The 57,671-nt window shown below is 63.8% G+C and carries 50 protein-coding genes (1 of these 50 running past the window's edge); 35 read left to right on the forward strand and 15 right to left on the reverse strand.

From position 1 onward, the window contains the following. Positions 1–947, forward strand: partial view of a DUF368 domain-containing protein gene (locus CH296_RS05105; RefSeq protein ID WP_094684182.1) — the 3' portion only. Its footprint begins 34 nt before the window's first position; the window shows 947 of its 981 coding nt (coding positions 35–981); the start codon falls outside the window, past its left edge; the stop codon is at positions 945–947. Between the two features lie 394 nt (positions 948–1,341). Here the strand turns inward: CH296_RS05105 and CH296_RS05110 are convergent, their stop codons facing one another. After that, positions 1,342–2,370 (reverse strand): hypothetical protein, encoded by a 1,029-nt coding sequence (locus CH296_RS05110; RefSeq protein WP_037154200.1) that lies wholly within the window; start codon positions 2,368–2,370, stop codon positions 1,342–1,344. Positions 2,371–2,680: 310 nt separating this feature from the next. Between CH296_RS05110 and CH296_RS29850 the strand changes: the two genes are divergently transcribed. The 5 genes from CH296_RS29850 (at position 2,681) to CH296_RS05130 (ending at position 9,960) form a co-directional block, all read left to right on the forward strand. Beyond that, positions 2,681–3,160, forward strand: coding sequence for a DUF2510 domain-containing protein (locus CH296_RS29850; protein WP_094684183.1), 480 nt, complete (start codon positions 2,681–2,683; stop codon positions 3,158–3,160). A 900-nt stretch (positions 3,161–4,060) separates the two neighbouring features. Further along, the gene (locus tag CH296_RS05120; RefSeq protein ID WP_141217138.1) at positions 4,061–5,836 is read left to right on the forward strand and encodes a hypothetical protein; all 1,776 of its coding nucleotides are present in this window, start codon (positions 4,061–4,063) and stop codon (positions 5,834–5,836) included. A gap of 44 nt (positions 5,837–5,880) precedes the next feature. Then, positions 5,881–7,212 carry a hypothetical protein gene (locus CH296_RS28525; RefSeq protein WP_143546321.1) on the forward strand — a complete coding sequence of 444 codons (1,332 nt, stop codon included), beginning with the start codon at positions 5,881–5,883 and terminating at the stop codon, positions 7,210–7,212. An 873-nt stretch (positions 7,213–8,085) separates the two neighbouring features. After that, a complete protein-coding gene (locus CH296_RS05125; RefSeq protein WP_094628099.1) occupies positions 8,086–8,901 on the forward strand; it encodes an SDR family oxidoreductase in 816 nt (271 codons plus the stop codon). 54 nt (positions 8,902–8,955) lie between these two features. Further along, positions 8,956–9,960: a GAF domain-containing protein gene (locus tag CH296_RS05130; protein WP_037154209.1), complete on the forward strand. Its 1,005-nt coding sequence runs from the start codon at positions 8,956–8,958 to the stop codon at positions 9,958–9,960. A 96-nt stretch (positions 9,961–10,056) separates the two neighbouring features. Here CH296_RS05130 and CH296_RS05135 read toward each other — a convergent pair whose 3' ends face one another. Continuing rightward, on the reverse strand, positions 10,057–10,548 hold the full coding sequence (locus CH296_RS05135; protein ID WP_052058720.1) for a helix-turn-helix transcriptional regulator: 492 nt from the start codon (positions 10,546–10,548) through the stop codon (positions 10,057–10,059). Between the two features lie 1,085 nt (positions 10,549–11,633). Between CH296_RS05135 and CH296_RS05140 the strand changes: the two genes are divergently transcribed. The 16 genes from CH296_RS05140 to CH296_RS05215 all read left to right on the forward strand — a co-directional run bounded on the left by CH296_RS05140 (position 11,634) and on the right by CH296_RS05215 (position 31,665). Next, positions 11,634–12,965 carry a hypothetical protein gene (locus tag CH296_RS05140; protein WP_256980339.1) on the forward strand — a complete coding sequence of 444 codons (1,332 nt, stop codon included), beginning with the start codon at positions 11,634–11,636 and terminating at the stop codon, positions 12,963–12,965. Positions 12,966–13,013: 48 nt separating this feature from the next. After that, the gene (locus CH296_RS05145) at positions 13,014–13,607 is read left to right on the forward strand and encodes a hypothetical protein (RefSeq protein ID WP_256980340.1); all 594 of its coding nucleotides are present in this window, start codon (positions 13,014–13,016) and stop codon (positions 13,605–13,607) included. 74 nt (positions 13,608–13,681) lie between these two features. After that, positions 13,682–14,338 (forward strand): hypothetical protein, encoded by a 657-nt coding sequence (locus CH296_RS05150; RefSeq protein WP_094684221.1) that lies wholly within the window; start codon positions 13,682–13,684, stop codon positions 14,336–14,338. Further along, entirely contained in the window at positions 14,338–15,627 is a 1,290-nt protein-coding gene (locus tag CH296_RS05155; RefSeq protein ID WP_094684186.1) for a ParA family protein, read from the forward strand. Before CH296_RS05150 ends, CH296_RS05155 begins: the two co-directional genes overlap by 1 nt. A 41-nt stretch (positions 15,628–15,668) precedes the next feature. After that, positions 15,669–17,750, forward strand: coding sequence for a cutinase family protein (locus CH296_RS05160; protein WP_094684187.1), 2,082 nt, complete (start codon positions 15,669–15,671; stop codon positions 17,748–17,750). A 142-nt stretch (positions 17,751–17,892) separates the two neighbouring features. Next, complete coding sequence (locus CH296_RS05165; RefSeq protein ID WP_037154222.1) at positions 17,893–19,590, forward strand: peptidoglycan DD-metalloendopeptidase family protein; 1,698 nt, start codon at positions 17,893–17,895, stop codon at positions 19,588–19,590. Next, on the forward strand, positions 19,587–20,177 hold the full coding sequence (locus tag CH296_RS05170; protein WP_037154224.1) for a hypothetical protein: 591 nt from the start codon (positions 19,587–19,589) through the stop codon (positions 20,175–20,177). The genes CH296_RS05165 and CH296_RS05170 overlap by 4 nt, the downstream gene beginning before the upstream one ends. A 58-nt stretch (positions 20,178–20,235) precedes the next feature. Then, positions 20,236–20,640 carry a hypothetical protein gene (locus CH296_RS05175; RefSeq protein ID WP_037154227.1) on the forward strand — a complete coding sequence of 135 codons (405 nt, stop codon included), beginning with the start codon at positions 20,236–20,238 and terminating at the stop codon, positions 20,638–20,640. 101 nt (positions 20,641–20,741) lie between these two features. Continuing rightward, entirely contained in the window at positions 20,742–21,482 is a 741-nt protein-coding gene (locus tag CH296_RS05180) for a hypothetical protein (protein ID WP_037154228.1), read from the forward strand. A gap of 8 nt (positions 21,483–21,490) precedes the next feature. Then, positions 21,491–23,668 (forward strand): hypothetical protein, encoded by a 2,178-nt coding sequence (locus tag CH296_RS05185; RefSeq protein ID WP_094684188.1) that lies wholly within the window; start codon positions 21,491–21,493, stop codon positions 23,666–23,668. Positions 23,669–23,671: 3 nt separating this feature from the next. Then, positions 23,672–25,258: an SCO6880 family protein gene (locus CH296_RS05190; protein ID WP_094684189.1), complete on the forward strand. Its 1,587-nt coding sequence runs from the start codon at positions 23,672–23,674 to the stop codon at positions 25,256–25,258. A gap of 14 nt (positions 25,259–25,272) precedes the next feature. Continuing rightward, complete coding sequence (locus CH296_RS05195) at positions 25,273–26,769, forward strand: ATP/GTP-binding protein (RefSeq protein ID WP_094684190.1); 1,497 nt, start codon at positions 25,273–25,275, stop codon at positions 26,767–26,769. After that, positions 26,766–27,554, forward strand: a complete 789-nt coding sequence (locus tag CH296_RS05200; protein WP_094684191.1) for a hypothetical protein — start codon at positions 26,766–26,768, stop codon at positions 27,552–27,554. Before CH296_RS05195 ends, CH296_RS05200 begins: the two co-directional genes overlap by 4 nt. Further along, positions 27,551–29,398 carry a type IV secretory system conjugative DNA transfer family protein gene (locus CH296_RS05205; protein ID WP_094684192.1) on the forward strand — a complete coding sequence of 616 codons (1,848 nt, stop codon included), beginning with the start codon at positions 27,551–27,553 and terminating at the stop codon, positions 29,396–29,398. Before CH296_RS05200 ends, CH296_RS05205 begins: the two co-directional genes overlap by 4 nt. After that, on the forward strand, positions 29,395–30,024 hold the full coding sequence (locus CH296_RS05210) for a DUF4913 domain-containing protein (RefSeq protein ID WP_094684193.1): 630 nt from the start codon (positions 29,395–29,397) through the stop codon (positions 30,022–30,024). The genes CH296_RS05205 and CH296_RS05210 overlap by 4 nt, the downstream gene beginning before the upstream one ends. Before the next feature lie 288 nt (positions 30,025–30,312). Further along, positions 30,313–31,665 carry a hypothetical protein gene (locus tag CH296_RS05215; RefSeq protein ID WP_094684194.1) on the forward strand — a complete coding sequence of 451 codons (1,353 nt, stop codon included), beginning with the start codon at positions 30,313–30,315 and terminating at the stop codon, positions 31,663–31,665. A 485-nt stretch (positions 31,666–32,150) separates the two neighbouring features. On the opposite strand, the gene CH296_RS05220 is transcribed toward CH296_RS05215, so the two are convergent. Then, positions 32,151–33,161, reverse strand: coding sequence for a hypothetical protein (locus tag CH296_RS05220; RefSeq protein ID WP_094684195.1), 1,011 nt, complete (start codon positions 33,159–33,161; stop codon positions 32,151–32,153). Positions 33,162–33,285: 124 nt separating this feature from the next. Then, positions 33,286–37,329: a MobF family relaxase gene (gene mobF, locus CH296_RS05225; RefSeq protein WP_094684196.1), complete on the reverse strand. Its 4,044-nt coding sequence runs from the start codon at positions 37,327–37,329 to the stop codon at positions 33,286–33,288. A 574-nt stretch (positions 37,330–37,903) separates the two neighbouring features. Here mobF and CH296_RS05235 point away from each other — a divergent pair. The 7 genes from CH296_RS05235 to CH296_RS05265 all read left to right on the forward strand — a co-directional run bounded on the left by CH296_RS05235 (position 37,904) and on the right by CH296_RS05265 (position 41,953). Next, entirely contained in the window at positions 37,904–38,740 is an 837-nt protein-coding gene (locus tag CH296_RS05235; protein ID WP_094684198.1) for a CPBP family intramembrane glutamic endopeptidase, read from the forward strand. A 387-nt stretch (positions 38,741–39,127) separates the two neighbouring features. Continuing rightward, on the forward strand, positions 39,128–39,646 hold the full coding sequence (locus CH296_RS05240; protein ID WP_094684199.1) for a hypothetical protein: 519 nt from the start codon (positions 39,128–39,130) through the stop codon (positions 39,644–39,646). Continuing rightward, positions 39,643–39,978, forward strand: coding sequence for a hypothetical protein (locus CH296_RS05245; protein ID WP_094684200.1), 336 nt, complete (start codon positions 39,643–39,645; stop codon positions 39,976–39,978). The genes CH296_RS05240 and CH296_RS05245 overlap by 4 nt, the downstream gene beginning before the upstream one ends. Further along, on the forward strand, positions 39,975–40,343 hold the full coding sequence (locus CH296_RS05250) for a hypothetical protein (protein WP_094684201.1): 369 nt from the start codon (positions 39,975–39,977) through the stop codon (positions 40,341–40,343). The genes CH296_RS05245 and CH296_RS05250 overlap by 4 nt, the downstream gene beginning before the upstream one ends. A gap of 19 nt (positions 40,344–40,362) precedes the next feature. Beyond that, on the forward strand, positions 40,363–40,875 hold the full coding sequence (locus tag CH296_RS05255; RefSeq protein ID WP_094684202.1) for a hypothetical protein: 513 nt from the start codon (positions 40,363–40,365) through the stop codon (positions 40,873–40,875). A gap of 144 nt (positions 40,876–41,019) precedes the next feature. Continuing rightward, positions 41,020–41,232 carry a hypothetical protein gene (locus CH296_RS05260; protein WP_094684203.1) on the forward strand — a complete coding sequence of 71 codons (213 nt, stop codon included), beginning with the start codon at positions 41,020–41,022 and terminating at the stop codon, positions 41,230–41,232. Positions 41,233–41,431: 199 nt separating this feature from the next. Continuing rightward, the gene (locus CH296_RS05265) at positions 41,432–41,953 is read left to right on the forward strand and encodes a hypothetical protein (RefSeq protein WP_143546322.1); all 522 of its coding nucleotides are present in this window, start codon (positions 41,432–41,434) and stop codon (positions 41,951–41,953) included. 62 nt (positions 41,954–42,015) lie between these two features. Here the strand turns inward: CH296_RS05265 and CH296_RS05270 are convergent, their stop codons facing one another. The 6 genes from CH296_RS05270 to CH296_RS28815 form a co-directional block, all read right to left on the reverse strand. Next, positions 42,016–42,609, reverse strand: coding sequence for a DnaB-like helicase N-terminal domain-containing protein (locus CH296_RS05270; protein ID WP_094684205.1), 594 nt, complete (start codon positions 42,607–42,609; stop codon positions 42,016–42,018). Between the two features lie 76 nt (positions 42,610–42,685). Then, on the reverse strand, positions 42,686–42,919 hold the full coding sequence (nrdH, locus tag CH296_RS05275) for a glutaredoxin-like protein NrdH (RefSeq protein ID WP_094684206.1): 234 nt from the start codon (positions 42,917–42,919) through the stop codon (positions 42,686–42,688). 205 nt (positions 42,920–43,124) lie between these two features. Beyond that, on the reverse strand, positions 43,125–43,265 hold the full coding sequence (locus CH296_RS28810; RefSeq protein ID WP_179277631.1) for a hypothetical protein: 141 nt from the start codon (positions 43,263–43,265) through the stop codon (positions 43,125–43,127). A 505-nt stretch (positions 43,266–43,770) separates the two neighbouring features. After that, a complete protein-coding gene (locus CH296_RS05280; RefSeq protein ID WP_094684207.1) occupies positions 43,771–44,607 on the reverse strand; it encodes a restriction endonuclease in 837 nt (278 codons plus the stop codon). A gap of 357 nt (positions 44,608–44,964) precedes the next feature. Continuing rightward, positions 44,965–45,216, reverse strand: coding sequence for a hypothetical protein (locus CH296_RS05285; RefSeq protein ID WP_094684208.1), 252 nt, complete (start codon positions 45,214–45,216; stop codon positions 44,965–44,967). Then, positions 45,213–45,374 carry a hypothetical protein gene (locus CH296_RS28815; RefSeq protein ID WP_179277632.1) on the reverse strand — a complete coding sequence of 54 codons (162 nt, stop codon included), beginning with the start codon at positions 45,372–45,374 and terminating at the stop codon, positions 45,213–45,215. The genes CH296_RS05285 and CH296_RS28815 overlap by 4 nt, the downstream gene beginning before the upstream one ends. A gap of 233 nt (positions 45,375–45,607) precedes the next feature. On the opposite strand from CH296_RS28815, the gene CH296_RS05290 reads away from it, so the two are divergent. The 6 genes from CH296_RS05290 (at position 45,608) to CH296_RS05315 (ending at position 53,812) form a co-directional block, all read left to right on the forward strand. Next, positions 45,608–46,984: a site-specific integrase gene (locus CH296_RS05290; protein WP_231893742.1), complete on the forward strand. Its 1,377-nt coding sequence runs from the start codon at positions 45,608–45,610 to the stop codon at positions 46,982–46,984. Positions 46,985–47,019: 35 nt separating this feature from the next. Beyond that, entirely contained in the window at positions 47,020–48,801 is a 1,782-nt protein-coding gene (locus CH296_RS05295) for a hypothetical protein (protein WP_141215008.1), read from the forward strand. Next, positions 48,798–50,891 carry a hypothetical protein gene (locus CH296_RS05300; RefSeq protein ID WP_094684209.1) on the forward strand — a complete coding sequence of 698 codons (2,094 nt, stop codon included), beginning with the start codon at positions 48,798–48,800 and terminating at the stop codon, positions 50,889–50,891. The genes CH296_RS05295 and CH296_RS05300 overlap by 4 nt, the downstream gene beginning before the upstream one ends. Then, positions 50,888–51,322, forward strand: coding sequence for a hypothetical protein (locus tag CH296_RS05305; protein WP_042940335.1), 435 nt, complete (start codon positions 50,888–50,890; stop codon positions 51,320–51,322). Before CH296_RS05300 ends, CH296_RS05305 begins: the two co-directional genes overlap by 4 nt. Positions 51,323–51,936: 614 nt before the next feature. Next, positions 51,937–53,154: a matrixin family metalloprotease gene (locus CH296_RS05310; RefSeq protein WP_179277633.1), complete on the forward strand. Its 1,218-nt coding sequence runs from the start codon at positions 51,937–51,939 to the stop codon at positions 53,152–53,154. Between the two features lies 1 nt (position 53,155). Next, on the forward strand, positions 53,156–53,812 hold the full coding sequence (locus tag CH296_RS05315; protein ID WP_143545005.1) for a hypothetical protein: 657 nt from the start codon (positions 53,156–53,158) through the stop codon (positions 53,810–53,812). A 370-nt stretch (positions 53,813–54,182) separates the two neighbouring features. On the opposite strand, the gene CH296_RS05320 is transcribed toward CH296_RS05315, so the two are convergent. The 5 genes from CH296_RS05320 to CH296_RS05335 all read right to left on the reverse strand — a co-directional run bounded on the left by CH296_RS05320 (position 54,183) and on the right by CH296_RS05335 (position 57,576). Next, positions 54,183–55,022 (reverse strand): hypothetical protein, encoded by an 840-nt coding sequence (locus CH296_RS05320; RefSeq protein ID WP_094684211.1) that lies wholly within the window; start codon positions 55,020–55,022, stop codon positions 54,183–54,185. A gap of 87 nt (positions 55,023–55,109) precedes the next feature. Then, complete coding sequence (locus CH296_RS28820; RefSeq protein WP_179277634.1) at positions 55,110–55,274, reverse strand: hypothetical protein; 165 nt, start codon at positions 55,272–55,274, stop codon at positions 55,110–55,112. Positions 55,275–55,818: 544 nt separating this feature from the next. After that, positions 55,819–56,031, reverse strand: a complete 213-nt coding sequence (locus CH296_RS05325; protein WP_143546323.1) for a hypothetical protein — start codon at positions 56,029–56,031, stop codon at positions 55,819–55,821. A gap of 224 nt (positions 56,032–56,255) precedes the next feature. Next, complete coding sequence (locus CH296_RS05330) at positions 56,256–57,185, reverse strand: hypothetical protein (protein ID WP_094684213.1); 930 nt, start codon at positions 57,183–57,185, stop codon at positions 56,256–56,258. A 127-nt stretch (positions 57,186–57,312) separates the two neighbouring features. Further along, a complete protein-coding gene (locus CH296_RS05335) occupies positions 57,313–57,576 on the reverse strand; it encodes a hypothetical protein (RefSeq protein ID WP_094684214.1) in 264 nt (87 codons plus the stop codon). Between the last annotated feature and the right edge of the window lie 95 nt (positions 57,577–57,671).

The raw sequence follows: 57,671 nt of genomic DNA on the forward strand, positions 1-57,671 counted from the left end.
GTGACAAGGAGCAGGATCGACCCGGACTCGATGACGTTGTCAGGGGGCGGCCGCCGGCGACGGAATTGGCGGCCAACGTCGTTCGCGGCGGCCTGATCGGTCTGGCGGAAACGGTTCCCGGGGTCTCCGGCGGCACGGTCGCCCTCGTCACCGGCATCTACACCAGGGCCATCGCGTCGGCGAAGCATCTGACGGACATCCCCAAGGCCGTGCTCACACGATCCGACGTGCGCGCCGAGATCCGTCAGGTCGATTGGTGGCTGCTCGTCACGGTCGGCGTCGGCATGCTGTTGATGGTGTTCTCGGTGGCGGGGATCATGGCGGATTTCGTCACGGATAAGCCCGTCTACTCCAAGGCACTGTTCATGGGCATGATCGCGATGTCGGTGGCGATCCCGTTCATGGAGATCAGTCGTGGAGCTTTCCCCACCATCAGGTCCCGACTGTCCGCCGTGGCTCTGTTCGCCGTTCTCGCTGTCGCGGTCGTCGTTCTCACGTCGCTACCCGGGGTCGAGGCGTCGAATCCGTCGTTGATTCTGGTGTTCTTCGCCGCGACGATCGCAATATGTGCGCTCGTGCTGCCAGGTGTATCGGGGTCGTTCTTTCTGCTGGTCATCGGCCTGTATGCGCCGACGCTCACGGCCGTCGACGAGCGGAACCTGACGTACCTGGCCGTGTTCGCCCTGGGTGCTCTGGTGGGGTTGGTCAGCTTCGTTCGAGTGCTCGAACGGTTGCTGGCGAACTACCACGATCTGGCGATGGTCGCCGCTGCCGGCCTGCTGCTGGGGTCGTTGCGTGCACTGTGGCCGTGGCAGGGCGAGAACAGAGAACTGCTGGCCGTCGGCAACGAATGGCCCGCCGCCGTGGGACTCTTCGCCGTCGGAGTTGCGGTCGTGGCTGTGGTCGCCATCGTTCAGCATCGACTGGCGACCACGCGTACGCCCTGACCGAAACGGTCGGCGTACCCGGCAATCCACTCCCCTCGTCGGAATCCGCACCTCCTGCGGGCGCCGTGAATTCCCACGAGGGGCGTATGTGCGCGCGAGCCGTCCGCACCGGCCCGCACAGACAAAAAACTCCGACCCCAGCAGCGGGATCGGAGCAGTGGAGCCTCCTAACGGGATTGAACCGTTGACCGCTCGCTTACAAGTATGTTGCGAGACAACCAAATACGTCCGCATGGAACCACCACAGAGGCTCTGACCTGTGTCAATCGTCCAAGCGGGACCATCCGAATCCACCGTCGTAGGTACCGACATGTGACACTCTCGTGACACTGAGACCTACTGGAGGTTGTTTGTCCTCGGCAGCCCGTGCAGTCGCTTCGCATTGTCGCTCTGATCAGTGGCCCATCCAAGGCTCCCGACCATGTAACCATCTCGACCGATTCTTTTCCTGATCGTGGAGAACAACCGCCGGCACATGACGCGGGGCCCAGCCGTTCAGAGGGTTCGGATCGTCGAAGAGCGCATTCGCGAACATGCCAGACGACGGAAAGAACGTGCCCTCGCGAGTCAGCCCACCCACGCTCAGCACCAAGACGTCAGATCTGGTGTCATCGTGCTGCTGCACGACTCGCTTCACCTCGGCCCGAAGGTCGGACCGTGTAAAGGAGTCGTGATACGCCAAGCCAATGTCGAATCCCAAGGTCGCCCGCAGGCTCGATCGGTAGTCCACAGGCAAGGCCGCCCAGGTACAGCCAACACTCCCGGCCGCGTTCTGATTTATTACAGTATTCGCCGGTATCGTGTCCGACGCTCGATGAAGTCGGCGGAGCACTTCGCCGGAGGGAGGGGACACTGATTTCAGGTGATCAATCATATGTTCAATCTCGTTACCGCGAGGCGGCAGCCGGTTTTCTCCATCCAAATTGAACCACACCGACACCATGGAACCTCGATGCTGACGAAGGCGTGGCTGCAAGCGTCCACAATCGCGAAAGAGGTGCTCCCGAAGCTGCTCGAAAAGCTTCCAACGCCCGACCGCATTCGGATACTTCGCCTTGGACGGGAGCATCAACTGTGCCGTCTCAACAGCGAATTCGCGCCCGCGAATGGACACCAAGCAGTCCGGTGGTTCGTTCCTGTGCGGCCCCGGACTGATTCGCTCAAAATTTGGTACCGATAGGTGATCGCGCACAAAAGCCGCGACGTCCTCGATTTCCTGTTCGGATTTGCTTCGACCTGCCGACCGCGCTTCAGGTAACTCCATCGCCACCATCACCACCGGCTCCTCAGTCGAATCCACAACACCCACAGCTCCGATTAGGTCGGTCAATCCAGGCGTCGACTGCCGTACGACCATGCCTGTCATCCGCATTCGTTGCTCGATCCGTATTGGAAATGCCGTGAACGAGTCCCCGTTGGTCATACGGAGAACATAGTTCAATCAAGCCGCTCAGTTAGTCTGTCCAGCGCACTTCTTCATTGTCCACTCACGCGGAAACAGGCTCATTCCTGTATAATTCCTCCGTGACGCCCCAACTTGTCCTATGTGTAAGTCCAGTTGAGCAAGCCGAACTCGCACACTGTTGCGATGTCGGGACTGCCCCGGCTCGGTCGCGTCGTGAAAACATCGGATCGTACCGGAGCGACCTGGCTCTGTCGGTATTGTCTGTTGAGCCACGGACAGGGCGACAAGCTGGAAGCCGTCGCCCGCGGACAAAGAGGAGCCCGTTCCGATGATCGCTGCAGCAGGCTTCAACGGCGTGGTCCGCTTCGACGGTCGATACGTCACCATCGAGCGAAGCGGGTTGATGGCCAGACTGTCGGTCGGGGTCGGAGAGAAGCGAATCGCTCTGTCTTCCATCCAAGCAATTCAATTCAAGAAGCCGACACCATTCGTCCTAGGGTACATCGAATTCACTATTCCAGGTGGCATCGAGGTGAATTCACGCTTCACATCGGCATCTCGACGAACGGCTGAAAGCGAGAACGCCGTAACCCTGGAGCGCAGGCACGTCCGCGACATGCTGGCATTACGCCAAGCGATAGACGACGCACTGGTAGCACCCACTCCATCTCCCCCTGCCACATCGAACCCAATTCCACCGCCTCCCCCGCACGTACCCGCGGGGTGGTACCCGGACCCCGATCGCAACGGAAGTCTCCGATACTGGGACGGACAGATGTGGACCACTCACACAGCCCCAGCGGGGTAGAGCAGAACCTATACACGACCGAATCGGTCCGGCCGAGGCCCTTACCTGTGTTTCATAAGTGCTGCATCTCGGGGCTTCGACGAAGAACGGCCCGGTCAGCTCACGCCAACGCCGGCTCGTGCCGCGTCGGCACAGCCACCACAGCCGTCGCCAGCGCCCGCGGAATTTCCACGCGGGTCTCTTCATCTCAGCAAACGACCGGGTGATGCTCCACAACTACCGATGGTCCTGGACGTCCTCCAGCGCCGAGTGGGATGCTGCGAATTGGGGTGCGCTTAGGCCAACACTGCAGGTCAGTCAGGTTGGCGTGGACGTCGATGGGCCAGGCGTCCGCGTGAGCGACCACTCTGGCCTTTACATAGACGGCTGGGGACGCATAAACCTGCGTGCCGATCTGGATGCGGGCGATAACTGGTCATGGAACCACCGGCGAACTCTTTCGATAGGATTTGAGCTCGTTATAACTATAGACGTGCCGATCATCCGGGGAATCAAATCGGCTCGGTCAACAATGACACTCCTGACAACCCTTCGTCGAATGCTGGCAATCTTTAGTGGATTCAGTGACTACAGTGCGGTGCGTACACGCTCATCGCGTCAAGAGCTCCAGTAGATCAACGCGGACCGCCATTGACGTGACAGGACCTCGCCCTTACGGGCGACGCCGATGACGTTGCGGCGGAACTCCGCGGGAAATGCTTTCAGCACGGGAACATCCTTCCATTGTGAGGAACGATCCTCGCAGATCAGATGTTAACCAAAGCCAGGGAAGCCCGGCACACTGCTCAGCGACTGTGCAGAACATTCAAAGCCAAGCAACTCGCGAAAAACGCATGCACCATCCCACCCCAGTTCCCCAACTTACCCAGCTGCTTGACAGCAGTCGACTACGATCAACCGATGAAGATATCCTCTCTCGTCAAACCGGCAAGAAGACCCCACGACATCGCGATAAGAGGTCGGGCTGTGTATTACTCGTATTCGTTCGACCTCGGCCCTGGTCTGAATATAGAAAAATTAGCCGATCAACTTCTTTTAAAGAACCTGGGCAAAAGCGCGGCATCACCAATCTCGGATGAAGTCAGATTCAGCAAGTCCCATATCGAGACGGAAATAATTTTACGTGATATTCAATCGATCAAGACCTTGCAACACGCACTCAAATCTGGAGACTTGTCTACACTTTCGACTTTTCGCCGATATTTTTGGCTATCTCTCAAGGTTGCATCTTCGGGATATTTTCAAAAGCTCAGATCAGGAAACGCAACCGAGGAAACGTCAAAGACAACAGGCGAAATTGAGGATTTGAGCGTTAAACTGGATAAATCGCAAGAGGAACTGCGCCTGAGTCAATCACGATCTGAGGCGTGGGCATCGATACGCAACCTCGCGGAACGTGATCGATACGCTCCACGCTATTTCGACAAGATCCCTTACATCCGGGTCGAGATGAGACAGGTCCCATACACGAGCTTTCTAGTCGGCCAAGACGTCATCGAAGTCTCACTACTGCTCCACACGTCCGGCGTCTGCATTCTCACTCTTGCGTCTGCCGTATCAACCGCCCTGGACCTTAAAGAAATGCGAAACTGCATGGTGAGCGATCTTAACCGAATCGACACCGTCAACATTGCTGCGCCAATTTACAACCACTATTGCAGCGCAAACGGAGTCCAACGGTCCAAATCGAATGATCTCATGCGCGAAGGTGTCGGCTGGATTGCCCTTAGCACCAGCGACACAGCCCAGCTGACTTTTCACTCGGTGTTCGAGATCTATCGCGATGCGATAAGATCGGTTTTTGGCAGTGGTGGGCGCAACGATTGGAGCTCCTACACCATGTTGTCGATAGGGGCACCGGTGTGTGCGTGCGAGGGCAAAGCCGCAAAGGACAGACATCGCCACGATTTAGCGCTGACTGCGCTCAGGGCGACGTCAGCTGTACCTCTAAACGCAGACACAGTGTCAGAATTACTCGCGAATAAACTGAAGGTCTCAGACCGGGAGCTTTGGGTATCTGCAGGTAGCGCAATCTATGCAAACTGGGCCGCGAATGAGCCGGACTATCGGGAAGACTTGATGCAACTCATTCCGATCGAATCAGCCGTTCGACAAATTCGCCAGCTGCAGCAGGTCGATCGCGAGACATCTACGGCCACGGTTCGTGACAAGAAACTGTTCGCCTCACAGGGAATGCTGGCAGTAGGCCTCCAAGAGTATCGAAGAAATCTATTGAACGGGCCGGATGACGAGAACATAATAAATGCAATACTTTCCTCAAATTCTGCTGACACTCTTTATGAAAGATTACTTGACCGCGTCAAAATTCTTGAGAGCATAGTTTCTACGCGCTACTCCAGAATGCAGACTCGACGCTCGATCGCAATCACATCGTCCGGTTTCCTCGTAGTAGTTATGTTTTTAATGCCTCGCATTAGCGAATCGATCCGAACGTTTGAAAGACAGAGTAAATGGTCAAAGGATTTGGTATCGCTTGCGTCGGACACACTAGGGGGACGTGGGCCCCTGGTGCTGTTTATATATTTCGGCGCACTCGCGCTTACAGCCTTTCTTCTCGTGGCATTCTCGATTCGGTGGAGGAGAAGCGGACACCGGCATCGCCAGTACGGGTTAAAGCTACCGCACAATAAGTCCGTCGATACAGTCGGAGACTAGTCTCATCACTGACAGACATTGCACCCGCTATCCAAGGAGCCGCCTTGAGCGACAACGACACTGACCCGCAGCCACTCAGAGGGACCTTCTGGTTGGCCAGCGATTCGTTAAACTCGGTACGCGCCAGCTTGCAATACCGCGACGGCACCGAAGCACTCTTGACCGTCGACGGGCAGATCACACCCGGCCGGTCCCAGCTTCGGCACACAACCGGCTCCAGCGCAACCACCATTCGCGCACCCCATCCTGATGATGCCGTCGCTGACTTTGAGCCGGTGACAGTTCACGGGACTCTAGAGGACGGAACCGCACTCACCCTCCTCGATACACGGATTATGTCGTCCCCGCTGTGGCCACCTCGGTCGCCCCAGCAACGCGCGACAGTACAAACGACTGTCCGCGGTGCGCATCTGACTGGTCCGGAACATCAATTTCACTCGATTCGCTTCTCAGTAGACATCCCTGGGGGTTGGGACCACCTGGCCGCTGACTCGTCAGGTAAATACGCTGTTGCTGAGGGTATTTCGTTCACCGTCATCGAAGACACCGCCGGGCGTCTGCTATTCGAGTACGTCTCAAGCTCGCCCCGATCATTGCTTGAGTTGAGAATGAGCGCTTCAAACGCGATTGCAGGCTTGGTGCAATTATGCACCCGACGTGAACCGCGTGTTTCCTCAATCTCCGTCTCAGCCGATGTAGACGGGCCGTTGCTAGCAGTCAAGCTGACCGAGGAACGCGACACTGAGTCCCGCCCAATGCGGACTTTTATACCTCTAGAGGCACTTACGGTAGAAGTATTGGTTCACTGGCTCAGCGTCTGGCAGAAAATCGGAAACTTGGGTGATGCCGTTATCGCTGGCCGAGATGATGTGGTTGAGGCCAATGTACTCGTTCTGTGTGCTGTAGCCGAAGGCCTGGACAACCGTCTTTTCGGCGACACCAACGAGCAGCTCGTTTTGACGGAGGGACAGCGAAAGACGATCCGCAGGTCGGCCCGGTCCGCAGGGCTTCGCGCGTTTGACGATCTAGGAACGCCTGCCGCTCGCGCGGACATCGAACGAAGCCTGACCGACAGCTTGGCGGGTTTCGGCAGAATGACCTTTTCTGACAGGATGAACCGTTTGGCGACAAAAGCTGCTACAACAGCTCCAGGGATAATCTCGGATTTTTCAGAGTCTGACATTGCGCCACATGAATCATGGCAGGACCTTGTAACTTTTGCGCGAAACACAATGGCCCATCAGATAAGCAGATTCGTGGGAAATCGACATCGTGATCGTCATTACAGGCTACTTATTTCGGTGTCAATGTCGTTGGATTGGGTCTTAAAAATTCTGCTGCTGAACGAATTCCGGGATACACCCCCTCATCGTTGAGAGGTCGGTAATTAGCGATGCTGAGTTCCAGTACTACCGAGCAAATATCCGTAGCACACTCAATTGCTGATTCAGGTGCACGCCTCGGTCGTACATCGTAAAATTTGTTGGTATCGATCGCAATCCACGCCAGGTCCACCGACTCCACCGCTCCTCACGCCGCGACGTTTAGCCATGCCTGACCCGATAGCTTCATCTCCCAATCAGATTCGTTGACAAATCCGAGAATTGTCACTGGAGCGGCCCGGTCTTGACTCTGCTGCAATCCTTTGTAAAGGAAACATTGTATGAGGGCGCGAGTCGGCAATGGGTCACCGCCTTCACTACACCGGAACATCGGCAGCGTTCGTGATCGGTTGCTCCTCCCGAGAAATCGTCGGTTGGCACGGTTCGACGGTCGAAGACACCACTATGATTACCACGCAGTGGTGATAGCACCATGCGACGAGATTACGGTGGAATCGAACTGGCTCAGGGCTCACTCATCACAGCGACGCTGGCAGTCCGTCGCGCAGTGCTGTTGTGCAACGAAGCCGTGCAGGGAACGGTCTTGTTGCGCTCACCGCAGTCAGTCCCGTTGGCGCGAGTGAGTTTGCGATGGAGGCCTGCTGATCGATCCGCAGCGGAAGTCGGGATTCACCTCAGCTACCTCAGGCGTGGCGACCTCCCCTGCGATCACGACCGGACGGTGCATTAGCTGACCGAAGGTGCGCGGCCGGGCGCTTCGATTTCGCTCACCAACAGTCGCAACCCAGAAATCACGACAGATCGGTACAAATGGGATCACAGACCAGCTGGTTGCTAGCGCAGCCGCGATCTGTTCGTTACGGTACCTAGTTACTGAGGGTAGCGAGATGCGGGAGGCGCAGGCAGATGCCAGGGGCATGGAAAGCAGCGGTTACCGGCGCGGGTTCGGGAGTGGGCCGTGAAGTGGCACTGCGGCTAGCGGGCCAGAACTGGTCACTTGCTCTCGCGGACAACAACTACGACGCACTCCTGGACACACAGTCTCGATGTGCCGCTACAACCGAGATCGCAAGCGCGGCCAATGTCGACGTCGCCGACCGGGCCGAGATCAACTCGTGGGCGGCATCTTCGCGCAATGCACTCGGCGGTATCGATGCTGTCTTCAATGTCGCAGGCGTTCTTTACAGCGGCGACGTCATCGATACTCCCCCAGCTGACTTCGATTTCGTGATGGCAACTAACTTCGAGAGTGTGGTGAATAGTTCTCGTGCCTTCCTGCCAGACATTCTGAACTCGCGCAGAGGTCGAATTGTAAACGTCTCATCTGCATTCGGGGTTGTGTCCGCACCAGGTTACTCGGCATACAACTCGTCCAAATTTGCCGTTCGAGGCTTCACCGAGGCGTTGAATCAGGAGTTGCGGCTGGCATCACGAACCGCCCGCGCGACATGTGTCATCCCCGGCGGGCTGAAGACATCGATCGCCAGAACAGCACGGTCGGCACCAAGCGTCGACCAGGGCCGCACTGCCGAGCTCTTCGACAGCCGTATAGCCCGAACCGCACCCGAAGACGCTGCTCGAAAGATCATCGCAGGAGCGTGGAAAGGCAAGCCGCAAGTGACAATCGGGCAGGACGCCCGACTCGTGGACATTACCGCACGCGTACTCGGCCCTCACTACACCAAGATTCTGCCTGCGGTCCAGGCATTGCGAAGGCACTGACAAGCCATCGAACACAGACAACCATCTAACTAGACCTGCGGGGGTCGGTCGACCATGTCGAACAGCTGGATTCTCATCGAGACGTTCGGAGACGCAGAGCCGTCCGTGATCGGAGTTGGGTCTTCACCCAAATCCTTCGTTCCTCCTCGTAACGTTCTCCGCAGCTCCGCCAGCCGGAAAGAGGCAGGGGCCGCGGTAGCGGAGGCACTTTCTGCGGAAGCCATGGTGGATCGGCTATCCAAAGACGGCAACAGGCGAGTACTGGCCGAACCATTGCGAACGTTTGCCGGCCGTACGCACGGTGCGTGGGTGTGGCTCGGTCAGCGCGACGAGACTCCACCACCACGAGACGCCGCCGGGGCGTGGCAGTTCAACCTCACCAAGAGCACGGCAAGTGGTAGCAACGACCTGCTCGATCTCTACCGCGTTCCGCAAGACGAGCGCGAGACCCAGCGTGCACTCGCGGGCGCGTTCACCCGACTTGTCACCAACCGTGACGAGAGCGAAGCAATGGCCAAGATCGTGCAGTCAGCGCCGGGCACCACTCACCAAGCGGTCTGGACAGTGAGGCGGGACGACGGTGAACTTCGGGCCGCGCACTTCTCGTGCCGGATGATTGCCGAAGACGGGGTTTCGGGCACCGAAGTCATCCTGAGGGGCATCACCCACGACATCGGCCCCGCAGGGGAAATCAATATCGCTCCCCCACCTACAATTCTTGAGCATCGCGTTCTGGAGGCTTCCACCAAGGAGGGCGAGTACCGCGCACTGGTCAACCTCAGAACGCTCAACCTGTTGCGCTGGTACAACTCTGACCCCGCACCGGATATCTGCTGGGAAAACCTTCCTGACGAACCGGTACCTGCAATTCATCCGGACGACGTACCAATTGCGAAGCAAATGTCGAACACACTCGCACGCGAACGCGCCAACGGCGTGCTTCGCTTCAGAACTATTGACAGAAATTGGAAGCCGATGACAATCGACGCGGTTTTAGTTTCACTCGATCAGCACACCACGGCCGCACTCGTCACTCTGACCGAATTGTGCGAGGAGTAAATAATCTCGCGGATTCCTATGGATCCACAGAGACCTTTGCGGACTCAGGGAGATGGAATCCCTTAGGACCTGACTGCGTTTTATAGTTGCGTAGTTTTACAAGGACTCTGCGCGTGTCGTGCGGGCTTCGCGAGTTCGACTCCATGCAGCTGCGACCGTTTGAGGCGTTACCCCATACGTACCGGCAAACGACTCGATGCGCTCCTCGCTCTCGGGCTTGCGCCCCCGTTCGATGTCGGCGAGAACAGTGGTCGACAACCCGAGCAGCTGCGCCGCGTCGCCCTGGGACAGCGCGGCGTGCACCCTGAGGTCGGACAATTTCAGCTGAGACTCCGGGATCGGAACCAGCGCCGCGACCGACGTGTGCAGTGCGTTCGCAATTCGGCCAAGCGTCGCAGGCGGAGGCGTTGAGCGCCCCGTCTCCCATGTCGATACCGCCTGCCTGGTCGCGCCGACTTTAGCCGCGAGGTCGTCGGCACTGAACCCCGCGCGCACCCGTAGCTCGCGCAACCGGTCGGCGCGAAATCCACGAACTCCGCTTCGCGGCACTGTCCCCAACTCCCTGTCGATCTTGCAAGACAGTCCCATTTTCCTCGATCGGCGACGACCGCGTTCTATTGTGCGTTTTATCGTTGCGCACTATTGTTGCAATCATGCTTCAGTCATATCTGAGTTCCGCGCCGCTGAACCAATTGCGCGGTGTACCGAACCTGTTCTACAGTCCTGATGCGCGCCCAAAAGGGATTCCTCGGTGCTTGTCTATCTCGGCACTGCTTGTAGCGCGGGACATCAGGTCGGTCTGTTCACAGAATCCGTCCGATCATTCCTGTCGGGAGTTCCACATGTTCGCGTCGCTCGCCCTTGCCGCATCACAGTTGCCGTCGACGGCTGAGACCAGCAATTACCAACGTCGAAGCTCAGCGTTGGGCCACCACAGACGAGGTGCGACGGCAGCTGCACTCACCCGACATCGCTGCTTTCGCCGAGGTTACGGGGGCGAATCAAAGTGAGTGCCGCACGGGATGCGATGGTGCCAAATGTTCTCTCACAGAAACAGTTCTGCGCGTCAATCGTCGTAAATCGGACACACGGCGACTTGTTTGCATGCTCGCTCGACCACGTGCATTCCGGTCGCCACCAATACATCGGTGACGACGGAGCCCTGCTAGCCGAATGGGGTCCATCCACATCGTGCAATGAGCGGTCCATGCCAACCCGCAAGCCGTAGACCTGCCAGTTCGGACTGCAACCCGACTCGAGTGGGATTTCGCTGATAGTCCCACTCGTGAGCTACAGGCCCCCCGACGCCCTGCAGCTCGACCGATGGACCGGCGCGAGGGTCGCGCAGCGAGCGCATCTCATCATGTTCAGCGCTGGGCGGCCCCGCCGGGACATCACCCCTCGAAGTCACACCCATTCGCACAGAAAGGATTCCGATACCCGATGTGGATTTTCCAGCAGCCTTGGTTCTGGCCGGTGGTCTTCGGCTGGCTCTGAGGCCCCAGCACGTGATGGGTGCGTGTGACTGGCCCACAACCTATGGATCGCACGCACCCATCCACTTCTCAACCCTCTCGCCACCTATAACCAATTGTCGCCAGAACGGTTGCTTCGCAATCGCATTCACCAGCAGGGCCCGATCACCGGGTCGCACCAGAAAGGGATCGACACCAATGCCAGCATCACAGGGCACCGGACACCACCGCTCATCCAAGAAGCGAGGGCGGGTGATGAAATCGCTGCCCGCCGTGGCCGCGGTGACGATCGCCGGCCTGACCATGCAGGCCGCTCCCGCGCAGGCTGCACCATCTCAGCCGGGAGTGACCAGTCCTCGAGGATCACAACCGGGGGTCACGAGCACACCCCAGACGGCACCGGCCACCCCGCCGCCGCTAGCTCCGAAACCGCGCCAGTACTTGGACGGCTACCAGCCATCACCACAGGTGCAGCAAACCCCGTCGCGTAGCTACGACGACTACCTGGCCGGTAACCAGCAGTCCTCGAACTACCAGAACACTTACTACCAAGCCCCCGCTCAGCAGGCTGCCCCGAGCGAAGCACCCCCGGCGCTGCAGGCGACTCCGCCGCCACCGCCGCCGGTCCCGACGGTGCAGCGCAAGGTCATCGCCCCGATCGAGGCCCCGCCCGGAACCTTCATCGCCGGCGGCACGTTGGTGCCGGTCGATACCAACATCGTCGACCAGAACCTGCTCACACGTACCAACAACACGTTGCAGGCGATACAAGCCGATGGCGGAAACTGGCTCGTCAACAACGGATTCGCCGACGCGCCCCGCGCCGACCGGATCGCAGCGGGTACCGCGACCGGTGTCATCACCGGCGGCGCTGTCGGCCTCGCGGCATCGGTGGTCCCGGCCGCAGTGATCACCGGCACCGCTGCTGCCATAGGCGGCGGACTCGGCGTCGCCGCCACCACCGGCACCGGCGCAATCGTCTGGGGCGGCCCGGTCGGATGGGTCTTCATCCCAGGAGCAGCCGCCCTCGCAGGAGCGGGCGTGGGCGCGGCCCTGTCGGCACCGATCGTGTTGGGCCTGGCCGGCACGGGCGCTGTGATCGGCGGCGTCCTCGGAGCCACCGTTCTCGGCGGCGAGCAGCAGATCATCGAAGAGCCGGCCCCCGCCCCTGTGGTGGTTCCCCCGGCTGCCGACAGCGCCCCGACGATCCCGCCGGCCGCGACAGTCGATCTCCCCGGCCCCATCGGGCAGGTTCGCGACACTCTCGCGGCCGACCCGAACGGCCGCCAGCTTCTCGCGGCGGCCGACACAGCCGTTCAGAACGCGGCTCCGATCGTCGACAAAGCCGTCAGCGATGCGTCGGTGTGGACCGCACCGGCGGCCTCGGCAGTGCAGGGCTTCACCTCGAAGGCCCTCGAACAGCCGCAGGTGGCTCAGACCTTCGAGACGGTGCAGTCGGCTGCAGCTCCTCTGGTCGAACAGGCCACTGCCGCTTTCGGCGGCCTGCAGGCGGCGTTCGCGCCCGCCTGATTCGCCCTACAGCCAGCTAGTTGGACCAGCCAGGAAGGACTTTCCCAGATGATGCGCCGTTCGACGACATCTCCGATTGCCAGTGCCACCGGCCCCGCCCGATCAGGGGTGCCGTCGAGCTCGCCCCGTGTGCCGCGATCGCGCCGACGCGCGGTCGCGGCCGTCGGGGCTGTTGTGTGCGTGGCTGTCGCCGCCGCTGCGTTGTTCAGCGGTGGCGACTCGGAGCCGGACACGACAGCCACCGACACGATTGCAACGTCTTCCTCGGTCGCGCCGACAACCGTTGCGGCCGGGCCGGATTGCTCGATGCCGGCCGGTGATCAGGACAGCGGACCCGGGGTCATCGCGGCGTTCGAGCACGCCTACTACGTCCAGCGTTCGGGTGCGGCCGCGCACGCTCTGGTCTCACCGAATGCCCCGGCGAGTGCCCCGTTCAACGTCGAAGCCAACCTCGACGCAGGTATCGCCACCGTCCCGGCCGGCACCACCTACTGCCTCGACATCGACCCGCTACGCACCGGTTCCTACACCCTCACCCTGACCGAGAGTGGCCCGAACGGGCCTGGGACGCAGTACCGCCAGCGGATCACCACCGATCAGGTCGACGGTCGCTACGTCATCGCCGCCATCGAGCAAGCGTGATCACCCACCGCCGCCACAGCGCGAGATCGCCGCAGCACCGCGGCGAACAGCCACCACGAAAGGAACGCCAGGACATGAGCGATGCAGCGAGCGAATGGGCCGAGGCCGCCACCGCAGTACGACAGGCACGCGAGACCCTCGAGGCGTCGACCGCGAGCGAGATCCGCGCCTGGGCCGAAAAATCGGGGCTGACCGACTGGTCGATGTGGCAGAAGATCAAACGAGAGCTCTACAAGCAGCTCGACCTCGACTACGACGGATTGCGTGCCAACGAAGCCGAGCAGGTCACCGACGCGGTCGCCTCTGCGGCGTCGGCCGCACCACTGGTCGAGCTCTACGCCGCAGGCGATGAGCGCGGGAGCTTCGCAGTGGTCGGAGATGGTGACGAAACAGCCTGGTACGGAACATTTCACGCCAAGGACGCGGTGTTCCGGCAGGGCGATCAGACCTCGGCCGACGACTCGGCGGCCGGCAAGGCAGCCTTTCTCGCCGGCAAGCTACGCGAAGAGCTCGACGCCCCTGCGATCCGGCTGATACTGCATATCTCCAACCCGCACCTCGACGGCGCGCGGCTCGCAGCTCTCGCAGCGCGTTACGGAGTGCACCTCGAGCGCCTCGAGATCGACGACGACAATCCGGCCACCGTGTGGTGCGAGGTTCCCGGGCACCGTCCGTGGCAGGCCATCCGGCTCTCCGATCTGCTCGTCGACGATCAAGCGGAGGTCGGCTGATGGCCGAACAGCACCCGCGCCCGGACGTCGATAACCCCGTCGCGGGGTACGAAGCCGAGGACACCGTCAACCTCCGCGCTCAGCGTCTTCGCCGACCCGAATCCGAACCGGACGAACAGCCTGCAGAAGAGCCGGCCGACGACACCGCACCGGACCCGTACGGGGTCGGGCAGGACGCACTGGCAGCGGTCGAGACACCCGATGTCGACCCCACAGCGTTCTACCGAGCGCGACTGTTCGACCGCCAGGAGGAAGACCCGACCGCCGAGCCGGCCGAAGCAGGCCTGCGGGGACGGCTCAATGCCGCCTTGGGAACTCACCTGAGGCCCAAGCCTGCATCTGCCGAAGTCAGACTGCGTCAGTCGATTCGCGTTGTGCAGCAGCCTCTTCCCGGGTGCTCGGTGGTCTCTGTCATCAACCCCAAGGGCGGGGCGGGCAAAACTCCGACATCGGTCATGCTCGGTTCGACGTTCGGTAAGCACCGTGGCCACGGGGTGACGGTCTTCGACGCCAGCGAATCGCTCGGCAGTCTCGGCGATCGCGCCGCCCGCACCACCGATCCGGAGCTCACGGTGTGGGACCTGCTCGATCATGCACACGAGCTGGCGTCCTCGTCGGCGGTGTCGGGGTCGCTCACTGCGTTCCTGCGGCGTCAGCCGACGATGGAAGACATTCTCGCTGCGGACAATTCGGCCGACCGTGAGCGCAACTTGGGGTGGGACGAATGCGCCGCGGTGATGGCGGTGTTGCGCCGACACCGGGACCTGATCGTCATCGACACCGCCGCAAATCCCTTGGCCGAGAGCTGGCAGTGGGCCGTGCAGCATTCCGATGCCCTGGTCGTTCCGCTCCCGCTGCGCCTCGACATCGCCCGGCAGGTCTATCAGATGCTCGAGGGCATCATCGCCCGTGGCTACGGGCACCTGTTGGCGTCGACGATCGTCGTGACCTGTGCAACACCGGATTCCAACCCGCAGTTGGCGTCGGCGGTCTTCGAGGATCTGCGCAATCTCGGTGTCCAGGAAAGCAATTTCATTCAGGCCCCGTACGAATCAGCGCTCGCCCGCGGTGACCGGATCGTCTACAAGGACCTCCCGCCCGCCACGATCGAGGCCTACACCAACGTCACCGCCCTGGTCGCCGACAACGTCGCCGCGGCACGAGCCGGCGCGGCCTATCAGTTCACCGATCCGTACTCCCCGCAATCGGTGTACCGCCAGCCCGACAGCGCACCACCCCCACAGCTTTCGCAGTGGGAGCGGCGCAGCCGCGACCGTCGCGGAGCCTGACCCGTCCCCACCCCCGCTGAACGCACACGAGGAGAAACACGATGACCGGCCAGAGAACGCACACCACCCCGCGGCGACGACGACGCCGGACACTGTCGGCGCTGACCGTCGTCGTCTCCGCGGTGGTCCTGGCCGCGGGCACCGTCCCCGCATACGCTGCCCCGGCTGCGACGGCGGCGACCTCGTGCGCGAAGTACGTCGCGATCATGACCCCCGGTACGTGGGAGACCAACGCCGCGGCGAATCCGACCACCCCGGTAGGGATGCTCGCCACTGTCGGCAACGCACTGAAGCAGAAGTACGGCAACGACATCGAGGTCTACTACCCGGCGTACGCGGCCTCGGCGTTCGACAAAGGGCGCACCTACGCCGACAGCAAGGAAACCGGCAAGAGCGCCATCAACAACATCCTGACCTCGGCGTGCGCGACGTCGAAGTTCCTGCTCTCGGGCTACTCCCAGGGCGCGGACGCCGCCGGCGACATCGCCGCCGAGATCGGCAACGGACGCGGCGTCGTTCCCGCGGCCCGGATTCTCGGTGTCGGTCTGGTCGCCGATCCGCACCAGGGCACCGCGGGCGGCACCGTCGTCGGGCCGAAGGTCGACGGCCAGGGCATCGGCGGGGTCCGGCCCGAAGGCTTCGGCTCTCTCGCCCCGGTGGTCAAGCAGCTCTGCAATCCCACGGACCTGTACTGCTCGACGAACGCCGGCAAGGACGGTCTGCTCGCTGGTCTGGGCAAGGTGCTGGCGAACAAGCCCGTCGACCCGGCCACCACCGGCGGACAGACCGGATCCGGATCAAGCGCAGCAGCGTCGAGTACCGCAGTGCCGTCGACGTCCGCGCAGGGCGGCGTCACCGGTGCCGGGACACAGCCCGGGACGACACCGACGCAGTCGGGAGGGGTCAGCGATTTCTCGTCGTCGCTGGTCTCGGACTTCTCCCGCGTCGATCTGGCCGGTGCCGCGAACACCGCATCGACTCTCGGTGAGCGGGTGGCCACCCTGCCCGACTCGGTGGGAACCAACCGCACGCAGTCTCAGGTCGCCAGCGTCGGGGCCTCGGCGACATCGCTGCTCAACACCCTCGAACCGGTCGCCGACGTGCAGTCGGTGATCGCCGCGAACCCCGGCATCCGTTCGACTCTCGACACCGCACCGGAAGGATCGCCGGAGGCGAAGACGTCCACGGTGCTCGACGCACTCGATCAGATCGACATTCCCGCAGTCCTGAGCACCGCGACCTCGATCGCCGACACCGCCTCGTCGGTGCTGGGCGGCACCGGCACCACCGCCGGCCTGACCGATACGGCCGCAACGCTCACCGGGCAGGTCGCACCGTTGCAGTCCGTGTCCCCGGATGCGCTGACCTCGGCAACGCAGGTGCTCTCGTTGCTCAAGCCGAAGACGGTGGTCAACCAGGTCGTCAACGTCGCGACCGGCTTCACGAGCCTGGACTACCAAGGCATCGTCGACAACCTGATCGCGTTGCCGCAGAAGGTCGCCGCTCTCGACGTCGCGGGATCGCACAAGATCGCCGGAGACCTGAACAACCAGTTCGCGCCGATCGTGAAAATGGCTGCGGGAGTGGACCTGCACACGCTCGCGGCGTTGGTGGCGATGATCCCCGACCCCAGCGGATCGGCGCAGATCGCCTCCCTGGTGCTGAGCTTGCTCGGCAACGTCGACGTGATCCGCCTGGCCAACGATGTCGGCGCGATTCAGGAAGTCGCGTGGAAGATCCTCGAAACCGGCAACCTCGCGGCCGCCGCCGAGCTGCTGCCCATCGGGCTCGACCTCGCCTCGGTCGCGGTCGGAGTGCTCACCGGATCCTCCAAGACGAGCGCCGACCAGCTCGGCGCGCAGACTCAGGTCACCGGACAGTCCGCAGCGATCGGTCGACAGGCCTCCAGCGGCGATTTCGCCGGTCTGGCAGGCAGTCTCGTCTCACTGGCCTCGTCACCGGGTGCAGGGGACGCGGCCGAGCTGGTCGGTGCGGGTATCGACGCGGCGACGTTCTTCGCCTCCGGTGCGCACCAGTCCTACGGCGACTTCACGGTCGACTCCACCGGCCGCAGCGCCCTGCAATGGCTCATCGACTTCTTCACCCAGAAGGTCGGGGGCTGACCAGCCGCCGAGCAGGCTCTGCAGCCGGGCGGGCATGACGCAGAGCAGCCGAAAACTAGAGCACCACAACCGAACTACGCGTACCACCACAGGTGTCCGGGCGGGCACTGATCATTCTTTCGATTCGTGAGGACATGCACCGATGGCAGCATCACAGCAGGGCAGCAAGGGCAGTGCCGGCGCACTGAGCCTGTTGCTGATCTTCGCCGTCGCCGCGATCGGCATGTTCGGTGTCCTCTCGGGCGATCGCACACCGCCGGTCGACGAAGGCACGTGCCTGCCGGCCGGCGCGGCCGTGGTGGCCCCGCACTCGGGAACAGTGGTGATGCCGCTGCGTGAAGGCACGTATCAGGCGACGAGCGGTTTCGGTGCCCGCACCAATCCGGTGACCGGCGAGCCCGAGGGACACCAGGGCCAGGACTATTCAGCCCCGATCGGTACCCCGATCTACGCGGCCACCGACGGCACGGTCGTCAAGGCCGAACACGCCAGCGGGTTCGGCAACTGGATCATCATCGACACCACCGTCGACGGACAGTCGCTCTCGACGGTCTACGGCCACATGAACGACGACGGCGTCGGGGTGACCGCGGGCCAGACCGTCAAGGCCGGTGACCCGATCGGGGCCGTCGGCAACGCCGGTCAATCCACCGGGCCGCACCTGCATTTCGAGGTCTGGCCCGGCACGCGCCTCGCATCCGGATCGAGCCCGGTCGATCCCGTTGCCTGGCTCGCCGCCGCCGGTGCCACCGCACCGACCGCCACCGCGGACGTTCTCGCGGCGGGACCGGCCGGCCCCTCCGCCGTGACCCCGACCGCCGGTGCCGCGGCGCAGGGCGTATCGAGTCGATCGGTCAAACTTGCCGCCGCGATCAAACCCGGTTGCGGTGTCCCGGCCGGATCGACCGGACTGCGACCGGGGTCGGTGCCGGCGGACTTCGAGCCGTGGATCGTCAAGGCCGGCACCGTGTGCCCCGAGGTCACCGCCCCGGTCGTCGCCGCGCAGCTCGAACAAGAGGGCGGCTTCGACGTCAACGCCCACAACGCAAGCTCCGGCGCGGACGGGCCGGCGCAGTTCATGCCGGCCACGTGGGCGGCGAAAGGCGTCGACGGCGACGGAGACGGCCGCAAGGACACCCGGAGCATCGCCGATGCGGTGATGAGCCAAGCCGCCTACGACTGCGAGCTGGCGGGCATCGCCAAGGACTCGCTCGCCGCCGGCAAGGTCAGCGGCGACCTGACCGAGCTGTATCTGTCGATGTACAACTGCGGTCCCGGTGCGACCCTCTCGCAGGGCCGGGTGTGCCAGAACGCCGAAACCCTCGACTACGTCGCGAAGATTCCCCGCCGCGCAGCAGAGGCGTTCTCCGTCGCCGTCCCCCAGGCCACACCGGGCATCGTCCCCGGTGGCCCGTTCGGTCAGAACGTCGTCGCGGCCGCGATGCGCTGGCTCGGCACCACCTACGCCTGGGGCGGAGGCGACCGCAACGGCCCCACACGCGGGGTCAGCGACGGCGGCGGCCGTGCGGACATGATCGGCGACTTCGACAAGGTCGGTTTCGACTGCTCCGGACTGGTCCTCTACGCCGTCGCGCAAGCCTCCGGCGGCGCGATCGTGCTCCCCCACCAGGACTCGGCGCAGATCGCCGACAGCCGCGGCCGCGTGATCGCCACCCCCGGTGAGCTCGCTCCCGGCGACATCATCCAACCCCACTCGGGCCACATCTTCATCTGGCTCGGCGGAAACAAGGTCGTCGAGGCACCGCAGTCCGGCGACGTGGTGAAGGTATCGGATTGGACCCCGCCCGCGAGCGGCCTGACAGCACGGAGATTCGGATGAGAACCACCCGCACCGCGTTCGCCGTAATCCTCATCACTGCAACGGTTGTCACCGCGTGCGGTGGCCAGGAGACCGGCGGCGCCGATGCCCCGTCGATCCCGGCGCAGCAGTGGACCCCGGGTACGCCCCCGCCGAGCGGCAGCGATCCCACCCGGACCCCGCCGCCGGCCGCGACTGCGCTGCCCGACCTCGCGGCAGGGGTGGACCGGCAGGATCCGGACTCGGTGGCCACCGCGGCGTTGACGGTCTGGTTCACCTGGAACACCGCCGTCGACACCGGACCCAACGACGCCGCCGCCCGCACCGCACCGCTGCTCACCTCCGAGTACGCACGTGAGATCACCTCCACCACAGCGCAATCGAGCCCCGGTGCGCAGTGGCTGGACTGGGCCGCAGGCGGCGCGGTCCTGACCCCCGACCTCGTCGCCGACGACGAACCCGTTCCCCCGCAGACCGATTCAACGGCCTACCGGTCCTACCGCGTCACCCAAACCATCGACGGTGCACCGGTGAGCGAGAGGGTCGTCGCGATGATCCTGCGGCGCGGGTCCGGCGGCTGGGAGGTGAGCCGCATTCAAGACAAATAGCCCCGCCTCGTACATCCACTGGCACTGCAGAACAACCCGTTTCGGAAAGGAACCCCCGATGGACACAGAATCCGTCACCTCCCGCACTTCGCACCGAGCGCGCCGCGTACTCGGCGTCCTCGCTATCACCGCCGCGCTCACCGTCCTGGCCGGCGGAGTCGCCGCCGCACAGGCGGTCAACCCGTACGACGGGGTCAACCCGGACATCGGCCTGTTCGGGCCCGCTCTGAACCAGACGTGGAAGCGCCTGCTCGCGGCGATCTGGGGAGCCAGCATCGCCCTCGCCGGCCTGTGGGTACTGACCTCGTTCCTCAGCTCCAGGAAGGCCCGCAAGCGCAACATGTCCAGCGATCTGAGCGAAGCGGGCGAGGATCTCAAGCTCTCGCTCATCATCTTGGGCGGAGTGGCCGCTGTCTCGCCGATCGTCGGCGCAGTCCTGCTCCTCGTCCAGCCCGGCGCATAGCCGATCCCGGCTGCGGTCCGGCGCATAGCCGATCGCGGCTCTGACCCCCGCTCTTCCTCCTCCCCGACGCGGGCACCGTCCGCAGAAACGAGCTACCCATCATGGCCATCGACTACCGCAACGTCGGTTCCGAACCCCCCAGCTCCCCCAACACCGGCACCGTCTCCGGCGACCGCCGAACCGACAGCACGTCCGGGTCCAAACGCTGGATCATTCTCGGGGCCGTCGCCCTGGCGATCCTTGCCGTCGTCTCGATGATCGTGGTCGGTCTGTCGGGCCGCTCCGACAACTCCGGCGGCGGTGGCTCCGATGCCATCCGCGCAGTACACGGACCCACGACGGTGAACAACGGTGTCCCCAGCGGCTACACCCGCGACACCCAAGGCGCATCGACGGCCGCGGTGAACGTGCTCCAGGCGTTCGATCAGGCCAGCCAGGGCCGCATCGACATGAACGATGTCCGCTCGACGATGATCGCCGCCGACCCCGGCGCCGAACTGGCCCGCGAGATCGAACTCGGCAGCAACCGCGACGAGAGCAGCGACGTGATGAACACCCTGCCGGCCGCGGTGCACGTGTCCTCGTTCGCCGCCGACGCCGCGCAGATCTCGGTGTGGTCGATGACCACCACCCAGTCCGACATCAACAACACCGGCACCGTCGCCGTGAGCACTCTGTGGGCGACCACCGACATCTCGTTGGTCTGGCAGGACGGGGACTGGAAGGCCAAGGACTGGTCCTACCGCCAGGGCCCGCGCCCGGAAGACGCGTCCTACCCGGCCGCTGATTCCGCGCTCGGCGGTCAACTGACCGCCGGGTACTACACCTTCTACATCGACTAGGAGAGAACATGATTCGCCGTCTCGTTCTCATCGCGGTCACCGCCGCACTGGTGGCACTGTTCGGATCATCCGCTGTTGCGCTCGCCCAGCCTTCCGCCGTTCCCGCCCCCGCACCGGGGGCGGTCACCGCCCAACAACCGGCCTCGAGGCTGCCCGCGCACTTCCCGGACGATCTCAAGAAATTCATCGGCGGCACCGAGGAATTTCGGAGCGGGCCCTGGTTCACCGGTAACTGCGCAGACCACGGCGGCGACCTGGGAACCTATATCTCCCAAGCACTCACGAACGAAAACCGGCTCCTGTACTGGACGGCATCGGACGAGAACAAGGCCGCCATGCTCGGCGGTGCGAGCGCAGTCGGCAGCGACCCTCAGGCCCAGGCCACGGCCACGGCCGAGATCACCCGTCAGGCCGTCGCCGACGGGACCGAACCACCCGCCGACGCACTTCCGACGGTGTTTCCGGCCGGGGACACCAGCTTTCACCCGCCGACCGGAACGTGCGCCGAGGACCTCGCCCGGTGGGGAAACAAGGAATGGGGCACGTGGGGCTTCGCCTGGGCGCAGAGCCCGGACGCGGACTCGCTCACCGCGATCAAGGCACTGCCCGGTGCCGACAAGGTGCCCGACGCCGCCTGGTCGGACCCCTGCTCGCAGGGGTCGGGCGACCAGTACTGCATGCACGCGTTCTTCGTCGACTGCTCGAAAGCCGAACGAGCAGATGCCAGCCGCTGCCAGGACTGGAATCTGTCGATCGGGCGATTGTTCGCCGGCACCGCGAACTGGATCGACAAGAACACCTCGTTCACCGAGCGCCTCGAGGACACCCTGGGCAAGGTCATCGCGGCCACCCCGCAGTACAAACTCGGCAAGGCCTACCTGCAGGCGTTCTCCTGGATCTCGGGGGCTGCGAACGACGTCGTCGACTTCGTCACCGATCCGACCACCGTCATCGACGACTGGGTCAACGCCACCAAGAGCGGGGCCCTCTCGCTCACCGACGCCGTGCTGCGCGGGCTCACCTCGACCGGCGACTTCGATCCCACCCAGCAATGGTTCGTGACCTATTACGCCGGATCGACAGGTCTGGGAATCATGGTCATGTCGCTGGCGGTACTGCTGGCGATCATGCGATCACGGCACAAGGGCTCACCATCGGAGCTGGTAGCCAACGTCTTCGGCTACATGCCCGCCGGGGTGGTGATGATGCTGTTCTCCCTGGCCCTGGCTCAACTGTTGATCGAGTTCGCGACAGTGCTCACCGAGGGCATCGCCAGTTTCAGCGGCTCCACGATCACCGAGATGGTGGAGAACATCTACGCCACGATGGGCACGCTGAACAAGGACACCGTCGTCGGCGGCTCGATCGTCGGCCTGGTCTTCTTCGGGATCCTGCTGCTCGGTGCGATGTCGGTCTACCTGGGTCTGCTCATGCACCAGATCGGGCTTCCGCTGACCGCATGCGTCGCCGGAATCGGCTACGGAATGTGGGTGCACCCGACGTGGCGGACCAAGGCGCTGCGGCCACTGTTCACGTTCGTCGGCATCGTGCTCAGCAAGCCGATGCTGTTCCTGCTCATCGCGATCGTGCTCGCCGGGGCCAACAACGCTCTGCTCTCGGGCAGCGGCGGCTCAGGAGACCTGACCTCGCTCGGCGCTCTCGTGCTCGTCGGGGCCTCGATGGTCGTCGTCGGCCTGGCACCGTGGGCGATGCTCAAGTGGGCACCGATCCTGCCGACCAAGGCCGACTCCGAAGGGTTCGGCGGCGGTGGTGGCTCCGTCGCCGGCGGTGTCATCGGAGGCGTGGGCAGCTCGGCCCTGTTCCGCAGTCGTAGCGGCGGAGGTGGCGGAGGCGGGTCGACCGTCACACCGCGCTCGACCCGCTCCGGCGACGGCGTCGACAAGGCCACCCGATCCGCGCATTCGGCCCCGGCGAACAACTCCACCCCCGGCCACACCACCGCGGCCGCCCACAGCGGCGCCGACAAGGGCGGGGCGTCGACACCGAAGCGCTCGACGATGGGTATGGCCGGCCGACTCGGCGGAAAGCTCGCGACGGGATCTGCCGCGACGGTCGCCTCGGCCGGGGCCGCAGCGGTGCCGATCGCCGCGCAGTCCGCAGCGGCAGCGATGAACAAAGCCAAATCCAGTGCCGAGTCCGCACCGTCCGAAGCCGAAGGCAGGTAAGCGATGTCGACCGAGACCGTCGAGCACGACAGCGAGCAGAGAACCTCCATCCTGGGCGGTGAGATCGCGCGCCGCGGCATGACCGGGATTTCGGCACCGGTGCTCATCACCTGGACCGCGGCTCTGATCATCGGCGTCGTGTACTACTTCGCGGCCGGCGGGGGCGCGATGACCGTCGGGCTCGTGGCCGTGTTCTACGTCGGGGTGTTCGCCTCGACGTACGAATTCGGCGACACCTCCCTGGCTGCGCGGCGGTTGCACCGGTTGCGGAACTGGTCGCGGATGCGGCGCGGGGAGCACGTCTACCGCAACGCCGACGACCCGGCTTACGGGATAGCCGATCTCGATCCCGGCTGGGAGTATCCGGTGCCGCTGGGGCGGACCGCTCCGCTCGACGTCGCCGGCACCGGCCTGGACGAGATGTTCATCGTCCGCACCGCCAACCCCGGCGAGCGGGCCTACTACACGGTCGTACTGTCCGTGCAGGGCCTGGCCGGGGGGCTGCGCACAGACGCGGCCTGGGCGACGACATCGGAGAAGTTCGGTCTGTTCAGCGCCTCGATGGCCCGCAAGACCTCGCTCATCCGCGGAGTGCAGTTGATCCACCGCTCCATTCCCGCGGATCTGACCATGCACGAGGACTGGGTCGAGCGGGAGGTCGAAAAGCTTGGCGACATGCGTCTGCGGGCACCTGTGGAGTCCTACGGCGACCTCATCGACACCATCCGGCCGCACTCGGAAGAGCACCGGGCGTACGTGGTGCTCAAATTCCCCCAGACCGACCGCTTCGAGGCCGAAGCCGCGCGGGCGGCGGGCGGGAAAGGTGCCCGATTCGAAGGCGGTGTCGCCCAGGTGATCCGCGATGAGACGATGCGCGCGGTGAGCAAACTCGTCGCCGTCGGCATGGGCCGCGTCCAGGTCCTCGGTGAGCAGCGCACCTGCGCGTTGATCCGCGCGTTCGTCGACCCGTCGAACCCCCTCGATCGTCACCAAGGGGCGCGGTGGTCGAACTGCTGGCCTTCCTACGTCGGTGGCCAGGACTCGGTGGTGGTCTCCGGACGCTGGCACACCCGTGTCGGGTTCCTCCCGCCGGCGAGCATCGAACCCATTCCGCTGGGCCCGTTGTGGCTCGCGCCGCTGCTGACCGGGGTCGCCCCCGACATCGGCGACGACGAGAACCCGCCGTCCCCGACGATCCGAACAGTGAGTGTCCGCGTCGATTTCGTGCCCGACGCGGTCGCCCGGGAAGCGGCGAGTCAGGACTTCACTCAGGACCGGGCCTCGCAGGAAAGCGCCCTCCGCAAAGGCATCATCGGCGACGGCTCGGCAGAAGTGATGGCTACCGCCTCCGGGCGTCGACGCGCCGATCTGATGCCGGGCTCGGGCCATCACGGCACCATCTACTCCCTCGCGGTCGCGGTCACCGGCCGCGACGAAGACGACCTCGAGCGGGCCTGCATGCGCGTGGAGGAATCCGCGGACGAATCGGCAATCAAAACCATCACCTGGCAGGACGACACGAACGACGTCGCCCTGTTCGCCACCCTGCCCTTCGCTCGCGGTCTCGCCGTGACGCGCTACACCAAGTAGCCCAGGAGATTTCGATGCCGCAACACACCACCCGTCGTCCGTCCACCCGACCGGCCGCGACCGAGCAACCGGTACGCCCGCGGTTGCTCGGCGGCGATCGCGAACGACTCGGCGACGTCGACGCCGTCCTCGAGGCCGCGGAGGCGATCCCCGCCAAGGTCGCCCGCCGCAAGCCGCCTCGGCGGTTCACGCTCCTCGACCGCTACGGCTGGTACGAACCCCGCACCGAAGGCGCGTGGAGTACGACCAGGCAGTCCGAAGCGCTGAACCTGGCCATCAGCCGCCGCAGTGCCCGCCACCAGGGAGCGGTGACGGGCCTGAACCGGGTCTCCCAGGACCTGGTGATCACCGATCCGTTCGAGCTCTACGGCACCGACATCTCCAACATCAACGTCTGCGTCGTCGGGGACATCGGCAAGGGCAAGTCCTCGATGATCAAGACCGCATTTCTGTGGCGGCAGATCATCTTCGGCCGGCAGGTGGTGGTCATCGACAAGAAACGCCAGGGCAGCGAGGGCGAGTACTCCATCTTCGCCCGCACCCTCGGGGTGGAATCGGTCCGGTTCAAAACCGGTGGCGGCGGCGCCAGACTGAACCTGCTGGACCCGGCGATCACCACCGGCGGTGAGCACGCCGGCGGCCTCGACGGTGTCACCCCGGCCGGTCAGGAAGCCCTCGTACTCGCCGTCCTCGCCGACACGATGGAACGCCCGCTGACCACACCGGAGAAGAGCGCCGTCGGCCGAGCGTTGGAGCTGGTCAACGCCGACGCTGCCGCGACCGGTCGCGCGCCGGTGCTCGAGGATCTCGCCCGCCGCCTCGTCGAACCCTCTACCGACGACGGCACGTACTTCGGTGAACGCTGGTCCGAGCGCTCGCTCGAATGGGGCTACGAGCCCGGCCTGGCCCTGCTGCGTCTGGTCGACCGGGACCTCAAGGGCCTCGTCGACGCCGAGACCTCCCCGGAGGTCCGGGCCGCGCTCGAGCACCCGTTCGCGCACTTCGACGTCTCCGCGTTGCCGACCGAAGGGCCTGCGCTGCGGGTGGTGATGACCGTGATCAACACCTGGTTGGCGAACCTGCTCGCTGCCCGCTCGTCGGTGTCCAAGCAGACCATCCTCATCGTCGAGGAAGGCTGGCACGTCGCCGAAGGATCGACCGGTGCGGTGTTCCGGTCGAACATGAAACTCTCTCGCGGACTGGGTCTGTCGACTGTCTCGGCCTTTCATCACCCCTCGGACATGTCCCACGACTCCCCCGCGCGTGCCCTCATGCAGGAGGCGGGAATCGTGTTCCTGTTCGCGCAGGAACGCTTCGACGACGCCCGCGAGACCGCGGAGATGTATCACCTGCCGCCCGGGTCCATCGACATCATCATGGGCCTGGGCCAGGGCGAATGCCTGGTCAAGATCGGCTCGTCCGATCCGATCCTGATGGAACACGTCCGCTCCCCGCAGGAGATCGCTCTCACCGACACCGACGCTGCCGTCAAAGGAGTCAAGCCAGCATGAACACCTCCTCGCCGGCGGCCCGGCGTTCCCGCACCATCGACGTGCTCGTGACCTCGCCGGCCCCGATCGGGTACGACGACACCTGCTTGAGCACCGAAGGCCGGTTCGCTACCCCCTCTGCCGCAGCACGATTCGCCGTCACCCACGCCGCCGCACTCGACTTCGACAGCACCGACATCACCGTCACTATCACCGTCGACGGTGCCGGCGACGTCTGCGTGTCCGGTACCCCCGGCGAGATCGCCTGCGCACTCGCCGCCATCCAGGCCTACAGCGCCGGCGTCCGCACAGCACGGATGCCGGCACCGGGCTACCTGCGTGCCGCCCTCGACGAGGTCGCCCTGCCGATCCAGTGGCAGGGCGGCGTCGGCCCCGATGGCCGTGTGAGTGCGGAAGTCGGCGTGGATGTGCGTGTGCTCTCGACTCGGCCCGACCCGCTGCCGAACTCGACACTGCTGCTCGGGCAGTGGGCACCGGACCTCGCGCACCGCCTCGCGCACGACCTCGCCCGCTCGATCACCGAGCGCAGTGGTCAGCGCACCCCGGCCACCGTGACGCACCTCCCCGACCAGGGGCGGTACGAAATCACCCATCCCGTCCCGATCTCCGGTACCGACGCCGCCGCGGTGGCCCGGTACATCCGGATCACGCAGCTACGAGCCAACCTCGCGGCCCTCGACCCGGTCGCCGACGCGGACTGCGCTGTCGGTGCCGCCGCCGAGCTACACGTGCTCGAAAGCTATTCCCGCCATGTCTCTTCCACCGACGACAGGACAGTTCGATGAGTGCGATGCAATCCCCTCCCCGTAGGCCCAGCGATCCGTTCGTTCCGTCCGAGGTCTGGGTCGGTGCCGCTCTGATCGTGGGTCTGGTGTTCGCTGTCGCCGGCGGCGGCATGGTCTCCTCGCTGGTCTCGGGCAAAGTGATCGCGATGCCCACCAGCTTCGGTGAGTTGTTCTCGATCTTCCGTGGGTTGGTCACGAACCCGTCGGACCCCGCGGCCGCGTGGCCGGCGACCGCGCAGCCGGGTCCGGCGTGGGTGACGTGGGTGTGCATTCTGGTGCTCGGTGCGCTGTATACCGCTGTCGCACTGTGGATCAGTTCCGAGATCGACGACTGGCAGCATCACCGCGGTCAGGCGCAACGTGGTTTCGCCGGCCGACGTGAGCTCGCCCGGGCGGGTATTGACGAAAAGAGTGTTCGCACCGCTGCCGTCGCCACCCGTTCGTCGTTGAAGGGCACGCGGGCCTCGAGACTGGACGCGAGCGAGGTCGCGATCGCGTTGGGCCGCAACATGGTCGACCCCGACAGGGTCGTCTACATCAAGCAGAACGACTGCATGCTCGTCGAGGGTGTCACCGGCTCGGGTAAGACCTGGCGCGTGGCGTATCAGCGCTGCATGGACGCACCCGGTCCACTGCTGGTGACCTCGACGAAAGTGGATCTGATCTCGGCGACGTACGAGCACCGCGCCGCGCTCGGGCGGGTGTCGATCTTCGATCCGGACAACATCACCGGATGGCCCGAACCGATCCGCTGGTCGATCCTCTCCGGTTGCCAGGATCCGGACGTGGCGATCCGCCGCGCGCAGAGCTTGGTATCGGCAATGCCGATGGGAGACACCAAGAACGGCGGTTACTGGGAAGACAAAGCAGTGGTTCTGCTGCGCTGCTACCTGCACGCGGCCGCGATCAGTGGTGCGGATCTGGCCACGCTGCGCGTGTGGGTGAACTCGCGTAAAGGTCGCGAGCCACGTGAGATCTTGATGCGGACGATGCCCGGCTGGGAAGCCGAACTCGGCCAGATCCTCGACTCCGGATCGGATTCGTCCGACGACATGATCGGCGCGGCCAGCCGACTTCTGGCCCCGCTCGCCTCCCCCGCACTGCTCAAAGCCGTCGATGTACCGATGAGCAAGTCGTTCGACATCGACGAGTTCATTCGATCCGATGCGGACACGCTGTATCTGGTGTCCAAGGGCAAGGACAATTCTGCGGCACCGTTCATCGCGGCCCTGGCCAGCGAAGTGCACTACCTCGCCGATCGCCACTCGCAGTCCCTGCCCGGTGGCCGATTCGATCCCCCGATCCGGTTCGAGCTCGACGAAGTCAACAACGTCGCCCCGATCCCGGGCCTGCCGGATCTGATGTCGGACTCGGGCGGCCGAGGCATCACCATCCACGCCTACGCCCACAACGAAGAGCAGAACAAGCTCCGCTGGGGCGCGGTCGCCGGCAAGATGTTCGCCGACAACTCCCCCGCCCGCCTGATCCTGCCCGGCCTCAAAGGCGACGAGCTGCAAGCGATCTCGAAGATGCTCGGCGACCGATACGAGTGGCAGCCCTCCGGCAACGCCCAGTCCGGCCCGACACTGAGGGAAGTACCGGTGATGTCGCCGGCGCAGATCCGTCAGATGGACCCCGACCAAGGGCTGCTGATCTACCGGACTGCCCCGCCGATCCTGGTGCACCTGCCGACGGTGTGGGACGAGAAACCATCACGTGCCGCGGTGCTGCGCTCGCAGCAGGTGTTCGACGAGATCGTGGCATCGGGCACCGCGCCTCGTGCCGAGGCCGAGTCCGGCGCGGTGGTACTCGACAAGGTCAGTAACGGGACGACGCTGTCGTGACCGCACCGGGGGCCGAGCAGGAAGAATTGGTGCCGTCGCGGTTCACCTGGCGCTACCTCGACGCCGAGCAGGCGCGGGCCCTGTGGTCGGAGCTGATCGACTGGACCGCCTGGCTGCGGGAGCGCTACGAGCTCGGCACCAAGATCCCGCCGTGCTGGTACCGCCACGATCCCGTCGTCGAGGAACTGAGCGCCCTGATGGCGGCATGGACCGATGCCTACTACCGCGGTGACGAGTACCGCGACGACCTCACCGCCTGGCACACCCAGTGGTTTCGGCCGCTCATGGCGCGCATCCGCGACATCTCGGACTTCGACAGTTGCACCCACGATCGGTGCGCGCACCGGCCGTTGCCGCCGGCCACGCTCGCCGGCATCGAGGAGTTCGTCGACGCCGACGTCGACGCCCGCCCCGAACCGGTACCGGAACCGGCCCCGCCGGCACCGGTCGTCGACGTTACCGCGGCCGAGGAAGTGCGCACCATCCCGGCCGACGACATGGACATGGCCATCGACTCCGGTCTCGCCGAACCGCTCGACCCCGCCGACCCCGACAGCCCCGTGAGCTTCGAGGGCATCGAATGGACCTTCAACGCCCGCATGGGTGCCTGGGTTCCTTCCACCTGACCGTCATTTCCACTCCCTGAGCTGCGGGCCTGTACAGCTCGGATGGTCGCGACGCCGTACATCCCGCCCGGATACGGCCCGCGCGGCCGCCGAAGAGAACAGGCCCGCCGAACCCGGGCATCGGCCGGACGTTCCCCGCCCGGACGCCGGCCGATGTCCGGGACAATTTCGGAGCTTCGAGTCAGCCATGAAAAAGTGAGGTAGATCACACTCGAGTATTTGTCGTTTCTGCTTGTTGGCGCAGCTAGTAGGTGAGGACACAATCGAAATGACGGAAGGGCCCCACCTATGTCTGACTCAGACAACACGACTCTGCCCGAGAAGACGACTCGTTCGCTCTCCATGTACGAGGTCGAGCGCGAGCTCGGACCAGCTGCCGCCGCGCAGCTCGCCCACGTCCGCAGAAACTTGTCGACCTACGCCAAGCAAGCCCACGAGGCCGCCGAAACCGCTGACGCGGCTAACGCAGGCACGGGAGCACCTGTCGCCAGTCCGGCTCCTACTCGGCCGACCCCACCCAAGGGCACCCGCAAACCAGGTAGCCCCGTGAACCTCAGCGGGCTTGCCCCACGCATCGAGATGCCTGACTTCACCGCCGCGATCCCGAAGATCAACTTCTTCGACAACATCGCACCCAAGCTCAACCTCGGTCTCGACAACATCGCACCCAAGGTCAACCTGTTCCCGCCCATCGAGATCCCCGACCTCCCCGTCTCGATCCCCAAGCTCAACCTCGGTCTCGACAACATCGCACCCAAGCTCAACCTGTTCCCGCCCATCGAGATCCCCAAGCTCAACCTCGGTCTCGACAACATCGCACCCAAGATCAATCTCTTTCCGCCCATCGAGATCCCCGACCTCCCCGTCTCGATCCCCAAGCTCAACCTCGGTCTCGACTTGGCTGTACCGCGAATCGATCTGGGTGCGTTGAGCGCGATCACGAAGGTGGCGAACGGGCTCGGCCAGTGGAGCGACTTCTCCTCGTTCCAGATCTTTCCGATCGTCGACACCCTCAGCGCGAGGGTGTCGTCGCTGCTCGATGCCTGGAAGGTTCTGGGTGACTTCGGCCATCGGGCTGCACGCTTCGGGCTCCATGCTGCGCTCGCTGCTCGAGAGGCTGTTCTTCACGGGGAACCGGAGCCGTTGATGCGCTTCATGGAGACCTGGCTGGGCGTCAAGTCCACAAAGGAAGGGCAGGATGCCGTCGCGGCCGCTCTCCTCGACGATGACTGGCTGGACGTCACTCCCGACCAGGTAATCCCCACAATCGAACGTCTTGAGAAGCGTCACCGAAGCAACCAACGCTGGATCACCGAGTCGCAGCTCAATCACTTCAAGATTGTCAGTCTCGACGCAACAGTGGGCCGCGACCCGGCCGGGGAGACACTCAGAGATCTGTTGTCGGCATCAGCTGATCGAGATCCGTTCGAGGCCGAGTTCAGCGACCCGACGCTGTTGCTGATCCTCGGCAAGCTCGACCACATGGAGCAGGCCATCCTCGCGGCAAAAGCAAGTGGGGCACGTACGTGGGCAGATGCCGCTACCGAGTGCGGCGCTCCTCTGAAACAAGGCGAATCTGTGCGGAGAAAGGTCAACCGATACCGGGACCAGGCGCTGAGCGTCCATAAGGAGGCGAGCTGAAACCAGAACTAGGCCGCTCCATCCCACCGGGCAGGACCTTTGCCACCCCATGATCGGATGTCACTAGCGCATGAGTCATGCCCGAAACGCGATGCGTTCCGGGCTTGTGCGCAATAACTACAGAGAGGAGGAAAAACAGTGAAGACTGAACCATCCAAGCGTCGTAAGCGCTTCAGGTTGGCACTTCGCTGGATCGTGCACACGATCCTGCGTGAAGTGTTTCTCACTATTTTCGATCTGGATCTCTGATGTATTTAGTTATCTGTGAGTTGGTGACTCAATAGATAACATACCTCAGCTTCCAGATAAGTCAACAATAAGTTAGGAGGTGAAGGTGGTGGTTGTAGTCACAGACGGACTGCAACCACCACCGTCATGGCATCAAAACTATCGAAGGTCAGACCGTCCATGCTGCAGCAGTGACCTGCCCGGACGCTTCGACCGCACTCACCCGTCAGAAGACACGTGCGCCAAACGGCTCGTCCCTACATCGTGGGCCGTCGCTGCGCCGACGCAGGAACGTTAAATCGTCGGTGCGGCTCGGCCGGTGAGCGGTTCAGGTGGTCCGCGCGGGGTTCGTGGCGAATCCCGGCCGCCTGGGTACTAGTGGTCCGGCGCTCGGTCTGCACAGGCTTCGTTCGATCTAATCCGGTTGCTTTTTCGCTCCATTCGCGGATCCGTGCGTGCGACATGTCGGTGGAGAAATCGCGTGTGAGGTCGGCGCTGTGGTCGATGTGGTCGACGATGTCGTGGTGCGCGGCCGCCCTGGTCACCTCGATTGCCTCGTCGAGGTTCTCCACGGTCGCGCGGGTGTGGTCTCCTCCCGGCCAGGAGCGGAGTTCGGCAACACGGGCCTCCCGGGTGACCTCGTCGTCGAGCGTGCCGATGAGCTCGTACGTCGACGTCTCTCCGAGGACAGTTGCAGCGCGGTGCACGTCGAGCCGCGCTTCCACTGTCTGCAGGTGTTGCAGCAGCCCGGGGGTATGGGTCTGTGCCGCAATCGCGGCGTCATCGGTGGCGCTCTCGCTCAGCACTGCGAGATCGCGGCGCAGTGATTCCATCTGAAAGACCAGACCGAGGTTGTCGAGGTGCAGGTCTGCGTACTCGGCGACGGTCGAGTCGGCGTGCATGTGCAGACGAGCCGTATGGGGCAGCTCGACGCCGGCGTCCATGGCCAAATGGTGCGCCAGCTCGTCGGGAGTGCGCATGTACTCCCATACATCGATCGGCTGGTCCGGTCCCGTGAGCGATGCGCAGAAGCTCGGGCGGGTCAGCTCTCGAATGTCGATCGCGGTCAGGGCGTCTGGCGTGATGCCGCGTTCGGTCTCGAGGTGCTCGAACAGTTCGCGGCCCAGTTGCGCTCGGGTGGTGAACAGGCGCAGGTTTCTCCCGTCGGGCAGGTCGACGGTGCGGGAGTCAAAGTCGTGTTGCTCGATCCTCATGTAGGTGAAATCCCTGAGCTCGTACGGATCGTTCGCCGGAAGGTATCGGGCCATGTCGAGGGTGCTCCTTCGAAGTCGCTGTTCGCGCGCGCCAGGTCGGTCCACGCAAGGGGACGTGCTGCTGGGTGGTAATGCTTCTGGCTCATTGGCGCTACTGGCGGCGGAAGGTGCGGCGGCTTTAGATACGTGGTCCGCGGGTCGGCCCCGATCGGCGGGCTTGCTGTTGGCGCAGTTGTTCGCGGCGTTCAGTTTTACGCTGCTCGGCGAGTCGGCGCTGTTCTGCCGCGCGTTGCTCGGCGGCCTCTCGTCGTGCCCGGTCCGTGTCGACGATCGGATCGGGCGTCGCAGGTTGTGGAGCCGGTGCAGACTGCAGTCCGGGGCCTGCGTGTGCAGGCACCGACGCGGGTGCGGTGGCTGTCTTGATGCGGGCGTTGACCTGGTCCCACGCGCGGGCAGCTTCGCCGTGTTCGGGTCGGTCTCCGATGAGCGTGCGGTCGGTATCGATGCCGAACTGTTCTCGGTAGGCCCCGACTTGGCCGGCGGTGATCTGCCAGCGCAGGCGGGCCCCGCCGGAGTCGGGAACCTCGCCGAGGTGGCGGGTCCAGGCGGGTTGTTCGTCGACGGCGTGCTGTCCGAGCTCGCGGGTGCGTTCGGCGATCTCGGTGTATCGGCGGCGGCTCCAGGCGACGAGTTCGGGGTCGATTCCCTCGCGGTCCTGCATCGGCGGCAGGACCCAGCTCGGGGCACTGTGGTCGCGTGCTTCTCGGCCGAGGGGCCAACGCCGTTCGGCGTCGTCGAGCAGATCCGCTGCGCTCGGGTCGGGGTCGGTGACACCGCGGCGCAGTTCCACGATTGCGGCGTGGGGGTCTTTGCCGGCGCGTTCGGCATTGCGTAGGTGCGCGGCGAGGTCGGGCCACGCCCCGTCGTCGCCGAGGATCGTTTCGGCGTGCTCACCGAACTGGGTGCGCAGCGTCGGTTCGATGCTCTGCGCCCACGCGTGCATCTCGTCCGCGCCCGTCTCGATGTGCTTTTCGAGTCGCCAGTGCATCACGGCGGAGACGGAGTCGGCGCTGGCGAGTTCGCGCTGCGAGCGGGCGGCGACGAGGGTGGGGGCGGCGTCGAGGCCGAGCTGCTCGGCGCGGCGGTACTGGTGCACGAAGGCATCCCATTCGGCTTCGGCGATCATCGTGTTCGCCAGCGCCGGACCCATCTGCTCGCGGACGATCGCTTCGATGCGGTGCGCGTCGATGAGTTCGCTCGCGTACTCGTATCCGCCGACGTTGTAGTCGAGCTTGCGGTGTGCGACGGCGGCGTCGCGTTGCTGTTCGGTCGCCGAGACGTCCGAGCCGTCGCGGCCGATGATGGTCCGCACGACTTCGTCGGCGATCTTCTTGTCCGGGTGCACGTGGATCAGGTGGGGGTCGACGATCCGGTCGATGGGCACGTACAGCTGGTTTCCGTCGCGGCCGCGGGTGAGGGCGACATAGAGGGCTTGTCGGTTCATGGTGTCGTCGACGAGGACGTGGACCTGGTCGACGGTCATGCCTTGGGAGCGGTGGATGGTGGCGGCGTAACCGAGCTCGCAGTGCTTTGTGACGTACTCGACCGGCAGGCGGATACGCCCGCCGTGTTCGAGGTGGCGCACGGTCAGCGAGCCGTCGCGGTGCGCGGTCTGGACCGTCCACAGGTCGCCGTTGCGCACTCGTTCCCCTCGGGTACCGGTGACCCGCAGGCTGGTGTCGTTGCGGCGGGTGACGATGCGGTCCCCGGCGCTGGCGCGCAGTCCGTCGGACAGATCGTTGCCGCCCTTCTTGACCAGTCCCTTGGCGAGTCGTTCGGTGCGGGCCCGGTCGTTGAGGTCCCGGACGGCGTGGTTGCTGCTGGCGATCATCAGCGACGTCGTGTCGGTGTCCGAGGTCTTCGCCCACGCAGTGAAGACTTTCTCGGCGAGGTCATCGGCCATGCCGTGCTGGACGCGGTCTTTCGCGGCGTACCAGGCCGCGACGGAGGTATCACCGTCACGCAGTCGCAGCGAGATCTCGGCTTCCTCTTTGTCGCGGAAGCGGTGGACGTCGACCAGTTCCGGTGCCGCGCTCGATCGAGCGACCAGCCGCAGTGCACCGCCGGTATCGACGGCGGCGAGCTGCTGCGGGTCTCCGAGCAAGCGGACCACTGCGCCGTGCTCGGCAGCAATGTAGGTCAGCCGGTCCAGATCGTGTGTCGAGGCCATGCCTGCTTCGTCGACGAGGATCATCGACCCCGGGGTGATGCCGGTGTCGAGTTCGTTCTCGTAGCGGGTGAGGACGTCGGCGATGGTGCGGCCGGTGACACCGAGTTCGTCACCAAGGACGCCGGCGGCTTTCGCGGACGGTCCGAGGGCGATCACGTCGTATCCGGTGCTGCGCCAGGCGTCGACGACCACGCGCATGGCGGTGGTCTTGCCGGTGCCGGCCGGACCGACACCGGCGGCCAGGAGGGCACCGGAGAACAGGAAGTGCTCGACGAGTGCTTTCTTGTCTGCGCCGAGGTCCCAGCCTTTGCGTTGGGTGTGCGCGGCGAGGGCGGCGGTGTAGGCGTGGCCGGGTGCCATCACCGCGGTCGGGGTGTGGGCGGCACCGACGAGGCGGTGTTCGGCGTCGAGGATCGCTGCACTGGTGTAGGTCTCGTTACCGTGCACGGTCAGGATCGACGCACCGTCACTGCGCTGCAACGCTGCCGGGGCCGCGTCGACCTGCCGGGTCAATCGGATCGACTCCCCGCCGAGAGCGGCTTCGGTGACCTTCTCGGCGACCGCGTCACGCTCGGCGGCGGTGGCGAACACCAGCGGCCGCAGTTGTCGTTGAACTTCGGCTTGGATGTGCCAGCGGTTCCAGCTCGAGCGTTGTTGTGCGATGCGTGCGACGGCGGTGCGGGCAATCTCGCGGTGGTCGATCGAGTCGGCGTCGGTGACGGTGATCGTGTTCCCGGTGCTCGTTTTCAGTGCGGAGTTCAGGGCGCGTCGGCCGACGACATCGAGTGCGCGTTCGCGCCATTCCGCGCGTTGGGCACCGAGGGATTTCGGGGGTGCTTTCTCGTTGCGGGTTTCCAGGGTCGCTTGGTCGGCGAGGCGCATCTGCATCGCGGTCGAGGGGTCTTTGCCGTGGGTCTTGCGGTAGTCCGAGACGAGCTTTTCCAGGCGTGACTCGATGGCGTCGCGGCGGGAGAACTCGCTGAGCAGCTCGGTGGGGATGCCTTCGATTTCGCGGACGGCGCGTTTGTTGATTCCGGTGCCGGGTCGGTCGGCGAACACGGTGCCGAGCTCGCGGGTGACGTACTCCTCGATGAGGGTGTTGTAGCGCTCGGATGCGGCGACGGCGAGCTTGTGCAGCACGCGGCCGTCGAGGCTGCGCCATTTGCCGTCGACGCCTTGCACTTTGGTGGAGATCGCGACGTGGGTGTGCAGGTTCGGGTCGCCGTTGCGGTTGTCGCGGTGATCGAACCGGGTGTACATCAGGCCGGTCGATTCGATCTGTCCGACACCGGCTTTGCCGACTCGGGTGTAGGAGGCGTTGTCCTCGACCCAGCCGATGGCATCGCTGACTGCGGCGCTGTGCGCGCGCTCGATCGCCACGCGGGTGTCGTCGTCGCCCAGGCCCCAGAGAACGGACACTGATTTCTGTGGAGTGAACACGCAGTCGTAGCCGGCGACGGGTTGGCGTTCGCGGCGTTGCTGCGAGGCGATGTAGCGGACGAGTTCTGGTTCGCTGGCCGGTGATCGGCCGACTTCGCGGTGGAACTCGTCTGCTCCGACACGGTAGCGGATCTGCTGGCACTGCTCGGCGGTGAGCGGTTTTCCGCCGGCGGCGCGGTCGTTGTCGATCTCGGCGCGGATGCGTTTCATCAGCGGTACTTCGTTGCGGAAGCTCGCGAATTTGCGGCCGAGTCGCACGCTCTCGATGGCCGCGTTCGCCTTCGTGCCGTCGAGGACGGCGGCCTCGATCAGCGCTTGGGCTTCGGGGTGCAGGCCTTCACCGAAGAGCGCTTTCATCTGGTCCTCGCGGACGTACCCGGCCACGCCGAGCTCGGCTGCAGCTCGCCCGCCCCAGATGCCCGGTTCGGTGCCTTCGGCGGCGTAGTAGTCGGTGAGGTCCTGGCCGCGTTCGCGGCGAATGTCGTCGCTGGCGACCTCGCGGGTGAGGTAGGTGTAGCCGTCGCCCGCGTGCAGCGCGTGGACGGTCATCATCGCGGGCACCGCCGACCGCGTTCGGGCCGCTCAGCGGCTGGACAAGGCGCGTTTCGACGCGGGACTCGCTCAAAGTCGTCGGCGTTGAAAGCGTGCGGCACAGTGGCGATCGTAGCGCAGGAAGCGCCCATGGACACTAATAGTGCAAGAGGTGTGTATGTCGTTTAGTGTCTGGGCAGGCGGAAGCCTGTGAACAACAGCACGAGGCGAGTTGCTGATCTGGCTGGGGTACGGAACTGACCTGGCGAAACAGGCATCGGCAGAGAGATTGTTCGGGGAGGAACGAGGCGATGGGGTCGACAAGAGAGCGCGTCGCGGCCCGCGGGCGTGGCCGTACTGAGGAGGCGGAGCGTGTCGCGAAGGCTCGGATCGAACATGAGCAGGTGGCTCGACGGTTCGAGGCTGCGCGTGCTCAACGAGATGCAGCCGAACAGGTGATGGCGGTATCGCTGAGCACGCTGGTGGGCAGCTTGGGGTCAGTGGAAGCGGCTGCGGAACGAGTCGATCTAGGTCGCGATGAGGCGGAGCGGCTACTGGCAGCGGTCGCCGTGTCGACTGAGAGCGGAGACGACGAATGAACACCGCGATCGCTGGCCGTGGGCGGTGGAGGTCTGCGCGGACGAGATCCCTTGCGGCAGTCACCCGCATCATCATCGGCCTCCTTGTAGCTTTCGGACTCGCGATCGCCGTAGGGATGCCACATGCGGCCGCAGCGCGGGGGCAGAGCGTGGACACCGCCGCCTTGGAAACCGGCGTGGGGTTGTTCGCGATCGCCGTGATCGTCGTTGTCGCGAGCTGGGTGTTTCAGTCGGGCTCCACACCGTCGCTGAATCACTGGCGCGTACTGCGCGTCCAGCTTCTGTGGGTCGTAGCCGCGGTCGGTCTTCGATTGCCGGCCGAACGCCGCCGAGGACGGGCCCGGTTGATGGTGTCGGTCCTGCTTGTCCTTGTGCTGGCGGTGGCGTTGTTGCGAACCCCGCTCTGGCACTTGCTTACCGAGCATGTGTCCGGTCCGGTAGGTGACGCTCAGGTTCAATTGAATGCCGATCGGTCACGGTGGTCCACGTCGGGGTGGGCGGGCAGCATTCCGGGGCTGGTGTTGGTCTCCGGGGTGGTGTCAGAGGAGCTCGTCTTCCGCGGGGTCCCGCTGTTGATCGTGGCTGCGACTTTCGCAGTGACCGACTCACAGCAACGCGCACATCGTCTCGTCCGTGCAGTGGTGGTGGTTGCCGCCTGGGCTGCTTCTTCGATCGTGTTCGGGATCATCCATTGGGAGTTCTCCGATTTGAATGTGGTGTCGATGGTGATCAATGGGGCGGTGTGGGGTGGTGCCGCATTGTGGACGCGTTCCCTTGTTCCGGCTGTCGTCGGCCACACGTATTGGAACCTCATCGCAAGTGGTGCGATCTGAGCTGCCCGGCCTGTAGCGACACGTGACTACCGGGTGGGTGCGTGTCCCCTATCTGTGTGTCCGGCCCCGATTGTGGGTGCTTGAGATCGAGCGGAGCGGTGGGAGGAATCTCGGGCATCCACATGAGGATGCAGGCCGGTGCACAGTTGGGGGCACCGCACCAGGTCCCCTCCTTCGTTGGGCAACTACGCCGCCCGGCCGAGCGCCGGTCGCGCGCGTGGTTCATCTCGTCCGTCCGCTGTCGTCTGCGACGCTCGGGCGGTAAGGTTTGCAGTGCGTTCTGGCGGTGCCGTGTGGGCCCTCCGCCGGACGTCGATCACGTGCACCCTCACCGACTCTCCCCGTGTCTGCGGGCGGTCGGTTCGACGAGAAAGGCCCACACCCACCATGACTGTCACCCCGTTGGACAAAGACGCGATTCGCGCGGCCGCCGAAGCGGCGATCAACGATCGCATCGCCAAGGTCGAGGCGATCACCGAAGCGCAGCAGAAGGTCGTCGAGGCCGAAGCCGACGACGCGAAAGCGCGTGCAGCCGCCGATGCGGCGATCAAGGAAGCTCAGGCCGCGAAACGCTCGTCGGCCAAGTCCGTCGAGAAGGCCAAGGACGCAGTCGCTGCCGCGTTGCGGGCCGCGCTCAACGGTGGATGGACTGCGCAGCAGTTGCGGGACATTGGGTTGACGGTGCCGACGTCTGTCATCGCGGCCCCGAAGCAGGCCTCGACGGGATCGGGACGAAAGAAGCGGCCGTTGCGCATCGGTGTTGCCAGCGCCGCTGCCGAGTCGGACAAGCCTGGTTCGGGCGAGTCGACCGAACCAGCTACTCCCCCGCCGACCGACGCGGCACCGAACACAGAGACGCCGTCTGCGCCGCAGGAGTTCGCGTCCGCCGGGCAGGGTGCGCAGTGAGCGCCCTGGGCGCGCTCGGCGTCGTCGTGTCGAATTCGGTCGGACCGGATCCGTCGACGTTCGCGGCGTCGATCGCCTACGCCGACGGTGCGGGTGAGCCGGGCGTACAGGTTGCGTACGGGGAGTTCTTCACCTTGCTCGACGCAACCCAGTTCGTCGTCACGCAATCCTGGGTGCTGGCGATCACCCGCGAGTACGAGCACCTCGCCGCGACGATTGTGCGCGGCGGCCCGGTCGACCCCGGGCTGCATCTGCTCGATGCGGCCGGGACACCGACGGAGATCTCTGACGCCATCGGTGAACTGTTGATGGATCAGGCGGGTGCGCGATGACCGGCGAACACAGTGAGACGATCCTGAGCGAGACCGATGTGCTCGAGCTCGACATCTTTGCGCTGCTGCAGAGTCCGGAGGCAGTCGCCGCGTTCGACACCTACGCCCCTCTCATCACCGCGCGGACCGCGCCGCGGTTCGCGGACCTGTTGCGGATGATCAACAGCCTCGCCGCAGCAGGCGACTTCGCCGCTGCGGTCGACGCCGCAGTGTTCGCGGCCGTCCGCTCCCCTGTCGACATCACTCGACTGGATGCGTTCGGGGCTCTCTCTACGACGGACCCGATCCTGAAAGTCGCGGCGGTACAGATGCTGCGCACGATCCACGAGGCCGCAGAGTCGCCGGCCCCGGGAGACGTTAGGTGATGGTCGGCGGGTCGGGTCGGTGCCGGAACCGTTAGGTATCGGCGGCGCGGCGGAGCTCGCGCGGTTCGAGCGCTACATCGTGCGCGGTCCGCGCGATGATTCCTGTGCGATCTGGGTCGGCGCAGTAGGCGACGACGGGTACGGCCGGTTCTGGTTGATGCGCGATGGCCGGCAACGGGTGGTGCGCCCACACCGGTACGCGTTGGCGCGGGCGCTCGGTGTGCCGCTCACCGACGACGTAACGGCATTACACCTGTGCGACAACCCAATCTGTGTCCGGGTCACCCTCGACGAAAGTACCCGCGTTGGCGGGGTGCGTCACGTCGTCGACGGGACGCAGTCACAGAACCTGCTCGACATGGGAGCCAAGGGCCGCGGGGGTGGCCGGCGTCAGCCCGGCCTTTGGTACGGACCCGACCGGCTCGCGCGGGCGGCACGGTCGCGGCGGCTTCGCGATGCTGTGCGCGGTGGGTGGGACGAGGACGCTGTGCGTGCTGCGTTGCTCGATGAGGCTTCCCCGACACTGTTCTGACACCGCAGTGCGAGGGCCGTACTCGGACGTTGCACCACCGACCGTGTCGGTGGGTGGGTGTGTACTGACAGCCATCGAAGACCGGTCGCGTCGAACCGTCTGCGCGAGTGAAGGACACGAGGAACGAAAAGGGGTGGGCTGGAGATGGTTCTGTATCTCGTGGCCGCTGCGATCCTGGCGTACGTGGTGTTGCGGTCGGGTCAGCGAGCGGACGGCACGTGGAAGTTCGCGCCGTTGCGCGCGACGGGGATGCTCGCCGGTGGGGTGTTTCGGATCGTGGTGTTCGTGGCCGTGTTCGCGTTCGCGATCACACTTGGTGCGCTGTTCAGCTCCGCCCGAAGCGGGTTCTCCCCGTAACCGGCAATCTTCGCGGCCATGACCGAACACCTGAGCATCATGTCGGTGCGTCGGCACTTTCCGATGCCAGCAGGGCCAGATCCGTAGTCTCTTGGAAATACAAGCGAGACGGGCGAACTCACCCACGAGCAGCGACCGGACACAGCATCGATGCGAAAAGGGGTGCCGAGTGCACGACCACGACGAGCCACAGGCCTCAGTGACGCCAGCGCAAGCAACATCGGCAACCCGTACGTTCTTTCACGTCGATCGGCGTGGAACGCTCGCTAATACAGGCGGGGTCATCGATCTGAACGGTGGTTTGTCCGAGCACGGCCGCCAGTATCAACTCAATGAGCCGGCGGTCGGGTCGGTGGTGTGGAACGGCAGCAGCGCCAATATCGTGTCGACCAATCTCGCGATCGAAAATTTCTGGGAGCTATACCGGCACACCATGCATCCTGGCCTGCCGTCACGTTTCCAATCCCTGTTCGCGTTCACTTCGATCACCGACGCTCGCGGTTTTGCCACCAACATCGGGGGTGCCCCGATCTGTGAGCTGTCCGTTCCGACGGGGGCGGTGATCCACCGAGGTGACATGGACTGGCTCAAAGCAGGGAACTTCGCTTTCATGTTGGACTGCGCCCACAAGTACTGGACCGGGCAACCGATGACCGCCACACCCACGTGGGAAGTACTCCTCGCCCTCCCGGTGGCGACGACGCTCACTGCACTCCCCTGATCGGTCCCGGCCGTCGGCGGCTTCCTTCGGGCACAGTGACGCGGAGGCTAGCCCTTAAAGCGTCACGAGTTCTGCTGCCGAAATATGTTGAGTCGATTGAATGCTGAGCGCTGTTTGATGCCTAGTTCGACCATGTAGTCGAACAGGTCGGTCTCGGGTGATTCTTCGGCGGCCTGAGTCAGTCGTTGGCCGGCGATGTGGAAGCTGCGACGGTAGGACTGGGACAGGACGTTGTCGGCGTAGTGCACGGCGGCGACAGAGTGTGCGCCGGCGGTGACGATACCCATGAGGCGTTTGCGTAGCGGTGCGTCTTTTGCTCCGTCTGCTCCGGATCGGATGAGTGCACCGGTGACGGATGCAAAGTCGTGCGGTTGGCCGGCGGTGATGAGGTCGACGATGTGCCCGTACATGCGTGCGTGCGCGGGATCCTCGAAGTCCGCCGCGGTGAGCGTGCTGGTGATCCGCTCGATGTCGGTTCCGTCGGCACTCTGATTGCGCACGTCCATCAGGGCGCACAGGAGCATCGCTTCGGGGTCGGTGGCCGGGTCGTAACCGGGCTCGACGGACGTGTCGAGGTCCTCGACGGGTGCGAGGTCCGCGCGTGCCTGCGCTGCCGGGTCGTCGCCGGGTGTGGGGACTGCGCGTAGTGCATTCATCGTGGGGCCTCGCGTTCGTCTCGGGCGGATCAGGCGGTGGGGTTGCAACGGCGCTGGGGTCGGCGAGTTTGGCGGGTCAGGCTGCGGCAAGCCTGTCGAGGGCGTCGATCCGGAACCCGGACCAGTGCTCCCCGCCGTCGACGACCACCACTGGGGCTTGGAGGTAGCCGAGTTCGCAGGTGACGAAGTGGCGGGCGGTGTCGTCTTGCGTGATGTCGATGGTCCGGTAGTCGAGGCCGTGTTTGTCGAGTCGTCGTTTCGTTGCGTCGCATTGTCCGCAATTCGGCTTCGTGTAGACGGTGATGGACATACTTCTCTCCTTGTGAGAATTGTTCTGTTGACTTCTATTCTACGGCAATGACGGCAATTACACCAATTTTTTTAGACCTGAGTTATTCGTTATTCCCATTGCCTCACTTGCTTTTTCGTCTATCCGAGTTCTCTGATGAATTACATTTATCGGCACCTAGGAAGGGCTGTCGACGTCCAACTTCCGTGTCGGTCTGCATAGGGTTTCAGTGGAGGAGTTCGCGGCGTGCGGTGCGGCGGTCGCGGCGTGCGCTGGCGCGTTTGACAGTGCGGCGGACTTTGCGGCTGCCGTTGCGGTGGATGATGATGTCGATTTCGTCGGCGGTGGTGGGGTGCTGTGCTCGCATGGTGACCTTGTCCTCTCGACTGGTGGCCGGACCTGCTGCCCTGCCAATTTCTTTCGCCGTGGTGGCTGGGGAGAGAAACCAGCGCACGGGAACGACGGGGCAACCCTTCGGCCGGGCAGTTTTCGCGGGAGCGCAGCGAGTGCGGGACGAAAAGTGTTCGGAGCCTTGGCCGTAGCGCAGCGGAGCGGGGGGGTTGAGGCGGCGGGCACGGGTGATGGATGCTCGGAGAAGCCACCTACGTCGAAAGAAATTTGATTCTTTTCGCTCTTTTGAGTGCGGAGCGCAGCGGAGTTCGGTTCGGTGCAGCCCGTAGGGGTGCGTGTGGCCCGCCGGGGCCTGCCTGTGTACGTGGCCGGCCGCTGGTGGTGGGACGCAGAACGCCGCCGGAGCTGGTGCTTTACGGCGGCGCGGTAGTGGGGTACGGCTGTGAACGTGATTGTGCGCAAGCGACGGAGGGTGACGCCGCTCGGTGTCGCGGTAGCGCTGGTGTTGCAGTTTGTCGTGGTCAGGCCGATGGCGTCGCCGGGGTGCGGATTTCGCGGACTCCTATGCACGCGATCGCGAACGAGGTCAGGCCGCCCAGTGCCAGGACTGTTCCAAGGATGATTTTCACTGCCGTGGGGAATGTGCTGCTGTAGAGCTCAAACGATAGCCATCCTGCAAGCACGGCGAGACTCAGGCAGAGCAGAATCGTTGCGGCACCCAAGACCATTCTCGCGATGGGTCCTGGTGGTTCAGCGTCCCCCATTTTGACCTCATCGCGCCAGCTCTCCGCTGGCTTCTTCGGTCCGGTGATTCGCTGCGGATGGCTGCCATTCTGGGTGGATGGGCGTTCACCTTTCGGTTTCGGGGTGATGAGTGCGCTTGCTGGGGACGTCCAGAGGCGGGGCTCTCCAGTGATGTTTTGCGCCCGTGTGGATTTGGAGCGAAAGGGTGGCGTTGTGGGTTTGGATTGTTCGGCGGGTTCGGTCTGGGGCGGCTCGGATACGAGGTTCGCGGCGACTGAGTTTTGGGGTTCGGCTGTGCCGTGGGGGTCGTAGTCGAAGAGTGCGATCTTGAATTGGTCTGCGTATTCGACGGCTGATTTGCTGTATCCGGAGGCGGAGTAGAACAGCATGGTTTTGTGGTGTTGGCCTGCGGATGCTCCGTATAGGCGTTGCAGGTCTGGGCGGCCGGCAGCACCGCCTTTCCACTTGACCTGGGCGAGGGCGGCGCGGGAGGTGACGTCGATTCCGGCGTCGGGGCCGATGGGTGTGACCGTGGCGTCGGTGAATCCGAGCGACTTCATTGACCGGGCGGCAGCGTGTTCGGCGTCGCGCGCATTCTTGATGAAGCCTGCCACCGGTCTACGCTCCTTTTCGGCCGTTCAAGGACCCGCAAGGCGCGCCCCGTTGCGCGGCAGCTTACTGGCGCTGGTCACCGTATCGGACTGTGCGGCGGTGGCGGTTTGCGGCAAGTTCGGTTGGTGTCGGTGGCCTGTGGCAGGGTCGCGGTTCATGGAAACAGACTCCACTGTCGCGGCGCTGACGAATCGGTCGCATTTCGATGACTGTCCCAGGTGCAGTAGCCCGATTCCGTTGCCGCTGGACAACTTCTGTTCTCAGTGCAGGTATCCGTTGCGGGTCGATTCGGAGGAGCGGGCGGCGAGGCTTCATGCTGCGAACCTTCGTCGGCTCCGTCGGCGTCGTGGTTAGAGCGGTCAGGTGGTGGCGGGTACGAGGGTGTTGGGTTTGACGAGGTAGGGGTAGACGCCGGTGCCTGGTGTTTCGTTTTCGACGAGGATGAGGCCCTCGGGTTGGATTTCGCGTACGACGACGATGCCTGGTGCGCCGGGTGCGAGGTGGTAGCGGTCGCCGATGTTCACGGTGTCTCCTGTGCTTGCGGTGGTGTGTGGTGATTGTCGGTGCTCGAGGGCGGTTCGGACGGCTACTGCGGTGGTGGTGTCGTTCACGTGAGGGGTGTGATCGCGTCGGCAGGGACCCATTGCCGATCGAGGTCGAGCCGCCCCATCTTGTTGCCGGTCGGGATCGAAAACGTCACGCTCGCAAGCCAATCCCCGACGCTGGTCCGGGCCCACGCGTACAGGGTTCCCTCGACGATGGTGTCCATTGCAAGGCCTTCGGCCCGGACTTTCAACGCCGTGGTGTCGCGGAATCGTCCGCCTCCGGATCGTCCGATCGCGAGGGCGACGTTTTGTGCACGGATGGACAGATGTCCACGTACTGTTGCCCACCATGCCGAGACCTGGTTGGCGTGTTTGTATCACTCCACACGAGTTGGTGCCGCGGCCAGCGGTGCCGGACACAAATTTGGAGTGGCCTGGGTTCGCGCGGCCAGAGTTGGTGGCCGGCACGCCGTTCCTCATTGACCCATCATTTGAGTATGACATCGAGTTGAATGCCTTCTTCAGATCAGTCGATATGCAGGCGAAGGCGCGCCACACCCAGGTGGGCTACGCCCGCGATCTAGCCGCGTTTTTGAACTTCGTTGCTGTCTCACGAGACAGAGCTCGTTGGTGCGACGTCAACGAGGCTGACCATCTGGCGTACTGGCGCTGGCGCAGGATCGACTCTCAAGGGCCGCACATACAAGGTGCGACATGGGACCGAGAGGTTGCCGCAGTCGACAAGTTCTATCGATGGCAGGTCCGCGCGGGCCATATATTGAACAACCCTGTGCCGCAGAGAGTTCGACGACCAATGCCGTTCGGCGCGGGCCTCGTCCGTCATGACTCTTCGACCACAACACCGGCAACCTACTCGCACGATGCCGCGACGGATCGTATCGAGTGGCTCCCACCCCAGTCCTACCGTTTATGGCGCGATGTCGGGATTCGCGGATATCGCGCCGACGGTGTCCACGACACCGGGTTTCGCGGTCGCTGGGCGGCGCGCAATGCATCATTCTGCGACTTGATGGTGCGCACCGGCATGCGGTTGTCCGAGCAAGCGGCGCTGACGGTATTCGATGTGCCAACAGCTCGCGGTCTCGGGGGCTATCAACGTTTTTGGCTGCCGACGGCCATCGCCAAAGGTCGTTCGGCCCGCCGAGTCTACGTTCCTGAATCCGTGATCGCCGACCTGATCGGGTACGCGACACTCGATCGCGCGGAGGTCATCGCCCGCGCACGCGCCTGCGGACGGTACGAACAGGTTCGCCGCCCGCTCGTGATCCCTGATCCGCATTCGCCGGTCGTCGTACAGACTCGGTCCGGTCTGCGATCGACCGTGAAAGTTTCCAACCTCGATGCCGACGAACGACGCCGCTTGCTCATCGACGGGCCCGATGGCTTGACGCCGGCCGCGTTCTGGCTGTCGGAGTTCGGCACCCCCATCGCGGTCTCGACCTGGAAAGACATGTTCGCAGTCGCCAACACACGGTGTCGTCGAGCAGGAGTTCCTCTGACTGCACATGCTCACCTCCTGCGGCACACGTTCGCGGTGGTGACTCTGGAACAGCTACAGCGCGGACATATCAGCGCGATGACCGAAATGACTGCCGAACAGCGAGGGCAATGGACACAGATCTTCGGTGACCCTCTGGACTGGGTGCGACGTCGCCTCGGACACCGCTCCGTGGTGACAACACAGATCTACTTACACGCGCTGTCGGAATTGGAAATGGAAACGCGAATGATGTTGGTGCCCAACACATGGGAAGATCCCCGCGACACTCCACTCGACGTCTTCGACGTCGCCACTGAGAACAAAACACAGTGAACGGTCGCGGCAGTACCGGCACCGGGCGCCGCGCGATGCTCCCATCTGGCCCGTACACACCGACCGAAGGCGAACACGCCATCGCCTCCGGCCTCACGGTCCGATTCGATGGTGAAGACGGCCGGACTCTGCTGGTGGACGTCGCGAAGATGGCGCTGCCCGGTTGGCACACGGCAGTTGCAGAGGCTCTGGCCCTTGCCCTCGGGGCGACGGGACGCAGCAGGACGCTCAGCTCAGCGAAGGGACTGGTTACGAGGGTGCGATCCATGCTGCGATCCCTCTCGGAACTGCCGGATCCACCGACCGGACCACCGTTGCTGGAGACCGCCCACCTCCAATCTGTCTACAACCAGCGCAGAATCACGCAGAAGGACGTCTACGCCTGGCGAGGCATCGCACTTTTCGGACAGTTCCTGACGTTGCCACCGCTGGTCGATACGGTGAATTCATCAGTGATCGACTACACCTGCCGCCAAATCGGGCAGACCCGGATTGGCCAACCTGGCTACTCGGACGGAGAGTTCGATCGTATTCTCTCAGCCGCTCGGTCAGACATCACCGCATTGCGCGATCGAATTCGACTCTCGGAAGCTGCAATAGGACAAACGGGTGAACAGGAAGGCTTGGAGGGCGACAAAGAGCTCGTCGCGATTGCGGAATCAGGAGTCGTACCCCCGAGCCGGAGCTTCAGCGCGCACGTCGTCAGACTGGAGCTTGCGAGCCGGCTCTATATGACGATCCGGGACCTCGCGCCAATGCTCGTGTTGATGGTGGCGCTGACCGGCCGCAATATCGAAACCATCAAAGAGCTCCCCTGGGAACACCGAATCCTGGAGACACGCGCCGTCGAAGTTCGTGTCATCAAACGCCGCCGCGGCAATCACCGATGGTTCGAGACCGCGACGTGGGAGATCGGGCCACCGGGTCGCGAACTGCACTATCCCGGCGGTCTTTACCTACTGCTACACGAACTGACCACTCGCAGCAGGAACACTTCTGGCAGCGCATCCGTTTGGTCGATCTGGCGTAGCGGCCACAACACCGGCCTTCGCGGTATCGAAGAACATTTCGACCCATTCGCTCGCGAACTGACCGCGACAGCAATCAACCTTGCCGGATGGCGCACCCGGCATTGCCTCCACGCTGACGTCGTCGACGGAACGCCCCCGGCTCCGCTTGCGGTCACCGGCAACCGGATCAAGACCACGGCAGACGTGCGCCGTACCAAACAGATCGGCGGTCACCTCCCGTCCGCTGCCCGGAGCAACACCATCCCGGTTCTGTTCCGGAACTATCTACGCGGAGACCCGACAACACAGGAATGGGCACACACCGTTGTTGCGGCTGCCGTCAGCGACGCCGAATCGAGCGCTCTGGCAGCACACAGACGGGCGCTGCACGTTGCAGGAGGCACACTGAACGTGCAGCCGGAACGCTCCGCCACCAATCCTCACGGGGATACCCCGCCGACGCACACAGACGCAGCCGATACCGCCTGGTCAGCGTGCCGGGATCACGACCACCATCCCGCCACCGGGAGAAGCTGTCGCGCATCGTTTCTCGACTGCTTTCACTGCGGAAACTGCGTGATCACGCCTGATCACCTTCCTGGACTGCTCGGATTGCTCGATGCGCTGGCGGCCCGCCGCGATCAGCTGTCGGAGGCCGATTGGTGGGTCCGATACGGACCGACGTGGGCGGCCATCCGCCATGACGTTCTCTCGAAGTTCAATCGGTCCGAGATCCTGGCGGCAACGGAGATCAAACCCACCGATGCACTTCTCGATCTCGTCGAATCACCATGGGAGCAAACATGACCAACGCCCACCCTCAACCGTCGACGTCGCACCCGTTCGACGAACGATGCGTACTGAACGGGCGGCCGGTGCGCCCGGAGACAGAACTCAGCCGAGCTTCCCGATTCGTAGAGGACGTCTGGGATCTCAGTCCAGCTTTCTTTCAGCAACATCATGTTGCTCTGATCCTCGACTTCACATCCGTGCCGTCTGTCTATCGCACCGTGGCCAAAGAACGTTTCATCGGGCTGCTGGGCGGGCCTGCACCCGCCAGAGGACGCGGCTTACCGAAGGTAGCGACGATTGCCTCGATGTTGCCCACGCTCCGCCACTTCTTCTCCTGGCTCGCTTCGCGACCCAACCTGCGCCAGCCGCTGCTATCGGAGTTGCAACCTTCCGATTTGATTGCGTACCAACTGCATTTGCTCGCGACGCAACCCACTCTCACGGTTCGTGATCGCTATCGCAGTTCGGTTCGGTCGCTCTATCGCTACCGCGGACTCATGGTTACCGATCAGCTGACTTTCGACCCGTACCACATCGATGGTTGGAGCGAGTCCGGCGACAGGAGCGGGCCAGACAACGCGACCGCCAGAATTCCGGAGGCGGTGCTCGGACCCCTACTCACCTGGAGTCTGCGGTTCGTCGATGAGTTTGCATCGGACATTCTCGCGGCAGACCGCGAGTGGCGACGAGTTCGATTGCAAGAAGGGGTAGTTCCGCCCGAGGCAAGGCGTTGGGTAGAGAAGGATCTGGTCCATCTGTTAGCTGAATACCGTGACGCAGAACGCCCACTACCGGGACACAACGGCCAACCGAGCTTTCGCCACCTGTCCCGCCTGCTTGGATGCGATCGCTCGACCTTGCGGACTTACCATGACCTCATCGAGGACACAGCTCGACTGGTCGGGGTCGACAACGATGTCTCGTGTGACGTGGTGATCAACGGACGGATCAACGGGTCCCCCTGGATTGACCGCATCCTGTTCAATCGGCGTGATCGGCAGGCCGGGATCTTGCACCTGCTGTCGGCGCTGAGCGCAGCCTGCTACGTGATCATCGCGTTCCTGTCCGGCATGCGTGACAGCGAGATCAAGCATCTGCAGCGGGGCTGCATCAGCGTCAAACGTGACCCTCACGGCAGGCCCTACCGGTGGATGATCACCAGCCTGGCGTTCAAAGGTGAACGCGACCCCACCGGAGTGCAAGCGACCTGGGTTGTCGGCGCTCCGGCCGCCCGCGCCGTGGCGGTCCTCGAACTCCTCCAACCCCGTAACGAAACCCGGCTGTTCGCACCCTCAACTCATGGCACCGCTGTGCGGATCGGCAAAACCGCCGCCCACGTCAATTTGACCAAGACCACGAACGACCACATCAACAATCTGGTGTCCTGGATCGATGGCTATTGTCGCGCACATGATCTCGCAGAGGACATTCCGGCTGTGAATGCCCAAACGTGGCGGCTGACAACCCGCCAGTTCAGACGAACACTCGCCTGGTTCATCGCACGCCAACCCGGCGGATCCATTGCCGGGGCAATTCAATATCGCCACCAAGCTGTCCAGATGTTCGAGGGCTACGCCGGCACATCGGATAGCGGTTTCCGCGCCGAAGTCGAGTCAGAGGAGGCCCTTGCCCGAGGGGAGGGTCTGATGGCAATGATCGATGCCCACGAACACACCGATCTCGTTGGAGCCGCCGCCGACGAAGCCCGCCGACGTCTGAGCGAGCTCGAGTCGAATATCCGATACCAAGGACAGGTCGTCACCGACCGGCGTCGGCACGACCGCTTAATACGCCGATTCGACCCAGCAATCTATCCAGGCCGATACGCCACCTGCGTCTACGATCCGGACAAGGCACTGTGCACACGCGCACAAAACCTTTCGGGCCAGAACGCGCCGACGCTCGGTGGTTGTCGACCTCTTGAATGCCGCAACGTCGCGCTCACCTCAGGCAACCTCGACGAGTTGCGTTCGGAGAGCTCCGATATCGAGCGCGAGCTCGAACGAAAACCGTCGCTGCCTCCGTTGCTGCAGCATCGACTACGGCAACGGAGTGAGCAGATAAATCAGTTCGTCGACCGACACGATCCGAACTCAATCCGATGAGTAAACGCATCGACCTCCCGAGCGAGCAGGACGTCCGTCGAGTGATGACAGAGCACATCGAAGACGCAGCATCGGCCGGCGGCCGCGCCACTGTCATCGGCCTTGCCCGTCGACTGGGTCTGTCCAACGCAACCTTCTGGCGGCACTACCCCGCTATCGCTGCCGAACTCAGAGCCGCTTCCGTCGCAGCTCCCGTCGCCACACGGCATGACGACCGGACCGAACTCCTTGCCTCCAACAAACGCGTGCAACGAGACAACGCGGCGCTGACTCAAGACCTCACCCTCGCACTGGCCGTCATCCAGCGGCTAACACTCGACAACCACGCCCTACGGAAAGAACTGGAAACAACGTCAGGGGTGACCTCCCTGCAGTCACGCTCGAGCTCCGCGGACGCTGTCGTGGGCGCGTGTGGCCGGCAGGACCGCTAAGCCTCGATCCACCGATAAAGCTGCAAGATACTGGGCGTCGGGGAGGAAGTATCCTCCGACCAGAATTAATTCGAGTTCTCACACAGCGAATCAGACCAGACCACTCCGAGTATGTTCACCGCTGTCCTTTTTGAGATGACTCGTTCAGCTTTTGACGTCGGATGGCAGATACACCAACGACAATGCTTGCGATCCCAGCCGCGAGGACAAGCGTTGACAGCGGATCAAATTCATGAGTCTCCACACGCGTGTCAAAATCCTGTGCAGCGCAACGCACGACGACTAGCGGTAGGAGGGGACGACTGGACTCGACGTCGACAGCCCCCGGATAAGCATTCTCGCAAATTTCTGAGGCCGAGCGACCGAGCCCAATCTGGCTGGTCGCCCCAAATGCAACACCAACGAGCAAGACGCCGATTAGAACCAGCAGGACAGCTGGCCGTAGCCACCGAGAACCTGTATTGCTCATGCGTTCGAAGTCTAGCCGCCGTCGAGTTGGCGGCGGTCACGGTGACCGAATTGTGACCAAACTCGTGTTCGCGTGTCTCTCCAACGGTGGGCAAACTGACCGTACTGTTCGGTTCGTCCTTGATGCCCTTCACTGTGGGAGCTCCATGAAACCGAGCAGGCTACCTCTCAAGTCGCATATTGGCGATCCAAGCCCATTGATCAATGTCCGCTTCAGGGAGCATCGGACGCGAAATCAAATTGTCGCTCGAAGAATGTCACTTATCGGTGCGTTAATTACATCCCTTGCATTGCTAGTTTCTACACCTGGCGTTGCGAACGCCGATCAATTTCGCAACAACCAGTGGGTATTCGGCTCCATCGAACGCGAATTTATCGATTTCCTTTCCGGTGCTAACCAATACGGCCAAGGCGGCACCTCGAGTATCGGAGAACCCACCAGTGGCGAGCTTTACGCAGGAAACAGCAACGAGGGGCGGTGGCAGGAATTCGGGTTTACTAATCGCATTTACTGGTCGCCGAATGTCGACCCAAACAAAGGTCGTCAAATCGGCGGCTTGATCATGAACAAGTGGCTTAATTTGCCATCGCGTCAGTACAGAACGTATGTCAACGGCCCGTATCAGTACGAGAAGCGAAGCGACGAACGTGGACGACTCGGGTACCCGGTCACACGTGAGAGCCCTGCTTCTGGCGGGCGGTACAACAACTTCCAGGGCGGCGCGATTACATACAAGTTCGGAGCCACATCTGCCTATGCCACCTGGGGTAACATTCGCGATCAGTGGGCTGCGCAGAACTACGAGCTTGGACCCTTGGGCTTCCCGAGCAGTGATGAGTACCTGTGTCAAGATGGAACAACGTCCAATGATGGTTACGAGTCATATGGCGCTTCCGGACAGAACTTCCAGAACGGCCAGTATCTGACGTCAGGACGCAGGCCGCCGACATTGGGCTACAGCTCAGTCCTCTTCTCCAAACTCACCTATCAGTCATCTTCCCAATACACGACCGCAATTTCGCAGGCATCCACTGCTTGGAATGCACTTGGGAGCGTCCAGGTTACCCCCTATGACCCTGTGAACCCGACGCTCACTAATGTGGAAATTTCCGACGCCAACCGTCCGGACGTCACATGGGCCGGGCTATACAGCAACACCGACTTTGGGGTGGACACTATTCAAATGAATACAGCGAAGCTCGGTAACGCCAGTAATCAACGGAACGTTATGACACACGAGATGGGTCATGCGCTCGGTTTGGCGCATAACTGCAAAAGTCAGCTGATGGATCCGATTTCAAACTCATCGGTTTTTGCGCCGCAGTTCATGGATCAAGCCGCCTACCGTCAACTCTGGGGATGACATGATGAAGGTCAGAAGTTTAGGATCAAAGTACGGCACGGTGGGCGTTGCGAGCTTATTCGCCTGCATTGTATTAGTTGGCTGCAGCACTTCGGCAGGCACGCAACCTGGAGATGCTGGCACGACTGCCAGCGTGACTACGCGCACACAAGCAGTGGAAATGGACTCGGCTTTCGATGTGACAGACCCTCAGCAGCTTGCCGGTTGGGCCGACGCGGTCTTCGTCGGAACAGTGATTGAGCAAGTCGGTACGAAGGCAGTTGGGCCGTTTCCCGAGACGCAGTTTTCTGTTGAGGTGCTTCAGACCCTAAAGGGTGACGTCGCGGGCCAAATACTCGTCAATCAGCAAGGCGGGTATGGCACCGACGGTACGTTGTACTTACTGGACGATGACCCACTGATCGAGCCGGGAGCAACATACCTTATGTCGGCTGGCTTCTTGCCGTCCGAAAACTGGTACACGGTCGCTCCACGCGCGGGCAAAGTGACGTTGTCAGCAGAGGAAGTTGCTGCCGTCAGCGATGGAACTGCGCGGCGATCAACCGATGAGCCAGCGCCGGTCGCAACAATGCGAGATGCCATCGACAACGAGATTCCGTTCGATCCGAACCGCGAATCGGAGCCCGTCAGCTCCGAACCGCCAGTGCCACCAAGGTAGGTGTGTGACTTCAGTCGACTGGACCGGAAGCTGATCTTCACGTCCCACCAGTGCAGTTCGGGGGTGTATGACTTATTCCCGAACTGCACTGACGTTTTAGCCCGTCTTGGCTGTCGACGGGCCAAATCCTCATCCGCGGTGGCTCCGCTACAGCGGCAGCTCATGGTCCGAGCGTGATTCGGGCAGGTGTCGAACCCTCGTTGGTGATGGCCCGAAACAGCGGGATGCTAATCGGATGCACAGTGGTCAGAGGCAAACCCCGTCTACAACACATTCACTTTCACTGACCTCGGTGGATCGACGATGCGGCGGGTGGGTGGCTCGAAGGTGGTGGGCCAGGAGTCGAAGATGCCGGCGGAGTTGTCGGTGGTCATTGCGCGGCCGCGAGTGGTCGGCGGCCGGCGAGTTCGTCGCCGGGTGCGGGTGTCCAGCGCAGGCCTTGCTCGCCGAAGCTCGGGGCGGTGAGGGTGTAGCGGCCGGTCCGCTGTTGGGTTCCGCGTCCATGGACGGTGGTCTCGAGAGTGATCGACTTGATGCGGCCCCTCCCCTGCTCGATGCCGCCGTAGCCGATGACGGTCGATGCGACCGTGAGGTCGATGCCGGGCATGCGTCCGTCCGTGATGGCCAGGATGCTGCTGTGTCGGCGGTTGCGCGCGAGCAAAGCCCTTGCACGCGTGGGTGGTACATCTCGTCCGTGGACGGTGGTCACGACCAAATCCAACCCGTCGAGACAGATCGAGGCGGCGTCGAGGGGATCCCCTGCCCCGGGATCGACGAGATGAACCTTCGCGAGATCTCCGCCGTGTTCGTGGACGGCAAGCAGGCTGAGGCGTGGTTGGCCGATGAGGGCGACGTGGTGACCGGCGGCGGACGCTTCGGCTATGAGGGCGATGAGCGTCGATCCGGCACCGGTGACGGTGATGGCGGTTCCGCGGGCCAGAGCTCGGCGTGGGAGCAGAGCGGCGAGCGGCGGGGGTACAGGCATGGTCCGGAGGGTTTTGCCACGTACAGCGGCGGTGAGCGGTTCCGGCTCGTCGTCGATGACGGGCGCTACCGATTCCGCCGGTCCGGCAGCGATGATGGTGGGCAGTTCGGCGGGTGCGTGGTCGCGGCGGCCGCCGGGGACGGTCGCCATACGGCGACGAAGTACGTCGAGTTGGGTGGCTTTGTCGAGGCCGGTGAGGTCGGGGATGGCGTCGACGGTGGCCATGTGGATCGACCTTTCGCCGTGCCGGTAGGAACTACGGCAAGAATAGTCGAACTGATGTTCGACTGTCGAACGCGCTGGTCAACTCGTTCAGCGGGGGATGGGGTTGCCGTCGAGGTCGGCTGCGGTGAAGGTCCAGGCGAGGTGCCGGTACAGGCTCAGGGTGCGTTTGACCTGGTGGAGAGCTGTCGCGACGGCCGGGTGGTCGGGGTCGCGCCCCTCGTCTCGGACGGCTTCTCGTTCGTCGTGGTCCATAACTGCTTGGACGTAGCCGGGTTCCTGTTGGTTCCGACAACAGTCATTCGATCAAATGACTGAACTCAAGGGGCCTGAGTTTTAACGACTGGCGGCCATACCGAAAAGAGCAGGTGAACGCTCCCACGAAGTGGGGCGGTGTCGACGTAACGGGTTGTTCACCGACACGCCAGACTTCCAGCGAGCCGAACCTCGATTTCGGCGGTACCGTCGCCTTTAAGTCACAACCCGAGAGGGGGTGATGGAAGATGATTTATCAGCGCAAGAAGAGGAAGAGCCCGGTCAACTGGGGAGCGGTGGCGACCGTGATCCAGTTGGCCAGGATCTTCATCGGACTCTTCAGTTAACGCAATCATCTGAAACAAGTTGGCCAGGTTTCCATTGCTACGGGGGCCTGGCCTTCTTGCTGCCCGAGGTTAGTCCAATGTCGGACACATGTCAGTCCAACCGTTCGGCGTGGCGTTTCGAAGTCTTCGAAACGCCACTTGAGCACCCCTCTGGGACGGGCGATCGACCCCGCCCGGTGTGGGCGGGGCCGTCCGGCTTAGAGCTCGAGTGGCTGGATCAGTTCGTCGGTGCGGTGTTTGCCGAGTAGGCATTCCCAGGTCCGGGTATCGAGCTGCTCGGGTGCGACCCAATGTCCGCACATCGTGGCGTGGTGCACGTCCGCGTGCAGTCCGCCCAGATTGTGGGTGGCCATCGTCGCGCCGCGGTTGTGGGCGGCGGATGCGATGGCGGAGAGGCGATCTGGAAGCATGGCGAGATCCTTTCGAGGTTCGGATGAGACGCAGCGATCGGACATGACGAGGGTGGCCTGTCAACCCCAAAGAGGGAGCTTGCGACCGTGGGTTGACTGGTCGGGGTCCCCGGCATGTCAGACTCGGCGTCCTCGTACGACCCTCTTGGTGACCCATATGGGGGCGACGCCGAAGGCGGCGAGGTAGCGCAGTGGACGCCCACTCCCCCGCATGACCGGGCCTTTCAGTTGTGGCGGCGGTCTTCCTCAAGGCCGCGGAGTCGATCGAGTTCGGCGCGCTGCAGTGAGATCTCCTCGCGCAGGTCCGCGGCGATCGTCTTCTGCTCGTCGATCCGTTCGGCGTAGTCGCGGCGCAGCTCGACCTCGCGTTTGGTGGCGTCGGTGCGCTGCTGCGCGAGTGTTGCTGCGTTACTGCGGTTGTCGTCCTGATGCGCGCTGCGTTCGGCGGCCAGATCGGCGCGCAGGGCCTTCGCCTCGGTGCGCAGCTCGACCAGCTCGGCCTCGAGGCGTCGGTTCTTCTCGTCGTACCGGTCGACTGCATCGCGATGGCTGGTGTTGAGCGATGCCACGATGGAGTCGTGGTTGTCCTGCAGGGCAGTCATTTCGGCGCGTTGGCGTGCGTCGAGCTCGTCGAGGCTGCGTTGGTGTGATGCTTTCTGTTCCTCGAGGGCGGCGTGGGCCTGCTCGGCAGCGCTTTCTGCTGCTGCGGTCTGCTCCCATGCCTCGGCGGCGTCGCGGCGTAGTTCGTCGTTCTCGGCGTCGAGGGCGTCGGCGCGGACGGTCGCGGCGTGCGCTGCCGCTTCGGCGGCGGCGGCGCGCTCCTCGGCGGCCGAGACGGTGCGTGCGGTTTCGGCGCGCATCAGCTCCAGTCGTTGGTCGAGGGCTTTGGGGTCCGAGACGGTCCCGATCGCGGATTCGACTCGCTGGACCAGGGCGGTGAACTGCTCGGCCTGCGTGGCCAGCGCCGGGAGGACGGCGGCGAGCGATGCGACGGCCAGCTCGGGGGTCGCGGTGTCGGCCTCGTCTACGCCGGCAACTGCGGCGACCTTGCCCGCCTTCTCCGCTGCCCTGGCCCGGTGTGCCCGCACCCGGTCGGACGCGCTGGCATGAATGCGGGGTCGGCCTGGCTTGCGGGGCGGCTCGGCTGCGGTCATGACGCAACTCTACCATTTCGTTTCATATCATTACGTTTCATTTCATTACGTTGCCGTAACGGAATGGGAGACAAAAAAGGGGGCCCGGCCCCGTGGTGGGACCGAGACCCCGTGGGGGGGCCTGGCTTCAGTTGGTGCACCAGAAGGACCCGGCCGGGATGGCTGCGCCCGGCTGCCCGGCGCACCACCGGCAGGTGGTGTCGTGCTCGATGCGTCCGAGCACTCCTTCGGCCTCCTCGATGAGGATGGGCAGCTCTGCTGCGCTGGCGAGCGCGAGCGCTTCGGTGGCCCACCGGGCCGCCTGCGGATCCTCGGCGGGGCAATGAGCGGCATTGCCGATCAGGCCGGTGATGATCTGGTGATCGTTGAGCAGTTCGCAGTTGTTGTTCATATCAGGGACACCTTCCAAAGGTTCGGATGAGACGTACCCGATCGACATGACGAGGGTGGCCTGTCAACCCCGAAGAGCAGAGCTTGCGGAGCGTG

It is taken from the genome of Rhodococcus sp. 14-2496-1d (assembly GCF_002259365.1).
Lineage (GTDB): Bacteria > Actinomycetota > Actinomycetes > Mycobacteriales > Mycobacteriaceae > Rhodococcoides.

Bases quoted from the DNA above. Each gene is read 5' to 3' on its own strand.
- CH296_RS28820 (WP_179277634.1), bottom strand. From the start codon at position 55,274: ATGGACCACGACGAACGAGAAGCCGTCCGAGACGAGGGGCGCGACCCC.
- CH296_RS05195 (WP_094684190.1), top strand. From the start codon at position 25,273: ATGCCGCAACACACCACCCGTCGTCCGTCCACCCGACCGGCCGCGACC.
- CH296_RS05180 (WP_037154228.1), top strand. From the start codon at position 20,742: ATGGCCATCGACTACCGCAACGTCGGTTCCGAACCCCCCAGCTCCCCC.
- CH296_RS05120 (WP_141217138.1), top strand. From the start codon at position 4,061: ATGAAGATATCCTCTCTCGTCAAACCGGCAAGAAGACCCCACGACATC.
- CH296_RS05320 (WP_094684211.1), bottom strand. From the start codon at position 55,022: ATGGCCACCGTCGACGCCATCCCCGACCTCACCGGCCTCGACAAAGCC.
- CH296_RS05330 (WP_094684213.1), bottom strand. From the start codon at position 57,185: ATGACCGCAGCCGAGCCGCCCCGCAAGCCAGGCCGACCCCGCATTCAT.
- CH296_RS05250 (WP_094684201.1), top strand. From the start codon at position 39,975: ATGACCGGCGAACACAGTGAGACGATCCTGAGCGAGACCGATGTGCTC.
- CH296_RS05135 (WP_052058720.1), bottom strand. From the start codon at position 10,548: ATGGGACTGTCTTGCAAGATCGACAGGGAGTTGGGGACAGTGCCGCGA.
- CH296_RS05235 (WP_094684198.1), top strand. From the start codon at position 37,904: ATGAACACCGCGATCGCTGGCCGTGGGCGGTGGAGGTCTGCGCGGACG.
- CH296_RS29850 (WP_094684183.1), top strand. From the start codon at position 2,681: ATGATCGCTGCAGCAGGCTTCAACGGCGTGGTCCGCTTCGACGGTCGA.
- CH296_RS05205 (WP_094684192.1), top strand. From the start codon at position 27,551: ATGAGTGCGATGCAATCCCCTCCCCGTAGGCCCAGCGATCCGTTCGTT.
- CH296_RS28815 (WP_179277632.1), bottom strand. From the start codon at position 45,374: ATGGACACCATCGTCGAGGGAACCCTGTACGCGTGGGCCCGGACCAGC.
- CH296_RS05170 (WP_037154224.1), top strand. From the start codon at position 19,587: ATGAGAACCACCCGCACCGCGTTCGCCGTAATCCTCATCACTGCAACG.
- mobF (WP_094684196.1), bottom strand. From the start codon at position 37,329: ATGATGACCGTCCACGCGCTGCACGCGGGCGACGGCTACACCTACCTC.
- CH296_RS05220 (WP_094684195.1), bottom strand. From the start codon at position 33,161: ATGGCCCGATACCTTCCGGCGAACGATCCGTACGAGCTCAGGGATTTC.
- CH296_RS05305 (WP_042940335.1), top strand. From the start codon at position 50,888: ATGAGTAAACGCATCGACCTCCCGAGCGAGCAGGACGTCCGTCGAGTG.
- CH296_RS05110 (WP_037154200.1), bottom strand. From the start codon at position 2,370: ATGACCAACGGGGACTCGTTCACGGCATTTCCAATACGGATCGAGCAA.
- CH296_RS05310 (WP_179277633.1), top strand. From the start codon at position 51,937: ATGAAACCGAGCAGGCTACCTCTCAAGTCGCATATTGGCGATCCAAGC.
- CH296_RS05165 (WP_037154222.1), top strand. From the start codon at position 17,893: ATGGCAGCATCACAGCAGGGCAGCAAGGGCAGTGCCGGCGCACTGAGC.
- CH296_RS05130 (WP_037154209.1), top strand. From the start codon at position 8,956: ATGTCGAACAGCTGGATTCTCATCGAGACGTTCGGAGACGCAGAGCCG.
- CH296_RS05315 (WP_143545005.1), top strand. From the start codon at position 53,156: ATGATGAAGGTCAGAAGTTTAGGATCAAAGTACGGCACGGTGGGCGTT.
- nrdH (WP_094684206.1), bottom strand. From the start codon at position 42,919: ATGTCCATCACCGTCTACACGAAGCCGAATTGCGGACAATGCGACGCA.
- CH296_RS05270 (WP_094684205.1), bottom strand. From the start codon at position 42,609: ATGAATGCACTACGCGCAGTCCCCACACCCGGCGACGACCCGGCAGCG.
- CH296_RS05295 (WP_141215008.1), top strand. From the start codon at position 47,020: ATGCTCCCATCTGGCCCGTACACACCGACCGAAGGCGAACACGCCATC.
- CH296_RS05240 (WP_094684199.1), top strand. From the start codon at position 39,128: ATGACTGTCACCCCGTTGGACAAAGACGCGATTCGCGCGGCCGCCGAA.
- CH296_RS05125 (WP_094628099.1), top strand. From the start codon at position 8,086: ATGCCAGGGGCATGGAAAGCAGCGGTTACCGGCGCGGGTTCGGGAGTG.
- CH296_RS05200 (WP_094684191.1), top strand. From the start codon at position 26,766: ATGAACACCTCCTCGCCGGCGGCCCGGCGTTCCCGCACCATCGACGTG.
- CH296_RS05150 (WP_094684221.1), top strand. From the start codon at position 13,682: ATGAGCGATGCAGCGAGCGAATGGGCCGAGGCCGCCACCGCAGTACGA.
- CH296_RS05145 (WP_256980340.1), top strand. From the start codon at position 13,014: ATGATGCGCCGTTCGACGACATCTCCGATTGCCAGTGCCACCGGCCCC.
- CH296_RS05300 (WP_094684209.1), top strand. From the start codon at position 48,798: ATGACCAACGCCCACCCTCAACCGTCGACGTCGCACCCGTTCGACGAA.
- CH296_RS28810 (WP_179277631.1), bottom strand. From the start codon at position 43,265: ATGCGAGCACAGCACCCCACCACCGCCGACGAAATCGACATCATCATC.
- CH296_RS05140 (WP_256980339.1), top strand. From the start codon at position 11,634: ATGCCAGCATCACAGGGCACCGGACACCACCGCTCATCCAAGAAGCGA.
- CH296_RS05160 (WP_094684187.1), top strand. From the start codon at position 15,669: ATGACCGGCCAGAGAACGCACACCACCCCGCGGCGACGACGACGCCGG.
- CH296_RS05185 (WP_094684188.1), top strand. From the start codon at position 21,491: ATGATTCGCCGTCTCGTTCTCATCGCGGTCACCGCCGCACTGGTGGCA.
- CH296_RS05215 (WP_094684194.1), top strand. From the start codon at position 30,313: ATGTCTGACTCAGACAACACGACTCTGCCCGAGAAGACGACTCGTTCG.
- CH296_RS05335 (WP_094684214.1), bottom strand. From the start codon at position 57,576: ATGAACAACAACTGCGAACTGCTCAACGATCACCAGATCATCACCGGC.
- CH296_RS05175 (WP_037154227.1), top strand. From the start codon at position 20,236: ATGGACACAGAATCCGTCACCTCCCGCACTTCGCACCGAGCGCGCCGC.
- CH296_RS05260 (WP_094684203.1), top strand. From the start codon at position 41,020: ATGGTTCTGTATCTCGTGGCCGCTGCGATCCTGGCGTACGTGGTGTTG.
- CH296_RS05190 (WP_094684189.1), top strand. From the start codon at position 23,672: ATGTCGACCGAGACCGTCGAGCACGACAGCGAGCAGAGAACCTCCATC.
- CH296_RS05155 (WP_094684186.1), top strand. From the start codon at position 14,338: ATGGCCGAACAGCACCCGCGCCCGGACGTCGATAACCCCGTCGCGGGG.
- CH296_RS05325 (WP_143546323.1), bottom strand. From the start codon at position 56,031: ATGCTTCCAGATCGCCTCTCCGCCATCGCATCCGCCGCCCACAACCGC.